The organism is Desulfitobacterium sp., from assembly GCF_034927245.1.
GTDB lineage: Bacteria > Bacillota > Desulfitobacteriia > Desulfitobacteriales > Desulfitobacteriaceae > Desulfitobacterium_A.
This window is the reverse complement of the sequence record NZ_JAYFQK010000054.1, coordinates 1-50,726: the sequence shown is the minus strand read 5'-3', so window position 1 is coordinate 50,726 and position 50,726 is coordinate 1. Positions and strand designations below refer to the sequence as shown.

Here is a 50,726-nt window from a genome sequence, read left to right as displayed (position 1 = left end):
AAGATGAAGAAGCCATCTCCTTGCATTTTTTACAAGGGATGGCTTTCTCCGTTTATCGTCATTTTTCCTGCATTATCACCATTTTGTATCAGCGCCTTTGGCGCTAAGTCTTTCACCGCCATTTAGCGTACGCGGTCACATTCAATAAATAAACTTATATAATCACTCATAGTACTGTCATATTCAATATTTCTTATTCTGAGGCCTGGCCATGTGTTTTCGGCAACTTCTTTGAATTTACTAAAGAATTCTTTTTTGAAAAGTAGCATTTCATTCCTAAAATGTCTAGAAGATAAATATGTATCCATGTCCCCAGTAATTGTATTTTCCGTAAGGAGCTTTTCATTTTCTTTGATTAATCCAATTTGGGGAAGAATACTTATTGCTTTAATATTAAGTGTTATTGCTTTTGACCTTGAAGTAACTAATTTATTCTCTTTATCCAGTATTGTTGCAAATGCTATCTTGTCATTAAGATATATTATTATTTTATTTTTATCATCAAATGTTGCAATGATTTTTGCTACATCAGCTGAGTAATAGTAAATTATGGATCGCAAATCAATTTTCAAGCGATCAACTTGCAATCTAAATCCTTTAATATATCTTGGTAAACCAAGAGATTCTGGTGGATAGGTGTATAAAGTATTAGTACATTTTTTTGTAGCCATAGCTATTATTCTAAGTGCTTCAATAAAACTCGATTTGCCTGAGTTATTTTTCCCGACAATAATCGATAAATTTCTAATCGCCATTTTTGAATTTCTAAAACACCTATATTTCTCAAGTTCGATCTTTTCTATCATAAACAATCCCTCTTTAAAGAATTTTAATAAGTTGACTATAGGAAAACTACCAAAAAAGGAAAAAGCTACAACATTTTCATTCAACATATCACCTTAATATTCCTCTAAAATAGCAACGGAAAATACCGGAGTAGATACTCGATATTCCCCGATAAAACGGCGGAGCTTTTGGATGAACTTGCCATCAGTGCCGGCATGCGCGGCCTTCAGATCCCGGCCAAGCCTGAGGATCTGCTTCGGATTACAGAAGCCAAAACCGGGACCATATGATATAATCAAAACAAGCGTCCAAGCTAAGGATGTGATAAGCCTAATATAATTGCTAGAGGGGGGATCGTTGATGCAAACTGAGGAATTTCAAAGGCTTGTATTAGAGCAATTAGGCAATCTGCAAAAAGACGTAAGTCATTTAAAAAAAGGCGTAAGTAATCTACAAGATAATGTTAATAATTTACAAGAAGAAGTAGGTCATCTACAAATAGATGTAAGTAATTTGCAAAAAGATGTAAGTCATCTACAAACAGATGTAAGCAGTTTACAAAAAGATGTAAGTCATCTACAAACAGATGTAAGTAGTTTACAAAAAGATATGAGTACTTTACAAATAGATGTGACTGAAATAAAAGCTGATGTCAAAGAGGCTAAAAGAAAGATCAACTCGATAGAAGAGCAAACTGCCGGTCTGTTAGAGTTCAGAACTGAAACTAAACATAATCTTGATAAAGCAATTCACGGTGATGATCTGGTCCAGCTCAAGAAAGTAGAATAGTTTTTACTACACAAAAGTCGGTGATGCACACTTGCATCTACCGGCTTTTGTTGCCCCTAACCCCCTATTTGGGGAATCCTATCGCTATTGTAACCCCCTATTTCGGTGTCAGACTCCACAATGGCCCGACTCCACAATGACCCTCGAATAAAGAGGCCTGTCATTCTGAACGAAGTGAAGAATCTATCCATGAGGTGACATCTAGGTACTATGTTTATGCGGGAGGCGTTACTAATCTCTTCGGAATGGCGAGAATTAAAAAAGTCTCTGCTAAAGCACAACCTGCCAACAGATACATTCCCGCATTCGTTGAACCTGTCCAATCGAGCAGCCAGCCAACGAGATAAGGGCCTATAAAACCACCTAAATTACCTACAGAGTTAATGATCGCGATCCCCACTGCTGCACTTGCAGCACTTAAGCTCAAATTAGGAATGCTCCAGAAGGTCCCTCCAAACGCATAAACTCCCGAAAGAGCAATCGTGAGCCAGATCATCGACCAGAATAGATTCGCGGTCATTGTTAAGGCAACTAAACCAGCAAAAGTCATGAGAATTGGCAGAGCCACATGGAAACGTCTTTCATTTGTTTTGTCTGAATGACGCGCTACCAGCAGCATAACAATGGAGGCCACGATATAAGGAACAGCGCTGAGCAAACCCACTTGCGTTGACGTCAGAACCTTGGATAATCCTTTAATCATTTGAGGCATCCAAAAGCCGACTCCGTACAGAGCCATGACATAAGCCATATAACAAAGTCCCATATGCCAAACTCGAGGCTCTTTAAAAGCCGCCCAATATGATGTTGAGCTATGAGCCTTTTTTTCTTTAACCTTCTGTTCTTTTTTAAGTTCATTAAGCAGCCAGCCCTTCTCTTCTGGGGTCAAAAACTTAGCCTTTTCCGGTTTATCAACCATAATCAATACTGTAATTATACCTAAAATTACTGCCGGCACCCCCTCTAAAATATAAACCCAGCGCCAGCCCGACATTCCCAACCAATGAACGTTGTCCATAATCCAGGTTGAAATGGGCCCGCCGATTATGTTCGAACCGCATACTGCCAGCATAAAGTAGGATACGGCACGGGCTAAATGCTTGCCCGGAAACCAGTAAGTAATATATAAAATCATCGCCGGATAAAAGCCCGCCTCAGCAATACCTAAGATCACACGTAAGACGCCGAGTTGAAAAGCATTTCGAATAAACCCTTCTCCTACAACAACCATTCCCCAAGTAATGAGAATCCTGGCAATCCAGGTTCTTGCTCCAACTTTGTACATGATCACATTGCTGGGAACTTCAAAGAGAAAATAAGCGATAAAGAAAATCCCGGCGATCAATCCGAATGTCGAAGCTCCAATTCCCAATTCCTTATTCATTGTTAAGGCCGCAAATCCAACGTTTACTCGATCAATCATTGCTATAATATAAAGCAAAAAAATAAATGGGAGAACTTTCTTGGATATTTTCGCATAACTTGTTTTTCATCGACCACTGAGACAGTACCCATTCCCCTTTTCCCCCTCAAAATTGGATTAAAACTATTGTCCGCTTTCCAGACCAAAATTTCAATTACTTTTTGAAACTTTCAGACGTAATAGATAACGGTTAAACCGTACATACTACAGCTTACATGGATCGAGCCGAAAACGGAATGGGATGAAGCGCTGTGAAGCTGAAAGCATTTATTTGGATTAGCCTGGTTTCCTTTGGAATCTTTGTTGGGGCGAATTACTTTTCCTCACAGCTTAAAGACCCCATGAGTGAAGACGCAATCTCCGGAAAACGAGTGTGGCAAAAGCACAATTGTGTCAGTTGTCATACTCTTTTTGGCAATGGGGGCTATGTTGGCAGGGATTTGACCCATATCGTTAATCAACGCGGGCAGGAATATATACTTGATTACCTGAACAAACCTCCGGTAATACCTCCCAATGAAATAATACACCATCCCGGTTTATCCGGCTCAGAAGCAAAGCAAATTGTGCAGTACTTTGAATATGTCGATAAAATTCCAACTTTGGGCTGGCCGCCGCAGCCATATAAGGCGGAAAAGGGGTCATGAAACTCAATCAGACGGCTTTAGGATTTATTCTTTCTCGACTTTCGAAACGAAAAAAGGGCAATCAGGATAACCAGAATACTTCAGAGAAAGAGAACTTTAGAAAGCAATTTCAGGGGCAAACGCTTTCTCGCAGATATTCGCTTTTAGCGTGTATTCTCTTTATGATTCAAGGCTTTGTGGCTATTTTAGGAGCAGCAGCGCTCGTCATCCCTGATTTGCCTTCTCCGGTACCCTATGAATATGGACGTTCCGTTCACCTCGGCTTGGCGACTTGCTGGCCTTTGATCGGCACGATGGGAATGATCTATTTTTATACGGTTGAAGCCTTGAATGCAGACCTTTATTCGCTTAAACTAGCGCGTTATCAATTCTGGATTGTCTCGTTGTCAACAGCGGGATTATTAGGAACGCTCGCCTTACGTATCGGAAATGGCAGGGAGTTTCTTGATGGCCTACCGATGTTTTATGCCGGAATCTCTGTAGCCATCCTTCTCGGAGCATACAATCTTATCCAAACCCTGAGGAAGAATAAACAGCGCCTAACCCCTTCGTCCGCGATTATGACGGGTGGCATGATTTTTCTCTGTCTGTTGCTCCTTCCTAATCTTCTCAATTATACTAACCCTGTTGCCGATGAGGCGGTGAAATATTGGGTAGTGCATCTTTGGGAGGAAATGGCCTTCGAACTAATAACGAGTGGCTTTATTGTTTCCTTTTTCATTGATTCAGGATTGGCTGAGAAGAAGGATATGGAGAGATGGCTTTATCTCGAAGCCATTTTGGCAGTGAGCGGGGGACTGTTTGGTACCGGACATCATTATTACTGGATCGGGTTTCCGGCAATTTGGTTACTGATTGGGGTTGTCTTTAGTGTTATGCAATTGATACCTGTAGGAATGCTTGCTCATTTAACCTATAAAGGGTTAAAAAAACATCGTCCGATGGATCGAACGAAGAAGTTAACACTTTGGATGATTTTGAGTAGTTTATTTTATCATTTAGCAGGTGCTTCAATGCTCGGAATGACGATGGCGATTCCTTGGATTAATCTTTACTCTCATGGGACTTATATTACATCCGGACATGCCCATTTAGCGTTATTTGGAGTAATGGGGTTTCTTGTTCTGGCCGGATCCTTCGCTATTTTAAGTCATGGTACAGTACTTTCACGAAAAAGCTATCAGTGGGGTATTGTTGGTGTTCTTTTTTTGAATGCAGGAGTCATGACGATGGGGTCAGCACTTCTTGCTGCAGGCTTCCTGCAAGTCTATTTATGGCGGGTTTTAGAAATGGATTTTATACAGGTCATTCGCTTGATTCAACCCTATTTGTTTACACGTATGGCGGGTGGAGTCTTTTATACAGTCGGAAACCTACTCCTGGGTTGGCGAATCATAAAAGCTTGGTGGCGGACGAGGGAGGATGGAAGAGATCCTAGGGGGTCCGGGGTCTGACCCCAAAAACAGTCAAACAAGATGGTGACCCCGATATTTCCACAGAGTAAAAAATGAAAAGCACCTTAACAACGGAAAGTTATATACGGCGTTCTTTAATTATCCCTGGAAATTTAATTCTAAAAGCGGGCACAGACTGATTCTTCAATCTGTGCCCGCTTGATTTCAATTAAAATACAATACCCAAAGCAATAAGCATAAGAACAGAAACAAAGACTATGGCAACACCGCAACCAAATATTAGCATAAGGGTATCCTCATTTTCCATTATATTACATAATATTCTTAGTCTAAAGACTTAGCTACCACCGGAATGATCATGGATCAAAGAGGAAAGCGATAATTTATTGACATGAAATTTCGAATGGGTTACACTGCATCTAGTAGTTTAGTAAATTACTGAATGGGTATAACATACGAGGAGGATTAGCCATGAAAATACCAACAACTTTAAAGCATAAACCTGTTATCGTTTCGGAAAACTACGAAAATATTGATGGCCGCAAGGCATACAAGACGGATGCCAAAGGACTGTCACTGGGACTTGCACAGTGGAACGATCGGGGGAAACTTGATATTTCGGCTAAAGTATGGCGTTACACTGGGGAAAAGTGGTCTCGCCAATCCGAGGAACTGCCAATGCACCGCGTCCTTGACCTTGCTATTTTAATTTGCAGGAGCAGCTTGTATTTTCAGGAAGCCTATCGTTTCCCGAAATTATATGACCCTAATAAGACTTTGATTGACCGTATCGGGTTGCAAGGCGATGCCATGAGTGTATCAGTTTGCACGGATAATCCCTTGATTGATGAAGATATTCAATTGTTTTCACAGGCGCTAAGCGATGATGGTGAAATGATTGGAGAACGGCTTCGCGTATTGTCTCGTTTATTAAAGGAAATGGGCTACTAGAATAATCTTATTTTGCATAGCATAATCGCACATAATCATATTATAGATTTGGTGCGATTATGCTATAATAATATTGTTCGATATTATCGGGATTACGTTATAAGGGGGAGAATCCTAATGCTGATTACTGCAACTGAATTCAAGACTAATATAGGGAAGTATCTTACGATGGTGGATGAAGAGGAAATTATAATCACAAAGAATGGTAAAAAAGTAGCCAAATTAACTTCGGCAACCGAGGACAAAATTGAAACGGCAAAATCATTATTCGGCATCCTTCCGGGCGAAGCTTCTTTAGAGAAAGCAAGGGAGGAGCGTTTAAGTAAAGATGAACGTATTGATTGACACCAACGTTGTACTCGATGCATTGATGAGTCGGGCCCCATTTAACGTCCTCGCCGAAAAACTCTTTATTATGGTTGCAGAGGATAAGCTTAATGCGTCTATCACGGCTAGTTCTGTAACGGATATTTATTATTTGCTTAACAAGCATCTTCATGATATACATCAGGTGAAACAAGCCCTTTCGAATCTTTTTAGCTTATTTAAAATCCTCGATGTTACCCAAAATGATTGTGAAAAGGCACTTATGCTTCCTATGGAAGACTATGAAGACGCCTTGATAGCAACCTGTGCAAAACGTAAAAGGATTGAGTTGATCATAACTCGTAATCCGAAAGGTTTTAACGAATCACCTATTGCTGCAATCACCCCAGATGACTTTTTTGCTCATTATGTTTAAAAACTTTTATCGTGAAGAGGAGAAAAAAGAAGAGAAAAATTAAACCGAAAAGTGTCCGAAGTCCTTTAAGAATAAAGGGGTAGAGTGGATCTCACTTCAATGGAATCCTGACTCTACCCTTTTTTGTTTACATTTGGACGGAATGACTTATTTTAAAGGCTGTAAAAGCATTGAACTGCTTGCATGTAAAAAGACCGCATGGGTACAGGCCGTTCTATTTTCCCGGGCAAAAAATAATTTAAAGCTTGCCGATTCGATTGTCAGGCAGCATGGTGGTTCCCTTAACATAACGAATTTTCCGGCCAAGGGCGGTGGAATGGTAACGATTGAATTCTAAGTATCCTTTTACGGTATTTGGAGATATGTTCCAGATCATAGCTGCGTTTGTCTATGGTATAATGAACAGAATTCATGATACCCGTGTAATTAATAGGTTTTTAAAGGAGAATAATAGAGCAATGAGCAGTTACAAAAATTCATATTTATCATATGGCCTAGAGAATAAGAAAAGGCATGGTAAGGCGTTCAAAATATTCTTCGGCACCATTTTTTGCCTCATCATCCTGGTAGGAATTCTTTTCGCAACAAACTATAATACGATAAGGCTAGCGACAGGCAAAGGGAATATCGAGGTCAATACGATTTCACAAGCTGAAAAATCGCTCTCAGATACGGGTAAATTTAACAGCGCAACGGTAACAAGCAACGCTGATCAGGATCAGGTACTAACTAGCACCTCTAAGGACAATGCGGTACTATTGACAGTCACACAGCAAAAAGATGGTAAGGAAATAATAGATGCCAAGGTCGATCTGAAGAAATTGGATTTCCGCGGCATCGATAAACAAGCTTTGTTGCATGGCAATCCGTCAGCTATAATGGCCGCTAAAGCACTGGCGAACGATTATATAGGAACATTGATCGACCCAAAAGATGAAACGGGCATCGAGACTTATCTTGCAGCCAATCTACTCAGTCAATACAAGAGCAATCCGACCCGTTTGAACATTGACCATACTTTTGGTGATGCACACCTAACCCTCACAGGCAACCCGTCCATTGGCAAAATCGACGTCAGCATTACAAAATAAAAGCATTTCTTGACCTTAATTTTAAACTTTTTAATTTTAGACTTTGGCATTGAGTATGCGAAGGTAATAATTTGTCTCTCTCAAAAGATGGTCCGTAAGCAAAGCGGACATAACCCCTTTAAGTTGGCACTCAAGTATCCTATCTGTACTTGTTGCTTTGAAATCACGGATAGCCACTGTTGCACGCCGACTTTCACTCGTGATTTGCTTTAAGCCAACCGGCGGCTTGGCATCATCACGAAACTTGCTAACCAAATTGTGAAAGCGCTGGGCGAAATCATTGGCTTTTTTTATCATGGCCTGTTCGGAGAAATCCAAAAGTTGCCTCATCGCTTCAGCATGTACCATCATATTATAGTTCCAAAACATTTCTTCTTCGACGATTATAAATTGAGGATCAAGCCGTTGATGATTCTGTAACCGTCGCAAAAGTTTAATATAATTAAGCGTTTCACGACGTTGATGGGCATAAATGGACGGTAACTTTGTGGTGTATAAACGACAATGGATAACATCTTGATACACTTTCTCCATAAATTCAGCAACAGAACAGGCACAGGTTATAATTCTCTCATTTAAAGAAGAAATATTGGCTGCAAGTTCAGGACTCAATCCCGGCATGGGCAGGGTCCCTGGCGTTAAATTACACTCCTCAACAGTGATCGGAATTCCAATCTTGATCCCGGTTAATTCTACAGTTTTACGTTCTGCCGATAATGTTTTATCTGTCAATAATTCCCCGGATAATAATACCTCAGAACCGATAAGACCATTAGCCAAACAAATTGTTTCATGTAGAAAGCCTTCAAACTGACTTTTAAATTCTTCGGTCTGTTGGATATACGGAACATCTTGGCACATTAAATTGGCTTGCATGAAAATAAAATGTTCTTTGATGATCCTTATCCAGAAAAGATTAAGCTCAAGGGATTTTTGAATATAGTATTCCGTCATGGGAATCGTCGTCATATGCACACCCCTTTTTAATGCGTATACTGCCAATTACACTCATCTCTCACGGTATATTCGCGAGAGTTTCGCCGAATGCCAAGCGGGAGTTATGCCATTATATGGTATAACTCCCGCTTGGTTAATTTACTGAACAAACTTATTTTTACTTTGTCAGAGCCGATTCTCCTGTATTTGAGGGACAATTAACCCTACCTTAGCTTAAAAGACTTTGTTCTCGGGAATGATAAGCGGGAAGCTAAATTAAAGGGGTGTTCAATATGGTCAATCAAGACCGAATCTTAAATGAATTTCTCGAATTGGTGCGCATTTCAAGCCCGTCCTTGGCTGAGAGGGAAATTGCCGAGGTTCTTAAGGTTAAACTTAATGCGATAGGACTAAAAGTTGTAGAAGATAATGCAGGACAATCCATTGGCGGTAACTGTGGTAATCTCATCGCTACCCTGCCTTCGACGATGCCACAGGCCCCCGTACTTATGTTATCGGCCCACATGGACAACGTTGAGCCTTGCCGTGGGGTTAACCCAATTGTAAGTGATGGAATGATTCGATCTTCCGGAAATACAGTTTTGGGTGGCGATGACAAAGCTGGGTTAGCTTCGATTTTGGAGGCTTTAAGGAATGTTAGGGAACAGAACATACCCCACGGTGAAATACAGGTCGTCTTTTCCGTCGCCGAGGAAGACGGTTCCGGAGCCAACCACATCGATAGATCACTACTCCATGCCAATTTGGGCTATGTATTTGATTCAAGTGGTTCCCCCGGAAAGATTATCACTAAAGCTCCCGGTGAAAATAGTTTAGTCTTTAAAGTATTTGGGCGATCGGCACATGCCGGAATTGAACCTGAAAAAGGACTTAACGCGGTTATATTGGCGGCAAAAGCTTTATCTGAGATTCCTAATGGTCGAATTAATGAGATAACTACGGCAAACATCGGTATAATCAACGGTGGTATTGCCACAAATATTGTGCCGGAAACGGTAACGATTAAAGGAGAGACCCGGAGCCATAATCTAACCGAGCTACAAGCAATATCCGACAAAATCAAAGACATATTCGAGCGTGCGGTTCATGAACTGGGTGGAAAATCTCAGGTAACGGTGCAGAATGCGTATAAACCCTATGAACTTACCGTAGATATGCCCATAATATCAATTGCTCAGGCTGCAATGCGTAAACTCGGATGGGAACCTGTTTTAAAAGCAACAGGTGGTGGAAGTGATGCAAATTACTATAACTCCTATGGTATTCCATGTGCTGTCTTAGGCATAGGCACACAGAAAATACATACAACTGAGGAATATATAATGATGGAAGATCTTTATAAAACGACAGAATTGGCCATTGAATTAATCCGACAGACAGGTGAGCAAAAAACAACCTAAAGAATTCTTTAAGGGCCTGTTCAAAAAGATTTATTTGAAGAAAAGATTAGGGCATTGGGGTCTGACCCCAATGCCCTTCGCTAATGTCCTTCACAACTTTTCCTAACGAGGAATAATATGGAGTAGTAATGGAGGGACTTTTGTGATGTGGAATGATGGTGCCCTGTGGTTGATTCAAAGTTATTGGATTATTTGGCTAGCAGGTTCTTTTATTATCTCGATGATATTGGGTGCCGTAATATTCCGCAACTATGAATCTGTTCGGTGATTCTTATCTCTTAAGGGGAGCTTTGTATGCCTTGGAATTCGACTATGACCGGTAACACATTAAGCGACACGACTACAGTTCCCCAAAACACAAAGTTTTGGGGTATCTGGTTACCTGTCCCTACTTTGATAGCAATCATAAATACACTGTTTTGGACGTGGCTCATTTTAAGCACAGTTGGTTATTCGGAAGGAGCCATTGAAAAATCCGCGAAATGGATTTTGGAGCGGTTTTAGGAGGTGGGGCTTTGCCGAGTACAAATCTAAATGCTTTTCTGCAGGAATATTTAAAGAGATATGGCACCCGCCCACCCCTATTTAAGTCTGTTTATGAACAATCTAAGTTTATGGAACGATATTATTCCGCCATGCTTGAGTATGCCAGAAAGTGGTTTCGCAACCGGCTAGATCCTTTTAAACTTTGCCCAAGTTCAATTATTTTTTGGTTTATAATCCCTCCTTATAGTGCTATCGGGTTAAAGTTTTTAGGGCTGCGTCAGGTTAGTATCTTTTGGCGACAGCAGATTGAACCCAACGAAACTATTTATTTGATGTTCAAAATTCTTGATATAAGACCACCTTTTCCTCTGGTGTTATTGGCTATGTTTTCGTCCTTTGGTCTTGTCATTACGGACGGGGCAAATAAGCTTATTCAGGCTACAACAGTATCCGAGGAGTCCGGTGTTTCTTTCACTAAATCCTTAGACCCTTTTAGTTTAACTCCCAAAATGTCAATATTTTACCCAATCTACGATGATCATGTTACCTTAGGTTTTCTTACGATTGATTTGCGGCACGTGGAAATAAGTATGAAACAAGCCTTGGACCCAAATGATATCGTATTTAGCCTGATACGGTTTATGGATCTATACACTCCGTTTCCGTTACAGATAGCCGTGATGTTTCTTTCTGTGGGTCTCTTTTTTACGGGTACTATCTATCATTTCGCTCTAACCGCACGTGAAGAGGTCGTTACTCAAATGAAAAACGGATTAAGAAAATAATATAAATTCAAAATTGGTATAGGAAGGAGTTGTTTCGCATGGGGTTATGGGAGCTTTGGGCACATGGAACCACATTAGGGGGTCAACCATTCGCCTATTTTGCTCCCATGGTATCCATTATTGCCTTTATCGTGATCGTTTACATTATTACAGCACTAAAGCAAGTGGTAGACAACAAGGAACAACATTTATTATGGTAATGGTAATGGTAGTGCGATGCTATAAATTGGTCCCTCAAACCACGAAGCCGGAAATGTTCCTTGGGGATTTTGCTGCGTTAATACCCAATTTAATCCCCGCCAAATTCGCTCATCTTATGAACGCGAACGTCGCCGCAACGCCTTCGCTCGCATGAAGCACTAAACAATTTTGTGTCTTAATCCAAAGGCAGCCAGACGTTAAAATAAATGGTCTCTTTCTGGCTTTCAGCCCAAATCTTCCCGCAATGAAGTTCAACAATACTTTTGGCAATGGCAAGACCTAATCCTGCACCCCCGGTCTCCTTGGAACGAGATTTCTCCAGCCGATAAAACCGATCGAATAAATGGGAGAGGTTTTCGGGCTCGATGGCCTCTCCATGATTTTTAATCGTCATCTTTACACCTTGAGTATCAGGATAAAGGCTGATCAAGACATCGCCAGGTTTATGGCTGTATTTTAGGGCATTGCCAAATAAATTCTCAATAACTCGTACAAATTTATCTGGATCAATCCGGACAAAAAATTTCTCATCAGGAATTGATGCTTGTAAAAAAAGATTTTCTTTTTGAAATAAAGGACCATAGTCCAGCACAAGTTGATAAATAATATCGTTAAGACATAATCTTTGGCACTCCAGCTTAACTTCTTTCCCCGTAAGTCTTGTAAATTCAAAGAGGTCGTCAACTAAACTCTCCAACATTTCGGTCTTGCTAAAGGCAACGTCAACGTAACTCGAAAGTTGTTCTGGGGTCTCATATTGCTCATCCTTTAGCAATTGGAGATACCCCTTGATTGAGGTCAAGGGGGTTCTTAAGTCATGTGAGATACCGCTAATCAATTCGTTTTTGCTTCTTTCTACGTCCCGTTCATGTTCTAGTTTATGCTTAAGTTCCCTGGACATGGAGTTTATACTCATACAAAGTTCGGAAATTTCATCATTACCTCGAATTTCAATCACGGAACCAAACTTTTCGTGGGCAATTTCCTTGACCCGTCCAGAAAGATACCTAAGGTATCTTATTTTTTTGTTAATCAGCATCAAAAAAGTAAAAATGAAAATTCCGATACAAATTAGGAAAATAAACAATAGCACGGTGTTATAAAAAGTTGGGCTGAATGAACGCACATTCGTCATATCCCATGAGATATAATAGGCAATAACTATCCATACGAAAAATGAGGCAATAAAGCTAATACCAATGGCGAGAAGCAGTTGCAGACTGATTTTAGTTCTTACCTTATTTCTAATCAAGTTTATATCCAACTCCCCAAACATTTTTAATATACCGGGGCTTACGAGGATTATCTTCTATCTTCTCGCGGATATTTCGTATATGAACCATCACGGTATTTTCTGATTCAAGCATTGGTTCTTGCCAAACCAGTTCATATATTCGATCACCGCTAAAGACCATCCCCCGGTTACGAGCAAGCAACTCTAGAATAGCAAACTCTTTGGGAGTAAGTTTAATTTCCCGTTGTTTAACTAGAACTTGATGTGTTGATGTATTAATTCGGAGATTACCTACCTCAAGTTCAGATGGATTGATATCGGATTCATCGGCATGGGTAAAACGCAAATAACGCCGTAGCTGCGACTTAACCCTGGCGACCAATTCCAGGGGATTAAAAGGTTTAGTCATATAATCATCAGCACCTACGCTGAGTCCATGTATTTTATCCATGTCTTCAGTCTTGGCCGAGAGCATAATAATAGGAACGTCCCTTTCAGCACGGATTTTCAAACAAGCCTCGATACCATCCATCTTTGGCATCATGATATCTAGAATGATCAGATGGACTTGGGCATTGGCGAGAATCTCCAGAGCCTCCAAGCCATCCCCGGCTTTGATGACCTGGAAGCCTTCATTTTGCAGGTAGATTCCGATGAGATTTTTAATTGCGTCATCATCATCAATCACTACGATTGTCGGTTGTTCCATAATAACCCCCTCTCCAGCCTATAAAACCTGAAACACATAAGATGGCGAGGGCATAGAATCCGTACCCTGTGACCATCTGAGCAATTTGGTCAATATCATTCCCAAATAACCTTCCTAATATAAAACAGAATATAAAACAGATTAAGGTCCATACCGATCCTGCTGAATAAGCATAAGCCACATATTTGCGGTATGGCATTTTGCTGATACCTACAAGATAAGGTGCAAGATGGCGGACTACCGGCAGTTCCTCCTCTCACTTGCGACAGACATAAACGAATGCAGGCGGGATATTTCGAGGAACAAAAGAAATCTTAACTTGAGAGAATTTACGGGACAGAAGAGGTTTCATTTGGAGAGAATATTGGAAAGCGACAAAGATTCCTTGGGGTTTTAATGATTGGATAGCCTCGTCGATAATCTGTTCCCTCATGTCTTCGGCAAAAAGGGCAAAGGGTAGTCCGGAAATAATCGCATCCAGGGAATCCAAACCTATTGATCGGGTTGCTTCGGACAGGCGGGCGGCATCTTTAAAATAATTCAGATCAGGACACAAAGTGCGAAGCATATTACGCATTTTATCATCCTTTTCAAAGACTGCGACCTTACAATTTTGTTTTTTTACGGCTTGAATATACTTTGTAAAAGCGCCCGTACCAGCGCCAAATTCTGCCACAGCATCAACAGCTTGCCAATCTATAGGCTCCAGCATTTTTACAGCAAGAAATCTTGAACTTGGGGTGATACTGCCTACTTGGCAAGGTGACTTTAGAAATTTAATTAAAAAAGTTATTTTTTCGGCTAATGTTAATTGTAAATTTGATTTAATTAACTCCATGTTTTCACTCCCTTTCAACGGGATTAATCATATCCCAGAAAACTAAAGAAAAAGGGAGGAAAAAACTAAAGACTTTCTGAAGTTTTTTTGACGAGATCATCATGATAACCTAGTCGGAGACTCTTTACCTGGAAATTACTTGGGACCGTTTTCCACTATGACATTTATCGTCCCTCCGGCATTATAGCCTTTTTGGGCAGCATATCTTACATTATAAGTGCCTGCTGACAAACCCGTAATTGCCGGTGCTGTTGCACGCGTCCAGGTTGAAGAGGTTGACAACTTATATTCCATAGCGCTTGTTGTGCCCATAATCTTTCCATCGCTTTTTCCATAGGCTGATGGCGCAACACCCGTTAAATTTTCTGTGGGTACAGTTTGATAAGCATTAATAACCGTAATATCTTTCGTCCCAACCACTCCTGAAGCTGCATTAGTGGCTACTACCCGGACAGAGCCCACTTCGGTTGCAACAAACATACCAGTATCCGGGTTGATTATTCCATTGCCACCGGTTGTAAAAAGCAAAGACCAAATAATCTCCTGATTTGCTGCATTGCTTGGCATGATCGTTGCCTTCATTTGGAGGGGATAGCCATTCACAACCGTTCCTTTACCATCACAGGTCACTGTAATCTTGCTAACAGCAGGGACACCCGTCGAACCATTGACAGTTCCTCCACTGCCCTTTTTGCCATTATCCGTATATTTAATGATACGGGAATCTGTCGGAACAGAAATGTCCGCTTTAGCATTGCTTACTAATTCTTTTATCGTTGTAAAAGAACCTAGATTTATTTTTCCTTCACTACCCACCTGAACCTTTTCAAACTCACCTTCGAGGTTCACTTGCTGATCTTTGTTTTGCAGGGTTATTTCAACATTGCTGATACCCGCATTATTAGCTGCTTTTAAAGTCATTGCGGCTTCCACCGCAACTTTTTCCGGGGACGTTCCGCTTAGTTGCACTACCATATCAGATGTTTGGTTCGCTATTTGGGTTAATCGAACTGAACCTGCGGTTCCGCCGGCTGCATTGAGAATTGCACTGGAGTTGACGAGAGTATTTTCGATGCGCGTAGAACCTGTTAAATCGATCTGTACTTTACTGGGACTTGAAACAATTAATAGATCGGTTGTAACATTATTCAGTCGGATACTGTTTGTATCACCGGAAAGGATAACAATCTTATCGGCTTGAACATGATTTAAAACTGCAGTTCCTCGTGTTCCGGGATCAAGGAAAACGGTTCCCCTTACGGTTGTATTTTGCAAGGTAACATTTTTTCCGGTAATCTTAACAGACCCGGTTCGCTGATCCGGAGCGGAAGGCGCACTCGGCCCTTGTACTGCATTATCGTCAGCAAGGACAAGCGATGGTGCCAGTCCGGTGAACAAGGCTGTAGGGGTGACCGATTCGCCGCCCAAGGCTACAAGATTCGGAGATAAATTAAGTTTAGCGTATTCAGCGGAAGCAGCCGGCATCGTTGTATCGGTCAGCATTAATCCGGAAGCAGTCAAGGCGGCAAGGGGAGCACCAGCCAGCGCATCGACTAAATGTTCATCTGTTCCATTGGCAATATACAATTTATCGTACTTATAATCGCCGACGAACTCTTTCAGAATGGCGATATTGGTAGCAAAGCGATCCGAACCAGCCAAGCGTTTAGAATTAGGAAGAGAAGTTTTGACTGTTTCACTGATCACTCCTTCTCCTCCTAAAACATAGGTTTGATTTAGACCGGATTTAATACCGTTGATATAAGTTTTTACAGAGTCAGTAAGCGACTCGGGATTGGTGAGAAGGATGGGAAATTGATGGGCTGCGGCAATCGACGCTATTGATAAAGCATCGGCGTTGCTGAAGGCTGTTGCTACCACCAAAGAACTAGGGGCTGAATTCACTTCTTTGGCAATATTAATCGATGTGGCAAAGCGATCCGATCCACCTAATGGCTTCACTTTGATGTTCATTTTCATAAGTTCATTCAGAACTGCCTGCGAAATAACGCCAATTCCGCTCGTTACATAGACCGTCTTTACTCCGAGACGGGTCAGTTCGGCCTTTGTCGAACTATTAAGAGCATCCCCTTGGGTCAAAAGCAGCGGCGCCTTTTTGGCTGCAGCTAAAGGAGCAGCCGTTAAGGCGTCCACTAGGTTATTATCGTTTCCGGAGGACAAAACGGCTGTATCGGCTTGCGTCCATCCACTTTTTGATATTTGTACAGCAGTTGCGTAACGATCGCTGCCCGCAAGTCTTTCAACCTGATCCAAAGCCGGAATATTACTGCTTGTACCTGCATTTTCACTCGCATTCGCTATAGCCGTAGGAAATAAGATCTCACCCGCCAAAACAGCAGCCATCACTAAAGACAGTATTTTTGAAGGTTTCCTCATGAAATTCGATCTCCCTTCTCCCGGATAGTCAGTCACCTAATCTAAACTGCTTTTGAGCAAAGAAGAACATATCAGTCGTTTTACTGCCATCGCTTTCAAGATAGATTTCCCGTTTAAGCTCTGTAATCTCTAAACCATTCTTTCGTAACATTCTCTGTATAAACTCTTCCGAATAATAATTAAAATATATGTAATCACCGAAACTAAAACTAGTAGATTCAAAGCCTGACTTATTACCTTCCATACAACTCAGATAGAGTAGTCCACCATCACATAAAACTCTGCTAATATCTTGAATTAATTTTTCTGCTTCCTTGTCTGTCAAATGGGGAAGGCAAAAAGAAGCTATAACTGCGTCGTATGTCCCCGCCTCTAACCCGATATTTCTAATATCACCTACTATAAACTCGACACCTGGAGAAACGATATTTGTTCTTGCGTGTTTAATCATTTCGTCAGCTAGATCTATGCCCAAAATCTTGAATTCTTTCCCTGATTCAATTAACAACTTTTCAACATTTCCCGGACCACATCCCACATCAAGAACTCTCGCCCCAGGTTCCAATTGGCTACAGAAGGCCTTTACTTTCTTTATGTAATTGGAAAAATCCATAAACTTATTTTCATAAGAACATACATGCAAATTGTAGGTTTCAATTGTCCTCTTTGTTTTATCCAATGAAACTCGTCACTCCCCTACGATCCTTGTTCGATGTGTATAACGTTTTGAGAATTCCAGACACGCTCGAACCACATGCATCGATACTCAATGTCGGGAATTCTCTGTTATGTAAAGTCGAGCGCCCTCATACTCAGAGTCCGACGGACGCGGCTCCTTAATAAACTTATTAATGAGAACCAACGATCTTTTTGCTTCATTTCTAATCAGTTCTTTATTATCCATTCGACTTATAGTACAAAGCCGATCAATAACATCTTGCTCTCGAAGAGAAGAAAATGCCATTACTATTTTCCATCTAATTACATCATCGTAATAGTATGTATCAAGACACATAAGTAATTTTTCAATCACATATCCCTTATTGGGAATAGTATTATAAAAACACATATATCCAATGGCATCGATAACCTCTCTAATTATTTTAGTATCACTTTGATCAAGAGTTTCAAGCATTACAGGCAAAATATCAATACTCATTTTTCCTAGCGTTCTAGCTATGATATCCCTCGGCAAGGGATAACTAGATTTTTTTGTAATAGCTTGTGGTAAATACCGATATTGATTATTACCAACATTCCCTAAGTAGCGGATCATTTTTCTTGCCGTTCTGACACCCGTATTCTCCAACACTTTGCATATTTCAATTTTTGTGTATAGACTTTTTTCCTGAGTAAGCGTCATTAAAAGAATGTCACTTACTTCTTCCAAGGAATCTACATAATCGCTTAATAATTTTACCGCTGCAGTTCTTTCAAACGCTCTTGGGGATGTAATAAGATTCAATAACTCTTTATAAGTTAAGTGCAAATAATTCTTCACACATGTTTCATCAATGAAACCCCGTTTTTTTAAATCCGCTTGACTGCTTTTCATTTTCTCTCCAATTTGTACTTAATTATTGGCATTCAGCAACACCTCGTTAGTTAATTATAACCTAAGTAAACTCAATTTGAAGATAATTCCATGTAGTCTACTCCGAAATTCCGATTCCAGATAACGTCCTCAGGATTCCCGAGGAAATCCACGTGTTATAGGAAGTTGCGGACCCATGGCTTCGCAAGGCGCGGCGGCTTGAACTTTATATGGGCAATCCTTATAATAAAAATTTGGAATATTCATGAAACGGCGCTGCGCCGTCCGAGGGATGAAAGGGGAATTACTATGGGGGAGAGAACCATTTCAGTCAACACATTTACAAACGGCATATTGGGGCCAAGTTCCCATATGCTAGGACCGGTGCAAGATGGGGGCTACATAGTAGCCAATACGGCGCCGGGCTGCTGGGGTCCGATGCTCACGCCAGCCATCCGCGGCGGGCACGAAGTAGCTCAGCCGGTCGCCGTTGAGGGAGCTCAGCCCGGCGATGCCATCGCCATACGCATCGTCTCCATCCATGTAACCTCGCAAGGCACGGCCTCCGGCAACGACAAGGTCTACGCTGACCGTTGTCTCGGCGACCCCTATGTGGCCGGCAGGTGTCCGAAATGCGGCACGCTTTATCCACCGACCCACCTGGAAGGCACCGGACCCGACGCGGTCCGCTGCGATAAATGTGGTGCGCCAGCGGCACCTTTTGCTTTTACCAACGGTTACACCATTGCCTTCGATGAAAAGAAACGGGTGGGCATCACGCTGAACGCCCAGGCGGTCAAAAAGGCCTCGGCGGATGCCTATCGTTTCGAGGCGATTCCAGATCGTTCCCAACAGAATCCGGTCGCCGCTCTGGCACCCAGCGACATCCCGGGCCTGGTGGCGCGCGTGCGTCCGTTTGTGGGGCAGCTCGGCACCCTGCCCGTGCGGGATACCCCCGATTCCCACAACGCGCGAGATTTCGGCGCCTTCCTGGTAAACGCACCGCATGAATACGGCATCACCGCCGATCAGCTCAAAGATGTGACGGACGGCCATATGGATATCAACCGGGTCCGTCCCGGAGCCGTGCTGATTGCGCCGGTGCGTCTGCCCGGCGGCGGCGTTTATGTCGGCGACATGCACGCTATGCAGGGCAACGGCGAAATTGCCGGGCACACATGTGACGTCTCCGGCATCGTCACGCTGCAGGTTTCCGTGATCAAGGGGCTGGCTCTCGAAGGGCCGCTGCTCCTGCCCACGCCGGAAGACCTGCCCTATCTGGCGAAGCCCCTGACGGCGGAAGAGAAGGCTATTGCGCAGGAACAAGCCACGCTATGGGATACGCCTCTGGAGAAATCCGCTCCCATCGGTTTCGTCGGCACGGGTGAAAACATGAATAAGGCTATCGACTGCGCGCTGGAGCGCGCCGCCCACCTGCTGGATATGACGGTAGCCGAAGTGATGAACCGCACCACCATCACCGGCGAACCGGAAATTGGTCGCGCTCCCGGCACCGTCACCGCTACTTTCAAGGCGCCGGTGGAAAAGCTGCAGCAGCTGGGTCTGTATGACCTGATCGCCACCCAGTACGATTTGTAAACACCATGTATAATGCCCGCTTTTTCACATATTTTTTTCCATTATTACTGCGCGCCGTGAAAAAGCGGCTGCCTTGAAAACTCTTATCTGGTAGAATTCCGGGGTATAGTAAATTAAAAGGCTAAAGCTTTGATTATCGTCATTCAAATTCATCCTTTATCAAGCGTTTTTCTTCCTGTCTGCGTTTCTTTTTATTTTTCAAATCGTTCTCCTGAACCCTGGTGCGGGGATTGATCATCCAGGCTCTGCGAGTCCCCTTGATATAATCCAAAGTGCTTTTTCTTTTGATCATGATCATCACACTCCTCGTATCCATACCCTATTTCGAGACATCCCTTTTCCCCTAAAAGAGCATATAAAAAGTCCGCAGATGACGACAGGATCACCGTCATGAAGGAGATGATGTTAATTACCATTCATCCTGTTTTCATTCTTTGTTAACGCCAAGCTAGTGGCATGGGGGTCTATTTACTTTCTATTAATAATAGAGCTACATTTGCAGAACGCGCACGGTGTTGCGCGTTTCTTTGAGTTTAAGAGCAGAATTTTTTAGAATTTTTTGTCTCGGCAGCGGACCTTCTTTCTGCCCCTATTTTACGAATTCTTTAATCACCCCTGCGATACACTTTATCCCCTCGACGATTTTATTCTCCGGCATATTGGAGTAATTAATGCGCAAAGTATTTTCTCGTGCCGTATTTGGATAAAACGATCCGCCGGGCACAAACGCCACCTTTTTTTCCAAGCATCGGGTGAGCACATCCCGCGCGTTGACCGATTCCGGCAGTTCGACCCAGGCGAATAGCCCACCCTGCGGCCTGGTAAACGTAACGTCTGACGGGAATTCAGCTTCCATCGTCTGCACGGCGATATCTCTCCGCTTTCCGTAAACCCTGCGTATTTTTTCAATGTGTTCGTCAATATTATACAATTCCAGGTATTTGCTTATTTCTCTTTGGGCAATGGTATTGCATTGCAGATCCGTGCCCTGTTTGACAATAACGTATTGGGCAATGGCTTCCTTATCCCCGGCTATCCAGCCGATCCTGTATCCGGGGCAGAATATTTTGGAGAAAGTACCGAGACAAAAGACACTGCCGGCCTGATCGAAAGCTTTAACAGAAGGCAGGGTTTCTCCCTCAAAACGCAGTTCCCCGTAAGGATTGTCTTCTAAAATGACAATATTGTGCCTGGCGGCAATCGCGGCAAGCTGTTTTCTTCTTTCCAAACTCCAAGACCTTCCGGTTGGGTTCTGAAAGTCAGAAATCATGTAGATTATTTTTACTTTCTCCGTGACCTTGATGATCTCTTCCAACGCAGCGGGAACCATGCCGTGTTCATCGGTCGGAACTTCTTTGAAGTTGCAGCCGTACGCTTTAAAGGCGCTGATGGCGGCAAGATAGGTCGGACTTTCACAAAGTACGTAATCTCCTTCGTCCAGAAAAACCTTGCCGGATAAATCAAGAGCCTGCTGGGACCCGTGCGTAATCAGTACATTGTCAGCGTCAAAGTCTGTGCCCCGGGTTGAATTAAGCCGGTCGGCAATCCATTTTCTTAACGGCGCATACCCTTCCGTCGTGGTATATTGCAGGGCCGACTCTCCGTCTTCTTCCAGTACGCGCCTGTTTACCTCGATGATTTCCCTGACGGGGAACAGTTCGGGAGCGGGCAGACCACCCGCAAAGGATATGATTTCCGGTTGTTCCGTGATTTTCAGAATTTCTCTGATCTCTGAAGCTTTTAAATATGACATCCTGTTCGCATATTGATATTCCATGCCAACGCCTCCGCTTATACTGCAATACTGTACGTATTTTAACAACATATGTATTATTTCTATAAGAAAGTCTATCTTCCTTTATATGGATTCAAGCTATCCTATAATATTCTAATATCTTCAAATGATTAAATCCCGATGACATTGGGAACAGCCCCGGAGGGAAAGGTTGACAGAATGGAAACCTTTCCCTCGATCATTTCTCTTATCCCTTTAGTTGTTTCCGCGCAGTTAATTCTTTTTCAGGATAAAACTCTGTCAACTGATTCCAAAAACGCTTGGGCATAAATGTCATACGGCAGCGTGGATTATACCTGCTCTCGATGCCAATCGTCTTATAATACTGCTGCCACAAACGTCGGAATTCTGCTTCCTTCTCTTCCAGTTCCGGTAATTCCAGATCATCGATCTCAACTATCTCTACTCTTCGCGCTTGATGAATAAGGGCTGACTTATGCGTTTTATCATAAATCATAAAGACCTCATTTCTAAACCGATTGGCAAAATGAGCGGCTATGACAGGCAGGACAAAGTTTTTAGGCTCAATGACAGCGACAAGGGCCTCGTTATAAATCGAAAAGCGGATAAAGCCTTTATAGCGATGCGCTTCAAAGGTTAGGTGATGCACAGCTTTTTGCAGGGAATCCACAGTATCATCTGTCAGCATGCTCATAATTCTCCCGCCAACCTTATAACCTAATCTTAAAAAGCGAAAGATTAAAAGTTCCTTTTGATGGACACATGTTAAGAAGCCGAGCTTCACGAGTTCCTGCGCTTCTAAAGATATCTTGATCGGGATAGAATCATAGACGCGCTGCGCTTTTTCATGATCCGTTTCAATGAATTTACAAGCATCGAAAAGTCCGGGTTGTCCATCCGGAGGGAGAATGTTCTGAGGAATTTCCTTTTTCTCATAGCTTTCGAAAACACAACACAGGAGCCCTTCGAAGCTTCCATCGTAGGTGTAAACTAGATCTGTCCCGTCAGGCATTGAACCACATCCTCTCGGGAGATTAAAGGTTCTTGGAACAAGGACAGCTGTTCCGGTTGTTCTGAAGGAAGGCCGGACAGCACGCGATCCGACATCAGCGCCCGCAGCGTGCTATCCGGGGTTACCTTTAGCCCTTCAAGCATTTTCCCTTTGCATAAGATAAAATACTGCGCACGTTTCAAGACAACGCCCAATTTTTTTAAGCCCGCAAAGTCAAGCAGGGCTACTTTTCGTGCGCGCAAAATCCGCCTTGCACTTTTTACTCCGATTCCGGGAACACGCAGGAGCATTTCATACGAGACTTTATTGATCTCGACAGGAAACTGGTCGAGGTGATTTAAAGCCCAGTTACACTTGGGATCAACGTATAAGTTAAAGTTCGGGTTGTCTTCATCCAGCAATTCACGCGCCTCAAAACCATAAAAACGTAATAGCCAATCCGCCTGATAAAGGCGGTGCTCCCGCATAAGAGGCGGTTTTATATTAATTGCCGGCAGGAGTTGATGCTCGGCGACAGGTATGTATGCTGAATAAAAGACCCGTTTAAGCTGATACTTTTTATACAGCCCTTCGGTCAGGGTTAGAATTTTGTAGTCTGTATCCGGTGTTGCTCCCACAATGAGCTGAGTACTCTGACCCGCCGGGACAAACTTTGGAGCATGACGGTATTTAACAAGATCGGTACTGTTTTCGGATATCTTGCTTTTAATCAGCCCCATTGGACGAAGAATCGATTCCTTGGTCTTATCAGGGGCGAGGAGCTTCAAACTTTCCCGGGATGGCAGCTCAATATTAATGCTCATACGATCGGCCAAATATCCTAACCGGGACAGGATCTCCTGGTCTGTTCCGGGAATCGCCTTTACATGAATATATCCCGCAAAATGATATTCTCCGCGCAAAAGCGCTAAGGTTTGGATCAGCTGTTCGGTCGTATAATTGGGATTTTTCAAAACTGCTGAGCTTAAAAAAAGTCCTTCGATGTAGTTGCGGCGATAAAAATTGATCGTAAGCTCTGCAAGCTCTCTCGGCGTAAAGGCTGCTCGCCGGATATCATTTGAAGAACGGTTAATACAATATTTACAGTCATAGGCACAGATATTGGTCAGCAAAACCTTCAGGAGAGATATGCACCGTCCATCTGCAGCGAAGCTGTGGCATATTCCGCAGGCTGCCGTACTGCCTATTGCCGTTGAGCTGCCGCTGCGCTCAACTCCGCTCGAAGTACACGCTACATCATACTTCGCTGAATCGGCTAAAATCGTTAATTTATCAAACACATCCATGCTTATCCCTCCGATTATTAGAGTAATACAGAACACGTTTTCTTGCAATAGGGATATATGTTCGTTTTATACTTAAATTAACCGAGCAACTTTTGTCTTATTGTTACATTTTTATCTATACGTGATACTTTTATCGGCAGATTTAATGCGATTCTTAGTTGATTATATTGTTCGACTGGTTGCAAACTTGACTAAATCTGGTACTGTTTTAAATGAACATAAAAACACAGTCCGGTTGGTAGTCCGGATGCACTGTTCGATCGATAGAATGCAATGTTCGTTCAGTGTCGTATCCTTCCCCCCTCGGGATGTCCGTTGCTTTTTCTTTAATTCATTAATACGCATAAACAAAAAACGACTGGGTTAATCCGGTGCAATACACATTTTATCTATGGTATAATTTGATTGTTAATATATGTAAAAGGGGGTGACTGATAGATGACCGTCATAGAAAATAGACATATTTCAGATAGGGATTTTCTTAAACTGAGAGAAGAGACAGATGATAAAGTGGAGTTAATCGACAATGTTGTATATATGACACCGGCCCCCACACCTCTCCATCAAAGGATATGTTTTAAAGTGGCAAAATTTTTGGATGGGTATGTTACGAATAAAAAATGCCAGATGTTACAAGGAATTAATGTTAGGCTTTACGACGAGCATAAAACAAAAATTGGGGATGTAATCCCGGATATTTCAGTATTTTGTCAGTATAAGGATCTCAATCTAACTTTTATTGATGATATTCCGACAATTATAGTGGAGATCGTTTCGTCTTCTACAGCCTACGCTGACAATATTAAGAAAGCTGATCTATATAAAAGAACTGGCGTAAAGGAATATTGGATTATAGATCCAATATCGAAAGTTATCACTGTTTGGAATTTTAATACTGATGAGCAGATGATATATCGAGAAATTGCTTATTCCTATTTATTTGAGGGTTTAAGTATAGAATTAGAAAATCTCTTTACTTAATCCATTGCGCATTTTTCGTAAAATAGACAGTGTATTAAGATAGCCAAAAACGTAAACCATCGGCCAACTTCATAAGCGCAGGAAATTTTCGATGAACCTTTCTCCCTGCTCGGTCAGGATCGACTCGGGATGGAATTGCAGACCGTATAAAGGATAATTCTTATGCCTTAACCCCATGATCTCTCCTGCCTCAGCCCTGGCCGTCACCACCAGTTCAGCCGGCAGAGTATCCCGATCCACTATCAGGGAGTGATAGCGGGCTACGTTCAGGGTCTCCGGCAGCCCGGCAAAGAGCGGACAATCCCGGTCCAGTTGCACCCGTCTCCGTTTCCCATGCATCGGCTGCGGGGCATGAACCACCTTGCCGCCCAAGGCTTCCGCAATCGCCTGATGACCAAGGCAGATCCCCAGTACCGGAATTTTTTGATAAAACCGGCGGATAGCTTCAAGCGTAATGCCCGCCGTGGCCGGAAATCCCGGTCCGGGGGAAATGATCAGGTGGTCGGGATTTAGTTTTTCCAGTTTCTCCACCGTCATTTGATCATTGCGAAACACCCGGATATCCGGGTTTAAGCATCCTACCAGTTGGTACACGTTATATGTGAAAGAGTCGTAATTATCGATCAAAACGATCATAGCATTCCACCCGACTTATCCAGAGCCGCAAACAGTGCCCCCGCTTTGTTCATCGTTTCCTCAAATTCCTTTTCCGGCACCGAATCAGCCACAATGCCCGCTCCGGCCTGAATATAAATCTTGCCGTTTTTGATGACCGCCGTGCGGATGGCAATGCAGGTATCCATGTTGCCATCAAAACCCAAATAACCGATTGCACCGCCGTATACCCCGCGCCGGGTAGACTCCAGCTCCTCAATGATTTCCATCGCCCTCACCTTCGGAGCTCCGGACAAAGTACCGGCGGGCAGCAGGGACGTGAGCACATCGACCGTAGAAAATCCGGGTTTGAGTTGCCCCCCCACGTTGGTCACGATATGCATCACATGGGAATACATCTCCACATGGCCGGGATTTTTGACTTCGACGCTGCCGAATTCACTCACCTTGCCCACGTCGTTGCGGGCCAAATCGACCAGCATGTAATGTTCACTGATCTCTTTTTCGTCGCTCACCATTTCCGCTTCCAACTGCCGGTCGATTGCTTCCGTCTCTCCCCGCCTCCGGGTCCCGGCAATCGGGCAGGTCTCGATCTTATGGCCCCGCACCCGCACCAGCATTTCCGGCGAAGAGCCGACGATGTTCATGTCATCAAACTGCAGATACAAAAGATAAGGGGAAGGATTTACGTTGCGCAGGGCCCGATAGATCGGCAGAGCATCACCCGTGTATTCGGCCTGAAAGCGCTGGGACAAAACCACCTGGAAAATGTCCCCGTCCCTGATATATGCTTGGGCCCGTTCCACCGCGGCGCAATAATCCGCTTTGCTTGTCTCAGCCCGGAAATTCAGCTTTCCCTTATGGTGATGGCTTACCTTATACGGCGTTCCCGCCGTAATCTCTTCGATGATTCGGCCCAGGCGCTGCACTGCCCGGCCGTAAGCCCCTGCTCCGTCTTCCGTAAAGGCATTGGCAATCAGGGTAATCTCATTTTTCAGATGATCGAAGACGATTACCTCGCCCGGCGCCATCAGGCGGCAATCCGGCATTTTCACGGGATCGGGGTTATGATCGGGGATTTTCTCCACATAACGGATAAAGTCGTAACCGAAATAGCCGAGCAACCCGCAGTAAAATGGTTCGACATAGGAGAACTTTTCCCCGGAGAACTCCACCATGATCCCTTGGAGTGCCTGGACCGGATTTCCGCCGCTCTCCTTTTTTCGTCCTTTGATAAAGCAAGTTATTTCGCCTCGGTCGCACTCAAAAGTGATGATCGGCGCCCTGCCCATAATGGAATAGCGGGCCCAGCGTTCGCCGCCCAGCACGCTTTCCAGCAAGAAGCTGTCCGCCTGGCAGCCAAACGTTTGAAACAGGGAAATGGGCGTTAACGTATCGGCGGAAAGCTTACAGGTAATCGGTACGATCGGCGCGGACACCGACAGTTCATTGTATATTTCCAAAGTCGGATAAATCACAACTTAACCTCCCTTTGCTTTTCTCTTGGAAGACTTAATGCCGCACACATCTCCTCCGTATACCTGCCGATTTCTTTCGCGATCTTCCCGCCGTCGCCGCCCTTCTCCGCTTCCTCCTCAATCCGGCGCACAATCGCGCTGCCTACAATCACTCCGTCGCAGTAGTCCTTCAAATATGATGCCTGCTCAGGGGATGAAACACCGAATCCGATCGCTTTCGGTACGGAGGAGTAGCTGTTTAACTCGGTAAAGAAACCGGCAAAGTCTGTGCTGAATTCTGCCCGTTCTCCTGTCACCCCCAGCGAAGAGACGCAATAGAGAAACCCTTTGGCCTTTGCGGCAATTTTTTTTGCCCGTTCCCGGGAGGCCGGCGTCACCATGGAAATGATGATAATCTGGTGTCTCTTGGCAAACTCCGCGATCTCATCCCGCTCCTCATAAGGCAAATCGGGAATAATCACACCATCGATCCCCGCCTCTTCACATGCGGCAAAAAAGCGTTCGGACCCGTAACAGAAGATACAGTTAAAATAAAGCAACAGCACCAGCGGGGTGGAATTGTCCTTTTCCCGCACCCTGACTGCAATATTCATTACGTCTTTCAACCGCACTCCTTTTTGCAACGCCCGGTCGTCGGCCCGCATAATCACCGGGCCTTCCGCCGAAGGATCGGAATAAGGGACTCCCAACTCCACCACGGCGGCGCCCCTTTCAATCATTTCCAGCACAACCCGGTAAGTCGTATCCAGGTCCGGGTCTCCGGTCATCACAAAAGGAATAAAGGCTTTTTTATTTTCCTCTTTCAATCGGGCAAATTTATTTTCAATGCGGTTTTTGATATTTTTTCCGCCGCTTTCCATCCCGTTCTGTGCACTGTTTAGCTCGTTCATCATCCTGCCTCCAATCTATTAACGCTATTAACGTTTGGCTTAAAGTTCTCCTCTGTATTTTCCTACGGACTGAACGTCTTTATCGCCGCGTCCGGAAACCGTAATAACGATGATGTTCTCCGGTTTAAACTGGTCCGCCAGCTTGCGGGCTAAGGCGATGGCGTGGGCGCTTTCAATCGCCGGGATAATTCCTTCTTTTTGGGCCAGATACACAAAGGCGTCCACCGCTTCCCGATCCGTCACCGGGTAATACTCTCCCCGGCCCGTATCTTTCAGCCAGGCGTGCTCCGGCCCGACGCCCGGATAATCCAGCCCGGCGGAAATAGAATAGACCGGCGTGATCTGCCCTTCGCCGTCCTGCAGAAAGTATGACTTCATGCCGTGAAAGACCCCGACGCTCCCCCCCGTCATGCTGGCGGCATGCCTGCCCGTTTCCACTCCGTCCCCGCCGGCCTCCGCTCCGATCAGGCGCACCCCTTTATCTTGAATAAAGGGATAAAATGTCCCGATGGCATTGCTCCCGCCGCCCACACAAGCCAGTACGGCGTCGGGCAAGCGTCCTTCCTTCTCCAGCATCTCACTTTTGATCTCGTCCCCGATCACGCGCTGGAAATCGCGGACGATCAGGGGATAGGGATGGGGACCGACCGCCGATCCAACCACATAATAGGTATCGTTGACGCGGCGCGCCCACTCCCGCATGGCTTCGCTGGTGGCGTCCTTCAGCGTTCCCGTGCCCGACTTGACCTCCGTCACCTTCGCACCCAACAGGCGCATGCGGTATACGTTTAAAGCCTGCCGCTCGATGTCCTCCGTCCCCATGAATACTTGGCATTCCATCCCGAACAGGGCGGCCGCCGTCGCGGAGGCCACTCCATGCTGCCCCGCCCCGGTTTCCGCGATCACTCGCTTTTTCCCCATCCGGCGGGCCAATAACACCTGCCCCAGCACGTTGTTGATTTTATGAGCGCCCGTGTGGTTCAAATCTTCCCGCTTTAAATAAACCCGGCACCCCAGGTCTGCGCTCAGCCGCTGAGAATAGCTGAGCAGGGACGGGCGGCCCGCATAATTTTTCAACAGATCGTGGAACTCATCTAAAAAACTCTGATCCTTCCGGGCCTCTGCGTAGGCCTCCTCCAATTCTCCTAAGGCGTGCATCAGGGTTTCGGAGGAATATTGCCCGCCGAATATACCGTAACGTCCTTTTTTATCCATGGTACTGCCTCGCTTCCCTAACCCTGCTCACAAACAGGGCCATTTTGTCTTTATTTTTATAACCTTCCGTCTCCACATGGGTGCTCACATCCACACCATACGGATTCAGGGTTTTTATCGCTGTCTGCACATTGTCGGGGGAAAGCCCCCCGGCCACGATCACCTTGTATTTCCGGCAAAGATCCCGGGCCAGATCCCAAGCAAAGGTTTGTCCCGTTCCTCCCACTGCCTCCGCGCCATGGCCTGCGGCGGTGTCCAGAAGCAGAGCGTCCACACCCTCCAGATTTTCCAGGCCCTCCGGTTCATATACAAAACTCACCGTTCTGTTTCCCTCCGTGCTACCCCGGCCCGATCCTCCCGTACTTCCGTTATCCGATAAACCCGAATCGCACCGTTTGACCGGCATCCCTATCTTAAGCCAGACCCGGGTCTGTTCCGGCAACCTGCGGCGCAGTTCGGCGATATAGTCATGATCTTCTTCTCCGTGGAGTTGAACCACATCCAGATTAACTTTTTTGGCCGTCGCCACCACAAAATCGATTTCCCCATTGACGAAAACCCCGACCTTTTTTATCCCCCGACTCAAAAGCCGGTTCAGACCGACCGCTTCTTCCGGAGTGATCCTTCTTCGGCTGGGAGCGAAGATAAAGCCGATATAATCAGGTTTTACCTCGTTGGCCGCCGCTATATCCTCCGGCCGTCGCAGACCGCAAATTTTAACTTTGACCATTGTTCTCGCCTCCTGCCTGCACCATTGGTCCCTCTCCCGCCATGACCGACAAGTTCAGCTCTCTCCACTTACTCAACCTGTTCATCATACCCGGCCTGCTCAATTTATCCGGCCCATCAGTTCCCGCACCTTGTCCTGCACCGACCCTTTGGAGCCTGCCGCCCGCATCAGGCTTTCCCCGATCAGAACGGCCTGGACGCCGGCCCATTTAACCCGCCTCATATCCCCAGTACTGTGGATTCCGCTCTCGGCCACCATGATTTGGCCGGCCGGGACCAGTTTCGCCAGCCGCTCCGTTGTCTCCAGCCTCACTTCAAAGGTGTTGAGATCCCGGTTATTGATCCCGATAATTTTTGCCCCGGCTTTCAGGGCCCGTTCCAGTTCGGCTTCGGTATGGACCTCCAGCAGCACATCCAGGTGCGTCTCCTCCGCCTCCGCCATAAATCTGCTTAACGTTGGGTCGTCCAGCATGGCGGCAATGAGCAAAATCGCCGCAGCTCCCAGGAGGCGAGCTTCATAGATCTGAGAAACATCGATCACAAAATCCTTGCGCAGCACAGGCAAATCAACCGCTTTTCTCACTTCGACCAGATACTCATCCTTACCCAAGAAATAATCTTCTTCCGTCAATACCGATATGGCGGCGGCACCGGCCTGCGCATAGGCCCGCGCCTGATCGGCGGGAAAGAAATCCGGCTGGATAATTCCTTTCGACGGCGACGCTTTTTTAATCTCCCCAATCAGCTTAACCTGTCCTGTCCCGCCGATAGCCTCGGCAAATGAAGTCCGTAGCAGAGGGGTGTTAAGCGCCTGTTCCTTTAGACTCTCTCGCGAGCATTTTTGCAGCCGCTCGGCGACCCTTATTCGCTTGCGGGCCGCGATCTTATCTAGAATTGTGCTCATAACGCCATGATCTCTTCGCTGTTAGTATAGTTCCGGATTTCCTCCAGCTTGGCCAGCGCCTTACCGTTGTCCAGTACCTCCTGCGCTTTCAGAATCCCTTCCGCCAGACTCCCGGCTTGTTGCCCCACATAGATCGTCGCCGCGGCATTCAGGACAACCTCGTCCCGTTTTGGCCCTTTGGCCCCTTTCAGGATATCCAAAGTGATCTGAGCATTTTCGCCCGCCTCTCCCCCTTGGATGTCGGCCAGTGTTGCCCGCTTCAAGCCGAATACTTCGGGATAAATAATATATTCGCTGATCTCGCCGTCTTTCAGTTCGCATACATAGGTCTCGCCGGTAATCGTGATCTCATCCGAATGGTCCGAGCCGTGAATAACCAGGGCGTGTTTTTCTCCCAATTTGGCCAGAGTCTGAACCACGAAAGGCATGATTTCTTTTTCATAAACCCCCAGTACCTGACCATGCGCCCCGGCCGGATTGGAAAGCGGACCGAGCAGATTGAATACCGTGCGTACCCCCAGTTGTTTCCGTACCGGAGAGGCATGACGCATCGCCGGATGAAATGTCGGGGCAAACATGAAACCAAAACCGATATCGGAGATACACTTTTCCACCGCCTTCGGGCTGAGGTTGATGTTCACACCCAGAGCTTCATACAGATCGGCGCTGCCGCTCCGGCTGGAAACGGAACGGTTGCCGTGCTTAGCCACACAGGCTCCGGCTGCCGCGGCCACGATCGCCGAAGTCGAGGAGATGTTGAAGGTGTTCGTTCCATCCCCGCCCGTGCCCACCGGATCAACGCAGAATTCGGTCCGGGGGATGATCCGGTTCGCCTTTTCGCTCAGGGAGCGGACACACCCGGTGATCTCCTCCACCGTCTCCCCTTTGACTCTCAGCCCGATCAGGAAGGCCGCAATCTGGGCGTCGGTCGCTTTTCCCTCCATAATCTGATTCATCGCGTCGAATGCCTCTTTTTCAGTCAGGTTTTTCCCGGCAATGATCTGTTTGACTGCCTTATTAATCATCATCGTAGTTCTCTCCTTTGCTCTTACTTTTTTACTTTTTGTTTTTTGAGCTACGCGTTTTTACTTTCTTAAAAACATTAAAATTCGGATTTTAGCTATAGCTAGAAAATAAAAAACTCTCGTCCTAACTAAAGGACAAGAGTTGTAAATATCTCCTGCGGTACCACCTAAATTGGCTAAAAAAGCCCGCTCATATCATGTACTATCATACACGCTTCCTTTGTAACAGGCGAAGATCCCGTCAGTTCCTAGTCACGTTTGATCATCGGCTCATCGCCATGATCAAAAATTTTCGGGCTGCCCTCATAAGTCCATTCAGTACAGACCGTCATGCCGCAATCCCACCTCCTGCGGCTCTCTGAAAATCCAATCTCGTACCTACTACTCCTAATCACAGGTTTGTTTGTATTTAGTTTGACTTAAATTATCATTTATGATAAATGTCCATTTTCAATCTGTCAAGTCATTTTTTGAAAAACTTCCGTTTTCTGTGAATTTTGAGGGGGTACGACCCAATATCATCGAATTCCTTAACGGAACCCGTTATTAATCCGGTCCTTTCTTTTTATGCTTACCAGCGATCGCGATGAACCCTTGACTCATCATAACGATCCATCGGCTTCTTGCTTTCCGCAGGATAACCCACTGCAATAGCCGAAACGGGCACGACATTCTCCGGCAGATTCAGGATTTTCTTTAATCCATCCACCCGAACCTGAACGGGATAAACACCCAACCAGCAGGTTCCCAGTCCTTTTTCCTGCGCCGCTAATAAAATGTTTTCTGTGGCAGCGGAACAATCCTGAATCCAGAAGTTGTTTCCCGGATATTTATCTGTCGCGAGATCAGCACAGACAACGATGGCTAAGCGGGCCTCACTTAACATTCGAGAATATTGATGTACCTTCATAATTTCTTCCAATTGAGCTCGCTCCTCAACCACGATAAAGTGCCAAGGCCTCTCATTCCCTGCCGATGGCGCACACATTCCCGCTTCTAAAAGATCATGCAATGTTTCCTTCGATACTGCCTGATTCGTATATTTGCGAATACTTCTCCTATTCCTAATTATGTCCATGACTTTACCGCCTTTCTCTTTTGCTTAATAGATATCTATTCTAAGCGTTCTAATCAGCCCAGATCAACTTCTGTTTTTCACAGAAATCTTTCATAAAGGAACGCTGTGAACCGTCTTGAAAACGGACCCGTTTATTATGATAATAATCCATTGTACATAAAGTTACCAGTTTTAAGCCCGCATCATTCCAACATAGAATAGACGTCTTTTCTCTTTAAGGAAAACGTAATAATGAACCAGTAAAGTATATTTCTAGGAGGAAATACCATGCCTTGGAGAGAATAAAAGGTTATTCCTGTTAGAAAGGTGATGTTTATGGCAACAATTATGAAAGAAGCAACATTAAAGAGGATAATCGAATTAGTAGCACGAGGATTATGGATATCAGGAGAGAGTGGAGGGAATGAGAAAAGACCTCCGATTGCTCGAAGGTCTGCATTGTATTATGGATTGAAGGCAGGGCGGCGTATCCTGCATACCTGTTAACTACCTTTACGGTAGCGTGTCGGGAGCCATTTCCGATCCTCAACAATCCTTTATGAACTTATGTTATTTACAACATAAGTATACCTAAATAAATTTATGAAGTCAATTATTCAATTTTCTTTAACCTTCCGCTATTTATTCTGTTTTGTAGCTTCCCATTAGATATATCGTATAAGCTTGAAACATATAAATACTGCTGTTCGGTATTAGTGCATAAATTTACAGAAACGAGTATTATATCATCAAATATCTTAATAAATTCAACGCTATTCGGTTCATTAGGATTTACTCCGATGTAATCCGGACTATTAATTATATCAGAAATATTGTCTAAGTATTTTAGAAAATCTTTATGTTTTTTCTTTACATGCTTCTTTACACCTGGAGCCATATAAATATTTCCATCTGGTAATGACAAATTTAGTAATGAAGTAAACTTTTCTTGAAGAACTCCTACTATAGCATAACTATTCGAATTTTTCTCCATAAATTCTCCAAAATCTTGATTTTATAATAATAAGCTTCGACAGAAAAAAGGAGAATCCTTCAGTATCTGGAAATATCCTATTTATTTAGATATACTAAAGTATCTATAACCTTATTCAAGAAATAGCGGAGGATGGAAGTATAGTTTTTGATTCTCGACCATGGTTAAACTAACTTTAAGAAGCCGCCGGCCATGGCGGCCCCCCTATTCTAAATAATGTACTATCCTGTAGGACACATATCAATACATAACGAACATTGATTTTTGTGGTCAATCTTACTGTGGAAACAGCTGCTGCACGAGCAATGCTCAAATTGAATGGTTGTATGTGCTATTCCAAAGTTATCGTAGATCGTATGTTGAAAGGTGTGTAAGAGATCGGCCGTTTGCTCCCTGCTTAATTCCTTAACCCAAACATGAGCTGTCATCGCTATTACTTCTTGGGAAATCGCCCAAACATGAATATCACTTACTCCCCGGACCCCATCATGAGCTAAAACTGTTGAGCGTAGATCTTCGATAGAAATATTGCCCGGCACGGATTCCAGAAATATACGCAGACATTCCCAAGTCATTTTAAAGGCATTTCTTAAGATAAGACAGGCAAGGATCGCACTGAGTAACGTATCAATTTTAGACCACCCTGTAAAGTAAATCACGATGCCGCCTATAAGCACTCCCAAATCAGCGAGCGCATCACCCGCGAAGTGGAGGAAAGCACTTTTTACATTCAAGTTGTTCGTGTTTTGCCTCAGATTAAGAACAATTAGCAGATTGACGATCATCCCGGCAATAGCTACGAAGATCATCCCTTGGGGCTCCACGATGACGGGGTGCAGAAAACGATCAATTGCTTTATAGAATATAAAGAGAGAAATGGTGATGAGGGATACATTATTGATCAAAGCCGAAAGCACACTATAACGATAATATCCATACGTGTTTTTGTAATCCGCCTTTTTTGTTGTCACTTTTAGCCCCCACCAGCTGATAATCAGGGCGGCAAAATCAGTGACGAGATGCCAAGAGTCACTAAGAAGAGCAAGGCTATTCGTTATTAAAGCAAAACTCAATTTTACGCCGAGTATTAAACCCACTAAACCTATTGAAATTAAGATCTTCTTTTGACTTTGATAAATGCTATGTTCAGCCATTCAATATTCCCCCGATATTCAATGTTCTTTAGTAAAGCCGGGGTATTGCCCCGGCTTTGTTGTACTATGCGCTTTCTTACTACCTTAAAGCCGAATTTTATACGTTACCGGTGAAAGTCAGATAAAGGAGCACGGCATTTAAACCGACAACGATGCTTGTAATGATCCAACCGACGACCTTGGTTACAGGCTTATTGACTAAACTCCCCATTAAGTCCTTGCGACTGGTGATCCATAACATGGGTATAATGGCAAACGGAAGGGCGAAGCTTAATACCACTTGGCTTATGACTAAAGCATTCATGGGGTTAATGCCTAGGGCAATGATAATCAGAGCCGGGGCCATCGTAATCAATCTTCGGAGATTAATGGGGATGCTTAAACCGACGAAGCCTTTCATAATCGTTTGCCCAGCCATAGTCCCGACTGCAGAAGATGACAGGCCGGAGGCTAATAAAGCGATACCAAATGCCCCGCTGGAGAGTGGCCCGAGCAGAGGTGTTAAGGATTGGTGAGCTTGTTCAATCGTATCTACAACCATACCATTTCTGAAAAATACTGCGGCAGAGACGATAACCATGGCGGCATTGACGATAAAGGCAATATTCATAGCAATGGCAATATCGATTCGTTCCATGCGTAAATGCTTACGTTTTTGTTCATCCGTAAAATTCTTTTTGTTTCTGGCCTGAACTAACTGCGAGTGAAGATAGATAACATGTGGCATTACCGTCGCTCCGAGCATTCCGGCGGCTAATAGTACAGCTTCACCATTGGGAAGAGATGGAATGAGGGTGTGTATGCCTGCCTGTGTCCAATCCGGCTTTGCTAAAAAAAGTTCTATCGTGTAACCAATGGTTATGACCGCTACTAATGTACCAATGATCCACTCTACGACCTTTTGCCCATACTTCTCCATGTAGACGATTAAGAACGTCAATACCCCGGTAATGAAGCCTGCATAGATCATAGGAATATGGAACAGTAAATACAATCCTAAGGTTCCGCCAAGAAACTCGGCTAAATCTGTAGCCATAGCCGCAAATTCAGCCTCAATCCAGAAAAACCAGTTGGTCTTTTTTGAGAAAACCTTCGAGCACATCTCCGGCAAATTATGTCCTGTAGCTATCCCAAGTTTAGCTGACATGCTCTGGAGAAAGATCGCCATGAGGTTACTCCAGAGAATGACCCATACTAAATTGTAGTTGAATATAGAGCCGCCACTGATGTTCGTCGCAAAATTACCGGGATCGATGTAGGCAACACTCACGATAAACGCCGGACCGATATACTTGAGTAAACCTTTAAGTTTTTCCAGCCAAGTATCCTTTGGTAATGGCATTGTCAGCGCGGTTTTGGTTAAGTTAATACCTTCACTCATTTTAATCCCCCCCATTTTTTAACTAGAGTCATAAAGCATGTTGAAGGAATATACTGATATAACGAATCAGTATATTTATAGAAGAAAGATTTTTACCCTTGATACCTTAGCTAAGCAATCCTGATTGAAACGGCCGTTTTAAGGTGAAGCAAAGGAAGTGATACATATGCTGTCACCCAGCCTAGAAGACTACTTAGAGGAAATATATCGGTTTTCGTTATCCCTTGACACCGTAAGAGTAACAGACATTAGTAATCGGCTAAAAGTTGCTTTGCCGTCTGTAACCAAAGCGCTTTACAAATTGAGAGACCAGAATTACATCAATTACGAACGATATGGGGAAATTCGGCTCACGGATAAAGGAAACGAGTATGGTCAGTACTTAGTCACAAGAAACCAATTATTACAGGAGTTTCTTGACCTAATATGTAGCAAATGTAACTTTGCTGCAGAGGCCGAAGCGATGGAGCATTACCTCTCAGCGGCGACGATTGATGCGATTAGAAACCTGGTGGAGTTTATGAAAAACAATCCCTCTTTCCAACATGCCTTTATGGATTTTTTAGATGATATGGACTAACATGTACCTCCTTGCAATTATTATTGAATGGGTTAGCCTGAGCTAACTAAAAGGTTGATTTTGAAATTAGAATACGTGAAATAATTCAAAATGCTACAATGATTCACTGACAATTCCAGCTAATATTAACAAAATCAGCAAGAGATAATTTGGGTGGGGCATTTTCATGGACGAAGAACAAGCAACCTCCCCCTTGCATAGACTGAGATGGTATCAAAAGCTTATGAATAAGGGGAGGTTGCTTATGCATTTTTTTTAGTATGGTGAGTATCAGCCAGGGATATTGGACGGGGTGGCGGACAGCTTCAAACCGTTTTGAAAAGTGGGCTCAGATTTTATCGGGATTGTTACTTATACTTATTGGTGTCTACGAAATATTTATTTGAACTCAGAAAATGCATACAACTTTATATTTCTATATACTACTAAAAAGAAAAGACGTGAAAGAATCCTCTCACGTCAAAACATATTTTAATCTACTAAATAATGTATTGTTTTGTCATATTGTCAAGTTCAGCCGCATTTTCACTTAAATCAATGGCTGATGCTGCCGCCTCCTCCATTGAACCAAGTTGTTCATGAGTTGAATCGGAAATAAGCTTTAACTCTTCCGCATTTTTTTCTGCCATTGTGCCGACTTCTATCAAAGCTGATGTGATTTCTTCTGTACTTGCGGAAATTTCTTGCGTCGATGCCGAAATCTCTTCAATCTGTTCCGTAACATGGCTTGTTGACTCATTGATTTTCTTAAAGATGTTTTCCGTTTCCTGAATTTGCTCTATTCCTTCTAATGTTCCCTCTTTTACAAGTCTCATTTTAGTTACAGACTGATCAACATCCTCTTTTATATTCTTGATCAAGACTGTTATCTTTTCTGTTGAAACTTTCGATAGATCGGCAAGCTTTCTAACTTCATCGGCCACAATCGAAAAACCTCTCCCATGTTCCCCTGCCCTTGCCGCTTCTATTGCCGCATTCAAAGACAACAAGTTCGTCTGTGCGGCGATCGCTCCAATTGTTTCAATAATCTCACCGATATTATTTGAGCGCTCCCCTAATTGATTAATGACCCTACTTGATTCATCGACTTCACTTTGTACAATGGCCATCTTTTCAGACAGGAGCTTTAAACTCGTATAACCATTATCAACAGCCGCTCCCATCTCATTGGATGCCTTGGCCACTTCCGAAGAATTCACAGCGATCTCTTGTACACCTATGGCGATTTGATTCATTGCTTCCGAAACCCCGGTTGTGCTTTTTAATTGCAGGTTGGTTTGATCCATAATCAAGGCCATTGATTCCGCAATTTTTTGAGCCGATTCCGTCGTTTGTTCTGTAACCTTCTGAAGACCCTCTGCTGAGTCGCTTACACTATCAGCCATATTCTTCCCTTCGTTTGTCAACTGATAGAAGGCTGCAATGACTTCGTTAAAAGCAACCGCAATCTGTTGCATTTCATCCTTCGTTTTAAGGTTGATTCTTGGCCTTAAGTCTCCATTGGAAACCTTAACAGCTACGTCATCGATTGAAGAGATTGTTTCTTTTATGGATAGATAAAGGCCAATAAATAAATACACAATTATTAAACTAAAAAATGCACTCATAAAAATCAGGAGATTCCTTGTTTTTTCCGCAGCCTTTACTTCGCTTCTTGCCTTTTGATCCAGATAGCTTGAAGAATCATTCAAAAAAGCATAGACACTATTAATGGATGAAGTTGCTAAATCAAAGTATTGTTTGGAATCCATTTGAATCTGATCACTTGATATAAACTCTTTTGTTATGGTATTCACCAATATATCAACAGAATTGGCTGCCGTTTCGTAACCGGTTTCAAGTCCCTTACTTGCAGCTTCTTCAGCAAATAATAATGAAGTGTTTTTCCTGACTTCATTGTTATTCATAGCAATGCTCTCCAATAAACTCAGTAACTGCTGCCTTTCTTCCGCAGACATATTTTTCTTTGTCGCAATTCCGGAGCCTTTGGCACGGCTTTGACCCATCTTTTCCGCCATAGTCGGTAAGTTATTCATTGTAAGATCAACCAATAAATATGAGGCGGAATCATCCTGCAGCTGCAATTTTGTTTCAAATGACACCTTATGCGTTAAATCAAGTTCCTTACTCACTAAATCTGTATGAGCCGTAAATGATTCGCCAGGTAACATTTGGTCTAACTCATTTTGAATTTTCTTTAGATCACTTTTAATGGACTCCCAACCAGCAATATCTTTAATAATAAACGGATTGTCCGCGATTATTTTATCAATCAGATCTATATCGTTTTCAAGTTCTATATCCTTCTGCTGTAAATCTTTTTTGAAACCGCTATCGCCGTTTAAATATGAAGAGGATATCCCTCTTCGTTCTTGCGTATGCTTAATCAAATTTCTAATCAAAATATTAGTTTCTATCCCTTTACTTTGTTCTGTCTTGATATCATAAACCTTTTGAGCATCCAATAATTGCATTGTCAAAAAGACACTCAAGGGTATCAAAAAAAGCACAAACATAAAGATGAATTTTCTGCCATACTTTATTTTATTCATCAATTTGATCGACGGAGCGAAAATACTATTCATGTTAAACCCCCAGTTATTTTATTTTTATACGCTGACTTCAGTTGATCAATTGTTCAGCTAGCGCTAACTTATTATCGATATCTTCCAAGATAGTTTTCGTGTAATTTAGATTATGGACACCCCAACTTTTATCGTTTTCAACAAAACTCAGGTTAGTAATAACGATATCAAGTAATTGTTTAGCTTGGTTATAATTAGGAGCACTTTTCGAACTATCTAGTTTTTTTCTAATATTAGCGAGACGATCATCAAACGTTTTTGTTTGATCTTTAAAATCTGTTTGAATTTGGTCAACATGGTTTGCAAATTCCTGTTCGTCCTCAGTAGCGTGGCATAAATAACATGAAGTGATTACTTTATCTTTTATCGCTTGAGAAGGGATTATGGCAACAAACGTATGATTTTGATTCGTCATATGGCAATCCGCGCAGGAAATTCCTTCTGTATATCTATTATCTGGCATAGTTGGTATTCCAATCGCCCCTGTTCCCTTAAACATATTGGATTGGGAATTATGAGCAGCCATTCCCGGTTTGATATCTGTTGCTACATGGCAGGTTGAACATAACTCTGTAGGATTACTGGCATTTCTGAGAGCAATATAACCTTTGGCATCAAAGGTATGGCATGTTCCACACGTTATGGATGTAGTTAAAGATTGAATTGGCGGTTTATTGTTATCTAAAGCTATACCATACTCGTAAGAGTGGCATTGATAGCAACTATCCGTGACATGGTTGCCCGGAGTCTGCTTTTGCTCATTAAGTACTTTCAAAGACTGATTATGTGCGCTTTTGTCATACTGCTGCCGAATGGGAGTAAAGATATCCGTTTCGGGTTCCGGATCGGGCAATTTCACCTTGGTTGAGTGAGTCTCTGCACCTAATCCTGAGGGATTGGGTGCTACGGCAGTTTTGATGGTTAGGAAGAATTTGGGTAGTAGTGTCACAAGAAGCACAACAATGAATAGGATCAAAACTACCTGTATTCCTCTTGAATACTTAAATTTCATTTTAAAACCCCCTTACTAAATTAAACCACAAATCGTTTAACAGAATAATGCAGTTCCTCAGCCAAAGATGTTAAGGCCTCCGCTTGATGCTTCAACTCTTTGGTAGATTCTGTTTGTTCCGAAACATTGGCCTCTACTTGAATGGTCTGCGCTACTGTACTCTCGGTGAACTGCTCTAAATTACGAGATTGAGCATTCATCATCTCGCTTGCGGCTGTAAGTTCCTCGATGGTTGAATAAACGTCCTGCATTTCGTCCGCTTGCTTTTGCGTGTTTGCGATAATTTCCCGAAAATCATCCGTCATGTTAAAAACGATGTCTCTTGTATTAACAACAGATTTATTTCCATCCTCGAGGACGCTAAGTGCCCTTTTCGAGAAACTTAGCATATTGTTAATACGTTCAGAGACTTTCGTATTATTATCTGCACTGGCCTGAGCTAATTGACGTATTTGATTAGCGATTACTGAAAAGCCGCGACCATGCTCACCATTTCTCGCTGCCTCAATTTCTGCATTTAAGGCCAATAAACTTGTAGAACTCGCAAACTGTTTGGTAATATCGGTTATATCGGCAACTTCCTGGAATAAGGTAGAGAGTTCTTTAACGATGTTATTAGCCTCCTCGGAGTTATGTTTCATTTCTTCTAATTGATCGATCGCGGCTTGAAGTTTTCGTCCCCCTTCTTCGGCCTTAAGGGATGAAAGTTTTGCGGCTTCGGTAATATGCTGACTGGAAATAGCGATTTGATTGATACTCATGCTGTTTTGTTCAATGATCTCGGCCATTTGTTTCAGGTTTTTCATGTTGAGTTTAGCGTTCTGTGCAGTATTCTCGAACGTTTCATTAATTTCCTGAGATATCTTTTCGGATTGGATTGTTGACTCAGTAATTTTTTCACTTGAAGTCAAGAGTTTTTTTCCTTTGTCCGTCGTTTCTTGGATTAAACCAGAAAGATCTTCTATCATAGAGTTAAACGATTGGGCAAAGAGACCGAGTTCGTCTTGGCTATCCGTATATACCCTATGTCGAAGGTCGCCACCGGCTACTTTATTCGTTGCTGTGATCAATTCAGTAATAGATTTTTTAATCCCTAAAGCTACAAAATACGTTACGATACTCGAGAGAATTAGCCCCAGAATGATTAAACCGACTGAGGACAACGTAGAATTTAGAACATTATGATTATTTTGTTCTTGAACGGCAGCCACGAGATCAAGAATAGCCGTGGATAGATCGGAACTTGCCTGAATGATTTGATTCGCTGAAGCGCCCGTATTGGGAACGATTTGACCCACAATTATCTTATTCCCATTGATATATTGGGTAAACAAGTTGTTGACTAAATAACTAAAACTATCATGTTTATATTGAACGTTTTCCAGTAAATCCGTTTGTTGACTTCCTAGAAACAGCTTTAAACGATTGAATTCTTGATTAAAGCTTCGGTCGTAATAGCGGAAGTCGTTAATAATTTCATCATGCCTTTTTTCATCGGTTGTTGACACAAACTCCAAAGCCATAGTCTGCTGTTTAATGATAATAGACTTAATAACATCATTTTCTTTGATAATTTGAATGTATTTAGAATTAGAGTCTTCGGACATTACTTGTGCTTTTGAGATTTTATAATATAAAAAGGTTGTGCTCGCAATAACAAGGATAGCTGTAAAAATTAACCCTAACATCAATTTATAAAATAACGGAAGTTTTTTATATTGGAATATATTCACAATCAATCCCCCCAATTTACACATTCTAATGCCTTAATTCAATTCAAAGTTGTTTGCCCAAGCAACCGCTTCATAATAAGCTTTCGCAATGTCCTCCACATCAATGGCCAGCTTCTCTGCTAAGGTAAATATTTGTGCCCATTCACCTTTTTCGTATGCCAGCGTAAGTTTGTAGCAATTAGACATTTTTCCTTCATCAAGCTTCCCGGAAAGTAACTTCTTAGACTCTTCAGATATCGGTAGTTCAGGAAGAAGCAACTCCATCGGGCAACCTGTCAAGACGTCTATCATTGAGAAAATCCCAAGGGTAAAGAATTCCATCTTTCGTTCATCCAAACCTATTTTACCGCAGAGAATCTCAAGGATTTTTGCCCTTTGTGCACAAAGACTAACGATGGTGTCCTGGCTGTCGCCACCAATCTTACGAAGCGCTGTTATATAGGCCCATTTTTTCAGCTCTTCCAGTCCCATTCGGATTGCTGCCTGTTTGACTGAAGTTATTTTTCTCCCACGGTAATAATAAGTGGTATTTGCAATCCTTAAAATCTCATAGGAAAAGGAGACATCCCTCTCGATGACTCCTGATATGTCTTTAAATTCGGATTCTTTATTTTCAAGTGCTTTGATCAAATTAATGTGGTTCATTTTTGACGGTGGGATTCCTTTAGAATGCTTAATTACCGGCTTGGCAAAATAGTATCCCTGGAAAAAGCTATATCCGGCTTTAACAGCCATTTGAAAGTCATCATTGTTTTCAATCTTCTCGGCAAGAAACTTTATTCTTTTATTTTTGAATTGCTTAACGACATATGTTCTTTCATATTCAGTTTTGGTCAACATAAAATCAACCTTGATTATATCGGCTATTTCAATAAGCGCCTCATAACCCGGTCTGAACACAAAGTCGTCCAAAGCAATAGTATACCCTTCAGCTTTGAGATTTTTACATGCAGAAACTACATCTCCGCTTGGTTCAATGTTTTCGAGTACCTCGACTACGATTTGTTCTTTTGGAAATAACGTTGCAACACCATGTAAAAGCATGTTTTCGGTAAAATTAATAAAGGCCTTTTTCTTACCCGATATTTCACTGACACCCATTGACAAAAAACCGGCTGCCATCACACTTGATGTCGCAATGTCACCGTTATTGCAGTTATATTCGGTACCTCCTTCTTCTCTATAAAGAAGTTCATAGCCATACAAATTATTATTTTTACCAAAAATCGGCTGCCGCGCGAACAGCAAAGCCATAACACTTCAACTCCCGCTACCCAATCATTAGATATTACCTTGATATTTCCAACTACTTATAAAATTACTTCAATCATTTATTATAAAGATTGAAGTAATTCACAGCAAAACCACATGCTATTATATTTAACAAAAAACCAAATCAATCACCCGTTCATCGATTTCGTCTTATTTAACTGCTGCAACTCTTGTAGCATATCCCGGCTTACTTCATAGGCCCTTTTTAGCCCCGCAATATCTGTCCCGTTAATTTTGGCGGAATAGTCTTCAATTATGCTTGATAGCCTGTCCTGTTCAACTGTGTTATTACGCGCAAGCTCGTTCTTATCCAAAATTCCCTATCTCCAACCATAATGTCATTGACCGAATATGCAAAGTCGCAATAAATTAATTGTTACTACAATTATATCTTTTCTAAGTGAAAATCTAAAATTGATCAACAACACCTTAATAAAATTGCCCCATTGTTTATTTACAATTGGGTAATTTTCTCTGCAATATTCGTTGTTTTTCTTTATTTATCATATCAAACCTCGCCGTTTACATATATATCCATCTTGTGCTGCGTCACTGTTGTACCGGTACTCCAAAAACGAACGTTGTTCCCGAATTGGCTTCTGAAGTAAAATAAACATATCCTCCCAAATACTTTTCTCCGAGAAGCTTCATACTATAAGTTCCAATTCCACGTCCACTGCCCTTGCTGGAATAGGAGCGCTTGAATATTTGCAATTGGGCCTCTCTCTCCATGCACTGGTTATTATGTACCCGGAACTCGACAAAACCCTCTTTTTTTAAAAATCCGATGCTTATTGCATCCTTGTCGGAGGCTTCTACAGCGTTTTTTAACATATTGTTAACGATACGCCTTACAAGGACAATGTCACTTGTAATCATCACATCTTCATCGCAATTAATATTGATAGGACAAAGTACTGTATCATCTTTTCGATAAAACTCAACGAGTTTAACAGCCAGGTCCTTTGCCGAAAAGCTTGACAAACTGAGCTTAAGCTCTCCATTTTCAGCGGCTAGCAAGTCCTTTTGACTATTAATTTCATCTATCAAAATATCTATCGCTTCACCGGCATTCACCGATAATTCCTTAGCTTCATTGAGGTTCATCGTTTGGCTCATTATTTCCACAAGTCCTTTTACCGCTCCGGATGTATTCAGCAGATCATGGAAAAAGACTTGTTCAACGACCTGCCTTCTCTTCTCCTCACTGATATCCCTTACATTGAAAATTGTGTATTCATCGTTGACAGCTTCCGCAGGAACTGCATAAACCAAAAGCTCACAGGACTTTACTCCGTTATCGCTTTTTGCTGTAAATAGGCATTCTTTTTTTACAGGTGCTTTGGTTTTCTGAGATTCCAATATCGCAAGGATCGCTCCACAAACACTACAGTGTTCCGTAGTTCCAAAGCCTCCCGGCATCTCGTCAGAATGAACACAATTCAGAACCTCACCGGGGCGCAGACCCAGAAGTTCCACTTGTGATGAAAGTCCCAACGTTTCAAATAAAGCATTGTTTGAATATATAATTTGCCTTTGTTTGTTTAAAACCAGCAGAATGTAGGGCACGATGTTGAAAAGGTTAGGTATTAGATTTTGATTTTTAATTTGCTTTGCTTGAGATAATATTGCTTCGTCTGTTAAACGTGCACCAGGTGCAAATTGAGTCTCGTAATTTACAATATCATTAGCCATCATCGATCAACTCCCCAAGAAATTCATTTAAAAGCTTCATATGCTTTCATAAATTTTTCTGTATACTCCTCGTTACCTATTAAAGAATATACCTTGCTTAATAAAAGGTATATTTCCGAGTTTACAGGGTCAATGGATAATGCTTGTTTTAAGTGCATTAACGCTGCCTCCGTTCTACCGCATTCCAGTTCTTTTTTTGCCTTCTGCAAATCACTTTGTTCATTAATATCAGAAAATCCTTTCCAATCTTCATAAAATACCCGTTGCTCAATTTCACTCAGTAATTCCTTAAACTTTTCCATGGTGAATGGCTTTTGGAGATAAGCAACAGCACCCATTTGAGTACACTCTACGGCATTTTTTACGGTTGCATATGCTGTTGTGATTACCACAGGTGTTTGAATACCGTTTTGCTTCATCCATTTGTAAACTTCCGTACCGCTCATAAAAGGCATTTTTACATCCAGAAATACAATATTATAATGATCAGTCCTCAGTAACTCCAAAGCCTGCTTGCCTTTTCCTGCCGTTGTGACCAAATACCCTTCGTGTTCAAGGCATTTGGTCAGTAATATTCTACTGGATTTTGTATCGTCAACCACCAAAGCCTTCTTCAATTCTATCCCTCCTAAACTTGTACAGAGTAAACCACCGATATTATATCGTATTTTTCCAAATGTTGATATATTTCCGGTATACGTCCCCCCGGGGTCAGACCGTCTATAATGTTCGCTAAAATAAAGAAAAGACCTCCTTAGCAAAGAGGTCTTTGTATCTCTATATTTCCTTTTAACCGACCTCACCTGTTGCTGCTTCTTGGGCAATAGCAAGTTCGGTCAGCACTTTTTGATTCAGGCGAAGGCGAATTTCCTCTTCGATCGGCTCAAGGTTTTCGTAGAACATCACAAATATTTCACCGGGGTGACAATGATCAAGACCATATTGAAAGGCTTCGCGCTCCGGTAATACAACTGAGATTTGCTTAAGATCCATACCCGCAGCGCGTGCTTCCTCAAGCATAATCCCGGCAATTTCCCCCGGTTTTCGTCCCCGCAGATCCTTATCCTCGCGGATAATCAAACGATTAAATCCCTGTGCGGCGACCCGGGCAACTTCCCGAATCGACTCATCAGATCGATCTCCGGGTACGGTAACACAGCCCACAAGCGAACTCGCTTTAAATTTCTTGAGCGTCTTGACCACTTCTCGAATTCCGGCTGCGTTATGGCCATAATCGATAAAGACATTTACTCCGCCAATTTTATAAAGATTGAGACGTCCTCGATTATATACCGGATCGGAGGCAAACTCCCTTAATGATAAATTAATATCCTCTGCTGTTAATCCTAAAGCCCAGCCTGAAGCAATCGCCGCCAAAGCATTTTGAAGATTGTGGGCAGCCTTTCCCTCCCAAGTAATCGGAAGCTGTTTGACGGTGCAGATTTTATGACTCTGATCCCCTTGGCAAAGTAAAATTACCCCTCGGCGAACAATAACGGCTGTACCCCCGCAGGCTAAATGTTTACGAACCGTCAGGTTATCCTTTTCCTTGCTGAAAAAAATAACCCTTCCTTTGGTTTTATGCGCCATCTGGACAACCAGGGGATCGTCCGCATTTAATACAACATAGCTATGCGGCTTGACCACCTCTGCCACAAGGCCTTTGACATGGGCAATATCCCCAAGCGTCTCCACTCCGTATTGTCCTAAATGATCCTTGGCAACGTTGGTTACCACTGCGACATCGGCATAATCATAGGCTAACCCTGATCGTAAAATTCCTCCGCGGGCTGTTTCCAAAACAGCAACCTGGGCATCCGGATGGCGTAAGATCATACGAGCACTTTCCGGGCCTGTCGTGTCACCGCTCAAAAGAAGTTTGCCCCCGATATAAACCCCATCCGAAGTGGTCATTCCCACATTGAGATGCCGATCAGCAAGCATTTTCCCGATCATACGGGTCGTTGTCGTTTTGCCGTTTGTTCCCGTTATCGAAACGATCGGAATTCTTCCATTACCGGCGGGAAACATATGATCCATAATTCTTTGGCCTACATCGGTGGGTTTTCCGAATGTGGGATAATGATGCATTCTAATCCCCGGTGCGGCATTGATCTCGATAATCGCTCCCTTTTGTTCCCGGTAGGAAACACCGATATCCTCAAGGACCAAATCAACGCCGGCGATATCCAACCCAATAATCCGTGCAGCATAGACCGCTAAATCCGCATTTTCCGGATGGACGAATGAAGTCACATCTTCGGCGACCCCGCCTGTGCTTAAGTTAGCACTATCCCGGAGATAAACGGTTTCCCCCTCGGCTGGTACAGAATCTATGGTTAACTTCTTCTGCGCCAGGGACATCGTTACAACAGGGTCAATTTTAATTTTAGTCAGGACTTTTTCGTGATCTTCACCCCGCAGCGGGTTTTCATTGATTTTCCGGACCAATTGTTCTATTGTTGAGACTCCATCCCCAAGCACGCTTGCCGGGATCCGTTCAGCTGCAGCAATAAGCTGATTGCCAACCACGAGGAGTCGATAATTTCGTCCCTCAATATACTCTTCGATTAAAACACGTTCACTATAGTTTTGCGCCAAGCGAAAGGCAGCACGAACTTCAGACTCAGTCTCTAATCTCAGGCTGACACCTTTTCCTTGGTTTCCATTATAAGGCTTGACGACGACGGACTTGCCTAACCAATTAAAAATCTCAACGGCTTCCTCCTCACTTTGGGTGCTGTCTCCTCTTGGGGTAGGAACTCCTCCTTCATAGAGAAGCTGTTTCGTCAACTCCTTATCACAGGAAATATCGACCCCAATACTACTTGTCTGATCCGTCATTGCCGCTTGAATCCGTCTCTGATTCCGACCGTACCCCAGCTGGAGAAGACTGTCTTGATTTAAGCGCTGAACGGGTATTCCCCTTTCCTGTGCCGCTTCCAAGATTGCTTTGGTTGAAGCCCCCAGTTCAAATTTCTCATAAACTTGGCGTATGCGTTCAAGCGATGTTTGAATATCGGGAAGCCTTCCCGCAAGAAGCTCTTCAACAACCTTAAACCCCTGCCTAAATCCTTCAATCCCCGCCTCCAGCGAATCATAGGTGAAAATGATTTCATACTCTCCCGGAGCTTCAATAATCGACATCGTTTTGCCGTAAGGAATGGTTTGCCCCGTTAGGGTTAAAAGTTCAATGGTCACATGTTCAATCACATGTCCGATCAGGGTTCCCTCCTGAAGGCGCTCGATAAACCCCCCCGGTTTGCCCCGTGAACAATAATGATCATAAAGATTGGGAAGGCTCTGGATGAGGCGCGAATTAAAATCCCCGAGTGTATTGCTTTCTATTTCTGCCCATTCCTGGAGATCCACAACGGTTCGGATGATTGGCCGATAACTATAGACGTTAGCACCCTGAATCGCCTGGATACTTTTTATCTCCATTGCGATATTTGTCCTCCTTTGACCGCGGGAAAAGTACACATTAATTAGTTTTACCCTTTTTATTCTTAATATTCTCGTTATCGATTCTTAGGATTGATCATGAGCAACCCGACGTTTAAGGTCGAAGCCGTATCCTTCAGATAAAACGTGCATGAGTACCGGTGTCAAGACTAAAGCTTGCCCGGGCGAAACTTCTGAAACATTACTCGCAATAGTCGGTGAGGCATCGACCACTGTTACCGTATTTTCCCCTACCACGGAAAATCGCCCGTCGGTATGGACCAATATTGCCGTATCCTCGTCAATTCCTACACCCAAAACATAAGGATTTTGAGAAACGGCCGTTAGCAAGCGGCCAATTCTTCCCCGCTGTGCAAAATGCTGGTCAACAACAACCGAATGCAAAAGTCCCAACCCCGGAGCCATCGTCAGGGTATTTTTCTTCGCTGTGCCCGCTTCGCCGCCAACGATCATGGTGTCCGACATGACAGAAGCCCCGGCACTTGTCCCGGCGATGATTACCCCTCTCTCATAAAGCTGATGCAATGCTTTGCCCAGCTTAGTTCCCCCGATAAGCCCGGTAATGCGGAGCTGATCTCCCCCCGTAAAAAAAACTCCGGATGATTTTTGTAATTGACGAACGATATTTTCGTGATTGGCCCCGCCGCGTTCGGCAACATCCAGCACTTGAACATCCCCGCCGCCTAATTTCTCAAACAGCTCCCGGTACTCTGCTCCGACTTGTTCGGGAAGCTCGGTTGCTACAGTTAGAACGGTTATAACGCTATCACGCCCGCCCGCTTCCCTAATAAAACGTTTTAGGATTTTGCACTCTCCCTCTTTATCCTCTGCCCCGCCAATAATTAATAGCTTGCCATCAATATACTCACTCATGAAAAACCTCCCTCCTTTATTTATTTTCCGCAAAAAGGGCCTCACATTATGCAGAATTAAACATTTTCCATTCTGCGCCATATATTATTTTTAAGAAGGGAGGACTTTATATGCCCCAACATCAAATTGTCATTCATCGTTCCAGTCGTCAACTTGAACTTCTTGATGGAAACAGAGTGATTGCCCGTTATCCAATCGCTATTGGAAAATCGAACACACCCACTCCTACCGGCCATTTCTCTGTAGCCAGTAAATATGTGAACCCCGGCGGAGTCTTTGGCAGCCGCTGGTTAGGACTCTCGATCCCTCATTACGGAATTCACGGCACAAGCAACCCTGCAAGTATTGGAACAATGGCTTCTAAGGGATGCATTCGTATGCATAATCACCACGTTGAAGCCCTCTATCACCAGGTAGGGATAGGTACGCCGGTTATCATAAAACCTTAGCATGTGGTATAGCCGAAAGGGAGTATCGCGAAACTACTTTTTAAAGGGGTTGGTGACACTCCCTTTCCCATACTCCGGTTGAAAATCACAATCCGCAATGTACGAAAAAAGGTACAGCCTCCTCAATTTCTTGAGAAAGTGTACCCTCCTACTCTTGACAGTGGGGGGTAGCGGTTATCCCGCTACCCCAATATTAAATGTCAAAGTGGATTATCTTAATCCATCTTCTCCCTTAATTTCATTCTTTTGCAGCCCGCCAATACGAGGATGAGGACGACCTGACGCAGTAACAACGATGGCTACAACAAGTTCATCCGCGCGAGGAGCATCAGGAATTCTAACTTCCATCGCATCATAATGGGTACGCACAAAAGCTGCGTCCTTGAAATGGACGGGAACATCTAACCCTGTGCCTATTCCACCCAACTTTTTAGCGGAAGGAATAATCGCCTTTCCTCCACCGACTTCTGCACGGAACGGTTTGCCAAGACGCGGGTGAAGAATGGCTGCGGCATGTTCCAGTTCACCTTTTTCGCCCACAATGACACCTTTGCCATAGCTATTAACCTCTTCTTTAGCAATGCCCAAAGCTTTCACACCT

51 protein-coding genes are annotated in these 50,726 nt (G+C 43.5%); 16 read left to right on the top strand and 35 right to left on the bottom strand.

Annotated elements, in window-relative coordinates; genetic code table 11:
* Positions 1 to 122: 122 nt before the first annotated feature.
* Together VB077_RS13570 and VB077_RS13565 are read right to left on the bottom strand one after the other, a co-directional pair.
* The gene (locus VB077_RS13570) at positions 123 to 806 is read right to left on the bottom strand and encodes an AAA family ATPase (protein ID WP_323415788.1); all 684 of its coding nucleotides are present in this window, start codon (positions 804 to 806) and stop codon (positions 123 to 125) included.
* Positions 807 to 899: 93 nt separating this feature from the next.
* Entirely contained in the window at positions 900 to 1,085 is a 186-nt protein-coding gene (locus VB077_RS13565) for a hypothetical protein (RefSeq protein ID WP_323415787.1), read from the bottom strand.
* Positions 1,086 to 1,146: 61 nt separating this feature from the next.
* On the opposite strand from VB077_RS13565, the gene VB077_RS13560 reads away from it, so the two are divergent.
* Positions 1,147 to 1,575: a DUF2730 family protein gene (locus tag VB077_RS13560; RefSeq protein WP_323415786.1), complete on the top strand. Its 429-nt coding sequence runs from the start codon at positions 1,147 to 1,149 to the stop codon at positions 1,573 to 1,575.
* A gap of 214 nt (positions 1,576 to 1,789) precedes the next feature.
* Here the strand turns inward: VB077_RS13560 and VB077_RS13555 are convergent, their stop codons facing one another.
* Positions 1,790 to 3,016: an MFS transporter gene (locus VB077_RS13555; protein WP_323415785.1), complete on the bottom strand. Its 1,227-nt coding sequence runs from the start codon at positions 3,014 to 3,016 to the stop codon at positions 1,790 to 1,792.
* Between the two features lie 233 nt (positions 3,017 to 3,249).
* Here VB077_RS13555 and VB077_RS13550 point away from each other — a divergent pair, with 233 nt between their 5' ends.
* The 7 genes from VB077_RS13550 (at position 3,250) to VB077_RS13520 (ending at position 7,844) form a co-directional block, all read left to right on the top strand.
* Positions 3,250 to 3,645 (top strand): c-type cytochrome, encoded by a 396-nt coding sequence (locus VB077_RS13550; RefSeq protein ID WP_323415784.1) that lies wholly within the window; start codon positions 3,250 to 3,252, stop codon positions 3,643 to 3,645.
* Positions 3,642 to 5,099 (top strand): cbb3-type cytochrome c oxidase subunit I, encoded by a 1,458-nt coding sequence (locus VB077_RS13545; protein WP_323415783.1) that lies wholly within the window; start codon positions 3,642 to 3,644, stop codon positions 5,097 to 5,099. Before VB077_RS13550 ends, VB077_RS13545 begins: the two co-directional genes overlap by 4 nt.
* A gap of 432 nt (positions 5,100 to 5,531) precedes the next feature.
* Positions 5,532 to 6,011, top strand: coding sequence for a DUF6530 family protein (locus VB077_RS13540; protein WP_323415782.1), 480 nt, complete (start codon positions 5,532 to 5,534; stop codon positions 6,009 to 6,011).
* Between the two features lie 117 nt (positions 6,012 to 6,128).
* Entirely contained in the window at positions 6,129 to 6,356 is a 228-nt protein-coding gene (locus VB077_RS13535; protein ID WP_323415781.1) for a type II toxin-antitoxin system prevent-host-death family antitoxin, read from the top strand.
* Positions 6,340 to 6,753 (top strand): PIN domain-containing protein, encoded by a 414-nt coding sequence (locus VB077_RS13530; RefSeq protein ID WP_323415780.1) that lies wholly within the window; start codon positions 6,340 to 6,342, stop codon positions 6,751 to 6,753. The genes VB077_RS13535 and VB077_RS13530 overlap by 17 nt, the downstream gene beginning before the upstream one ends.
* A gap of 142 nt (positions 6,754 to 6,895) precedes the next feature.
* A complete protein-coding gene (locus VB077_RS13525) occupies positions 6,896 to 7,090 on the top strand; it encodes a hypothetical protein (protein ID WP_323415779.1) in 195 nt (64 codons plus the stop codon).
* A gap of 121 nt (positions 7,091 to 7,211) precedes the next feature.
* Positions 7,212 to 7,844 carry a hypothetical protein gene (locus VB077_RS13520; protein ID WP_323415778.1) on the top strand — a complete coding sequence of 211 codons (633 nt, stop codon included), beginning with the start codon at positions 7,212 to 7,214 and terminating at the stop codon, positions 7,842 to 7,844.
* A gap of 36 nt (positions 7,845 to 7,880) precedes the next feature.
* Here the strand turns inward: VB077_RS13520 and VB077_RS13515 are convergent, their stop codons facing one another.
* Entirely contained in the window at positions 7,881 to 8,813 is a 933-nt protein-coding gene (locus VB077_RS13515; RefSeq protein ID WP_323415777.1) for a DUF2935 domain-containing protein, read from the bottom strand.
* 260 nt (positions 8,814 to 9,073) lie between these two features.
* Here VB077_RS13515 and VB077_RS13510 point away from each other — a divergent pair, with 260 nt between their 5' ends.
* The 4 genes from VB077_RS13510 to VB077_RS13495 all read left to right on the top strand — a co-directional run bounded on the left by VB077_RS13510 (position 9,074) and on the right by VB077_RS13495 (position 11,672).
* Positions 9,074 to 10,201: a M20/M25/M40 family metallo-hydrolase gene (locus tag VB077_RS13510; RefSeq protein ID WP_323415776.1), complete on the top strand. Its 1,128-nt coding sequence runs from the start codon at positions 9,074 to 9,076 to the stop codon at positions 10,199 to 10,201.
* 294 nt (positions 10,202 to 10,495) lie between these two features.
* Positions 10,496 to 10,705, top strand: coding sequence for a hypothetical protein (locus tag VB077_RS13505; protein WP_323415775.1), 210 nt, complete (start codon positions 10,496 to 10,498; stop codon positions 10,703 to 10,705).
* An 11-nt stretch (positions 10,706 to 10,716) separates the two neighbouring features.
* On the top strand, positions 10,717 to 11,472 hold the full coding sequence (locus VB077_RS13500; RefSeq protein ID WP_323415774.1) for a hypothetical protein: 756 nt from the start codon (positions 10,717 to 10,719) through the stop codon (positions 11,470 to 11,472).
* Between the two features lie 38 nt (positions 11,473 to 11,510).
* Entirely contained in the window at positions 11,511 to 11,672 is a 162-nt protein-coding gene (locus tag VB077_RS13495; RefSeq protein WP_323415773.1) for a hypothetical protein, read from the top strand.
* 176 nt (positions 11,673 to 11,848) lie between these two features.
* Here VB077_RS13495 and VB077_RS13490 read toward each other — a convergent pair whose 3' ends face one another.
* From VB077_RS13490 to VB077_RS13465, 6 genes are all read right to left on the bottom strand, one after another.
* The gene (locus VB077_RS13490; protein WP_323415772.1) at positions 11,849 to 12,925 is read right to left on the bottom strand and encodes a HAMP domain-containing sensor histidine kinase; all 1,077 of its coding nucleotides are present in this window, start codon (positions 12,923 to 12,925) and stop codon (positions 11,849 to 11,851) included.
* A complete protein-coding gene (locus VB077_RS13485) occupies positions 12,918 to 13,616 on the bottom strand; it encodes a response regulator transcription factor (RefSeq protein ID WP_323415771.1) in 699 nt (232 codons plus the stop codon). Before VB077_RS13485 ends, VB077_RS13490 begins: the two co-directional genes overlap by 8 nt.
* A gap of 256 nt (positions 13,617 to 13,872) precedes the next feature.
* A complete protein-coding gene (locus VB077_RS13480) occupies positions 13,873 to 14,454 on the bottom strand; it encodes a class I SAM-dependent methyltransferase (protein ID WP_323415770.1) in 582 nt (193 codons plus the stop codon).
* A gap of 135 nt (positions 14,455 to 14,589) precedes the next feature.
* Positions 14,590 to 16,851 carry a cell wall-binding repeat-containing protein gene (locus VB077_RS13475; protein ID WP_323415769.1) on the bottom strand — a complete coding sequence of 754 codons (2,262 nt, stop codon included), beginning with the start codon at positions 16,849 to 16,851 and terminating at the stop codon, positions 14,590 to 14,592.
* A 28-nt stretch (positions 16,852 to 16,879) separates the two neighbouring features.
* Positions 16,880 to 17,530, bottom strand: a complete 651-nt coding sequence (locus VB077_RS13470; RefSeq protein ID WP_323415768.1) for a class I SAM-dependent methyltransferase — start codon at positions 17,528 to 17,530, stop codon at positions 16,880 to 16,882.
* Positions 17,531 to 17,617: 87 nt separating this feature from the next.
* A complete protein-coding gene (locus tag VB077_RS13465) occupies positions 17,618 to 18,406 on the bottom strand; it encodes a hypothetical protein (protein WP_323415767.1) in 789 nt (262 codons plus the stop codon).
* A 417-nt stretch (positions 18,407 to 18,823) separates the two neighbouring features.
* On the opposite strand from VB077_RS13465, the gene VB077_RS13460 reads away from it, so the two are divergent.
* On the top strand, positions 18,824 to 19,984 hold the full coding sequence (locus VB077_RS13460) for an acetamidase/formamidase family protein (protein WP_323415766.1): 1,161 nt from the start codon (positions 18,824 to 18,826) through the stop codon (positions 19,982 to 19,984).
* Positions 19,985 to 20,123: 139 nt separating this feature from the next.
* Here the strand turns inward: VB077_RS13460 and VB077_RS13455 are convergent, their stop codons facing one another.
* From VB077_RS13455 to VB077_RS13440, 4 genes are all read right to left on the bottom strand, one after another.
* The gene (locus tag VB077_RS13455) at positions 20,124 to 20,276 is read right to left on the bottom strand and encodes a hypothetical protein (RefSeq protein ID WP_323415765.1); all 153 of its coding nucleotides are present in this window, start codon (positions 20,274 to 20,276) and stop codon (positions 20,124 to 20,126) included.
* A gap of 297 nt (positions 20,277 to 20,573) precedes the next feature.
* Positions 20,574 to 21,761, bottom strand: coding sequence for a PLP-dependent aminotransferase family protein (locus tag VB077_RS13450; RefSeq protein WP_323415764.1), 1,188 nt, complete (start codon positions 21,759 to 21,761; stop codon positions 20,574 to 20,576).
* A gap of 205 nt (positions 21,762 to 21,966) precedes the next feature.
* On the bottom strand, positions 21,967 to 22,752 hold the full coding sequence (locus tag VB077_RS13445; RefSeq protein ID WP_323415763.1) for a TIGR03915 family putative DNA repair protein: 786 nt from the start codon (positions 22,750 to 22,752) through the stop codon (positions 21,967 to 21,969).
* Positions 22,731 to 24,038 carry a putative DNA modification/repair radical SAM protein gene (locus VB077_RS13440; RefSeq protein ID WP_323415762.1) on the bottom strand — a complete coding sequence of 436 codons (1,308 nt, stop codon included), beginning with the start codon at positions 24,036 to 24,038 and terminating at the stop codon, positions 22,731 to 22,733. The genes VB077_RS13445 and VB077_RS13440 overlap by 22 nt, the downstream gene beginning before the upstream one ends.
* 438 nt (positions 24,039 to 24,476) lie before the next feature.
* Here VB077_RS13440 and VB077_RS13435 point away from each other — a divergent pair, with 438 nt between their 5' ends.
* The gene (locus VB077_RS13435) at positions 24,477 to 25,019 is read left to right on the top strand and encodes a Uma2 family endonuclease (RefSeq protein ID WP_323415761.1); all 543 of its coding nucleotides are present in this window, start codon (positions 24,477 to 24,479) and stop codon (positions 25,017 to 25,019) included.
* Between the two features lie 69 nt (positions 25,020 to 25,088).
* On the opposite strand, the gene VB077_RS13430 is transcribed toward VB077_RS13435, so the two are convergent.
* The 11 genes from VB077_RS13430 to VB077_RS13380 all read right to left on the bottom strand — a co-directional run bounded on the left by VB077_RS13430 (position 25,089) and on the right by VB077_RS13380 (position 36,422).
* Positions 25,089 to 25,655: an aminodeoxychorismate/anthranilate synthase component II gene (locus tag VB077_RS13430; RefSeq protein ID WP_323415760.1), complete on the bottom strand. Its 567-nt coding sequence runs from the start codon at positions 25,653 to 25,655 to the stop codon at positions 25,089 to 25,091.
* Entirely contained in the window at positions 25,652 to 27,112 is a 1,461-nt protein-coding gene (gene trpE / locus VB077_RS13425) for an anthranilate synthase component I (RefSeq protein ID WP_323415759.1), read from the bottom strand. Before trpE ends, VB077_RS13430 begins: the two co-directional genes overlap by 4 nt.
* On the bottom strand, positions 27,109 to 28,002 hold the full coding sequence (gene trpA, locus VB077_RS13420) for a tryptophan synthase subunit alpha (protein WP_323415758.1): 894 nt from the start codon (positions 28,000 to 28,002) through the stop codon (positions 27,109 to 27,111). The genes trpE and trpA overlap by 4 nt, the downstream gene beginning before the upstream one ends.
* A gap of 39 nt (positions 28,003 to 28,041) precedes the next feature.
* The gene (gene trpB, locus VB077_RS13415) at positions 28,042 to 29,217 is read right to left on the bottom strand and encodes a tryptophan synthase subunit beta (protein ID WP_323415757.1); all 1,176 of its coding nucleotides are present in this window, start codon (positions 29,215 to 29,217) and stop codon (positions 28,042 to 28,044) included.
* On the bottom strand, positions 29,210 to 29,947 hold the full coding sequence (locus tag VB077_RS13410) for a phosphoribosylanthranilate isomerase (protein WP_323415756.1): 738 nt from the start codon (positions 29,945 to 29,947) through the stop codon (positions 29,210 to 29,212). Before VB077_RS13410 ends, trpB begins: the two co-directional genes overlap by 8 nt.
* Positions 29,948 to 30,046: 99 nt before the next feature.
* Positions 30,047 to 30,850, bottom strand: a complete 804-nt coding sequence (gene trpC / locus VB077_RS13405; RefSeq protein ID WP_323415755.1) for an indole-3-glycerol phosphate synthase TrpC — start codon at positions 30,848 to 30,850, stop codon at positions 30,047 to 30,049.
* Complete coding sequence (trpD, locus tag VB077_RS13400) at positions 30,847 to 31,875, bottom strand: anthranilate phosphoribosyltransferase (protein WP_323415790.1); 1,029 nt, start codon at positions 31,873 to 31,875, stop codon at positions 30,847 to 30,849. Before trpD ends, trpC begins: the two co-directional genes overlap by 4 nt.
* Before the next feature lie 571 nt (positions 31,876 to 32,446).
* On the bottom strand, positions 32,447 to 32,953 hold the full coding sequence (locus VB077_RS13395; RefSeq protein WP_323415754.1) for a nitroreductase family protein: 507 nt from the start codon (positions 32,951 to 32,953) through the stop codon (positions 32,447 to 32,449).
* Positions 32,954 to 33,545: 592 nt separating this feature from the next.
* The gene (locus tag VB077_RS13390; RefSeq protein ID WP_323415753.1) at positions 33,546 to 33,926 is read right to left on the bottom strand and encodes a PBECR2 nuclease fold domain-containing protein; all 381 of its coding nucleotides are present in this window, start codon (positions 33,924 to 33,926) and stop codon (positions 33,546 to 33,548) included.
* A gap of 221 nt (positions 33,927 to 34,147) precedes the next feature.
* Positions 34,148 to 35,080 carry a cation diffusion facilitator family transporter gene (locus VB077_RS13385; protein WP_323415752.1) on the bottom strand — a complete coding sequence of 311 codons (933 nt, stop codon included), beginning with the start codon at positions 35,078 to 35,080 and terminating at the stop codon, positions 34,148 to 34,150.
* A 97-nt stretch (positions 35,081 to 35,177) separates the two neighbouring features.
* Entirely contained in the window at positions 35,178 to 36,422 is a 1,245-nt protein-coding gene (locus VB077_RS13380) for an Nramp family divalent metal transporter (RefSeq protein ID WP_323415789.1), read from the bottom strand.
* Positions 36,423 to 36,627: 205 nt separating this feature from the next.
* Between VB077_RS13380 and VB077_RS13375 the strand changes: the two genes are divergently transcribed.
* Entirely contained in the window at positions 36,628 to 37,041 is a 414-nt protein-coding gene (locus VB077_RS13375) for a metal-dependent transcriptional regulator (RefSeq protein ID WP_323415751.1), read from the top strand.
* A 479-nt stretch (positions 37,042 to 37,520) separates the two neighbouring features.
* On the opposite strand, the gene VB077_RS13370 is transcribed toward VB077_RS13375, so the two are convergent.
* The 9 genes from VB077_RS13370 to VB077_RS13330 form a co-directional block, all read right to left on the bottom strand.
* Complete coding sequence (locus VB077_RS13370; protein ID WP_323415750.1) at positions 37,521 to 39,626, bottom strand: methyl-accepting chemotaxis protein; 2,106 nt, start codon at positions 39,624 to 39,626, stop codon at positions 37,521 to 37,523.
* A 37-nt stretch (positions 39,627 to 39,663) separates the two neighbouring features.
* Positions 39,664 to 40,638: an ammonia-forming cytochrome c nitrite reductase subunit c552 gene (locus VB077_RS13365; RefSeq protein WP_323415749.1), complete on the bottom strand. Its 975-nt coding sequence runs from the start codon at positions 40,636 to 40,638 to the stop codon at positions 39,664 to 39,666.
* A gap of 20 nt (positions 40,639 to 40,658) precedes the next feature.
* Positions 40,659 to 42,371 carry a methyl-accepting chemotaxis protein gene (locus VB077_RS13360; protein ID WP_323415748.1) on the bottom strand — a complete coding sequence of 571 codons (1,713 nt, stop codon included), beginning with the start codon at positions 42,369 to 42,371 and terminating at the stop codon, positions 40,659 to 40,661.
* Between the two features lie 33 nt (positions 42,372 to 42,404).
* Complete coding sequence (locus VB077_RS13355) at positions 42,405 to 43,577, bottom strand: EAL and HDOD domain-containing protein (protein ID WP_323415747.1); 1,173 nt, start codon at positions 43,575 to 43,577, stop codon at positions 42,405 to 42,407.
* A gap of 194 nt (positions 43,578 to 43,771) precedes the next feature.
* On the bottom strand, positions 43,772 to 43,957 hold the full coding sequence (locus tag VB077_RS13350; protein ID WP_323415746.1) for a hypothetical protein: 186 nt from the start codon (positions 43,955 to 43,957) through the stop codon (positions 43,772 to 43,774).
* 235 nt (positions 43,958 to 44,192) lie between these two features.
* Complete coding sequence (locus VB077_RS13345) at positions 44,193 to 45,341, bottom strand: HAMP domain-containing sensor histidine kinase (protein ID WP_323415745.1); 1,149 nt, start codon at positions 45,339 to 45,341, stop codon at positions 44,193 to 44,195.
* Positions 45,342 to 45,361: 20 nt separating this feature from the next.
* Positions 45,362 to 45,955, bottom strand: coding sequence for a response regulator (locus tag VB077_RS13340; protein WP_323415744.1), 594 nt, complete (start codon positions 45,953 to 45,955; stop codon positions 45,362 to 45,364).
* A 172-nt stretch (positions 45,956 to 46,127) separates the two neighbouring features.
* Positions 46,128 to 48,782 carry a cyanophycin synthetase gene (gene cphA, locus VB077_RS13335; protein ID WP_323415743.1) on the bottom strand — a complete coding sequence of 885 codons (2,655 nt, stop codon included), beginning with the start codon at positions 48,780 to 48,782 and terminating at the stop codon, positions 46,128 to 46,130.
* Positions 48,783 to 48,869: 87 nt separating this feature from the next.
* Complete coding sequence (locus tag VB077_RS13330) at positions 48,870 to 49,676, bottom strand: cyanophycinase (RefSeq protein WP_323415742.1); 807 nt, start codon at positions 49,674 to 49,676, stop codon at positions 48,870 to 48,872.
* Between the two features lie 110 nt (positions 49,677 to 49,786).
* Between VB077_RS13330 and VB077_RS13325 the strand changes: the two genes are divergently transcribed.
* Entirely contained in the window at positions 49,787 to 50,125 is a 339-nt protein-coding gene (locus VB077_RS13325; RefSeq protein WP_323415741.1) for a L,D-transpeptidase, read from the top strand.
* Positions 50,126 to 50,335: 210 nt separating this feature from the next.
* Here VB077_RS13325 and VB077_RS13320 read toward each other — a convergent pair.
* Positions 50,336 to 50,726: amino acid synthesis family protein (locus VB077_RS13320; protein ID WP_323414312.1), on the bottom strand; the 391-nt coding region annotated here is incomplete at its 5' end.

Bases quoted from the DNA above. Each gene is read 5' to 3' on its own strand.
- VB077_RS13570 (WP_323415788.1), bottom strand. From the start codon at position 806: ATGATAGAAAAGATCGAACTTGAGAAATATAGGTGTTTTAGAAATTCA.
- VB077_RS13560 (WP_323415786.1), top strand. From the start codon at position 1,147: ATGCAAACTGAGGAATTTCAAAGGCTTGTATTAGAGCAATTAGGCAAT.
- VB077_RS13545 (WP_323415783.1), top strand. From the start codon at position 3,642: ATGAAACTCAATCAGACGGCTTTAGGATTTATTCTTTCTCGACTTTCG.
- VB077_RS13540 (WP_323415782.1), top strand. From the start codon at position 5,532: ATGAAAATACCAACAACTTTAAAGCATAAACCTGTTATCGTTTCGGAA.
- VB077_RS13535 (WP_323415781.1), top strand. From the start codon at position 6,129: ATGCTGATTACTGCAACTGAATTCAAGACTAATATAGGGAAGTATCTT.
- VB077_RS13530 (WP_323415780.1), top strand. From the start codon at position 6,340: ATGAACGTATTGATTGACACCAACGTTGTACTCGATGCATTGATGAGT.
- VB077_RS13525 (WP_323415779.1), top strand. From the start codon at position 6,896: ATGACTTATTTTAAAGGCTGTAAAAGCATTGAACTGCTTGCATGTAAA.
- VB077_RS13520 (WP_323415778.1), top strand. From the start codon at position 7,212: ATGAGCAGTTACAAAAATTCATATTTATCATATGGCCTAGAGAATAAG.
- VB077_RS13515 (WP_323415777.1), bottom strand. From the start codon at position 8,813: ATGACGACGATTCCCATGACGGAATACTATATTCAAAAATCCCTTGAG.
- VB077_RS13510 (WP_323415776.1), top strand. From the start codon at position 9,074: ATGGTCAATCAAGACCGAATCTTAAATGAATTTCTCGAATTGGTGCGC.
- VB077_RS13505 (WP_323415775.1), top strand. From the start codon at position 10,496: ATGCCTTGGAATTCGACTATGACCGGTAACACATTAAGCGACACGACT.
- VB077_RS13495 (WP_323415773.1), top strand. From the start codon at position 11,511: ATGGGGTTATGGGAGCTTTGGGCACATGGAACCACATTAGGGGGTCAA.
- VB077_RS13485 (WP_323415771.1), bottom strand. From the start codon at position 13,616: ATGGAACAACCGACAATCGTAGTGATTGATGATGATGACGCAATTAAA.
- VB077_RS13480 (WP_323415770.1), bottom strand. From the start codon at position 14,454: ATGGAGTTAATTAAATCAAATTTACAATTAACATTAGCCGAAAAAATA.
- VB077_RS13475 (WP_323415769.1), bottom strand. From the start codon at position 16,851: ATGAGGAAACCTTCAAAAATACTGTCTTTAGTGATGGCTGCTGTTTTG.
- VB077_RS13465 (WP_323415767.1), bottom strand. From the start codon at position 18,406: ATGAAAAGCAGTCAAGCGGATTTAAAAAAACGGGGTTTCATTGATGAA.
- VB077_RS13460 (WP_323415766.1), top strand. From the start codon at position 18,824: ATGCTCACGCCAGCCATCCGCGGCGGGCACGAAGTAGCTCAGCCGGTC.
- VB077_RS13455 (WP_323415765.1), bottom strand. From the start codon at position 20,276: ATGATCAAAAGAAAAAGCACTTTGGATTATATCAAGGGGACTCGCAGA.
- VB077_RS13450 (WP_323415764.1), bottom strand. From the start codon at position 21,761: ATGGAATATCAATATGCGAACAGGATGTCATATTTAAAAGCTTCAGAG.
- VB077_RS13445 (WP_323415763.1), bottom strand. From the start codon at position 22,752: ATGCCTGACGGGACAGATCTAGTTTACACCTACGATGGAAGCTTCGAA.
- VB077_RS13440 (WP_323415762.1), bottom strand. From the start codon at position 24,038: ATGGATGTGTTTGATAAATTAACGATTTTAGCCGATTCAGCGAAGTAT.
- VB077_RS13435 (WP_323415761.1), top strand. From the start codon at position 24,477: ATGACCGTCATAGAAAATAGACATATTTCAGATAGGGATTTTCTTAAA.
- VB077_RS13430 (WP_323415760.1), bottom strand. From the start codon at position 25,655: ATGATCGTTTTGATCGATAATTACGACTCTTTCACATATAACGTGTAC.
- trpA (WP_323415758.1), bottom strand. From the start codon at position 28,002: ATGAACGAGCTAAACAGTGCACAGAACGGGATGGAAAGCGGCGGAAAA.
- trpB (WP_323415757.1), bottom strand. From the start codon at position 29,217: ATGGATAAAAAAGGACGTTACGGTATATTCGGCGGGCAATATTCCTCC.
- VB077_RS13410 (WP_323415756.1), bottom strand. From the start codon at position 29,947: ATGGTCAAAGTTAAAATTTGCGGTCTGCGACGGCCGGAGGATATAGCG.
- trpC (WP_323415755.1), bottom strand. From the start codon at position 30,850: ATGAGCACAATTCTAGATAAGATCGCGGCCCGCAAGCGAATAAGGGTC.
- trpD (WP_323415790.1), bottom strand. From the start codon at position 31,875: ATGATTAATAAGGCAGTCAAACAGATCATTGCCGGGAAAAACCTGACT.
- VB077_RS13395 (WP_323415754.1), bottom strand. From the start codon at position 32,953: ATGGACATAATTAGGAATAGGAGAAGTATTCGCAAATATACGAATCAG.
- VB077_RS13390 (WP_323415753.1), bottom strand. From the start codon at position 33,926: ATGGAGAAAAATTCGAATAGTTATGCTATAGTAGGAGTTCTTCAAGAA.
- VB077_RS13385 (WP_323415752.1), bottom strand. From the start codon at position 35,080: ATGGCTGAACATAGCATTTATCAAAGTCAAAAGAAGATCTTAATTTCA.
- VB077_RS13380 (WP_323415789.1), bottom strand. From the start codon at position 36,422: ATGCCATTACCAAAGGATACTTGGCTGGAAAAACTTAAAGGTTTACTC.
- VB077_RS13375 (WP_323415751.1), top strand. From the start codon at position 36,628: ATGCTGTCACCCAGCCTAGAAGACTACTTAGAGGAAATATATCGGTTT.
- VB077_RS13370 (WP_323415750.1), bottom strand. From the start codon at position 39,626: ATGAATAGTATTTTCGCTCCGTCGATCAAATTGATGAATAAAATAAAG.
- VB077_RS13365 (WP_323415749.1), bottom strand. From the start codon at position 40,638: ATGAAATTTAAGTATTCAAGAGGAATACAGGTAGTTTTGATCCTATTC.
- VB077_RS13345 (WP_323415745.1), bottom strand. From the start codon at position 45,341: ATGATGGCTAATGATATTGTAAATTACGAGACTCAATTTGCACCTGGT.
- cphA (WP_323415743.1), bottom strand. From the start codon at position 48,782: ATGGAGATAAAAAGTATCCAGGCGATTCAGGGTGCTAACGTCTATAGT.
- VB077_RS13330 (WP_323415742.1), bottom strand. From the start codon at position 49,676: ATGAGTGAGTATATTGATGGCAAGCTATTAATTATTGGCGGGGCAGAG.
- VB077_RS13325 (WP_323415741.1), top strand. From the start codon at position 49,787: ATGCCCCAACATCAAATTGTCATTCATCGTTCCAGTCGTCAACTTGAA.